Origin of the sequence: Ruegeria marisflavi (genome assembly GCF_025673445.1) — a bacterium.
GTDB classification, from domain to species: domain Bacteria; phylum Pseudomonadota; class Alphaproteobacteria; order Rhodobacterales; family Rhodobacteraceae; genus Ruegeria_B; species Ruegeria_B marisflavi.
This window is the reverse complement of record NZ_JAOVQN010000003.1, coordinates 225,201-282,127: the sequence shown is the minus strand read 5'-3', so window position 1 is coordinate 282,127 and position 56,927 is coordinate 225,201. Positions and strand designations below refer to the sequence as shown.

Sequence of the window (56,927 nt, the reverse complement as noted above, 5' to 3'; positions counted from 1 at the left end):
TCCGGGCGCGAACCAGTCCAGCGCGCGACAGAGGTCGATGACCGTGGACACGCGCGGGATTGCCAGCGGGTGTTGCCCGCCATAGGTCGAGCGCCGGTAGATCTCGGACCCGATAAAAACGGCGCGAGACGTCATGCCTGTGGTTCGTCTTCGGTCGTCAGGCTGCCGTCCTTGGACATCAGGATCGCCAGTGGGCGCATCGCCGGAATATGGCTGAACACGATCAGGATGCAGACGGTCAGAGGCACGCTCAGGAAGGCGCCGATCAGCCCCCACAGAACAGTCCAGAATGTCAGGGAAAGAATGACCATGAAGCTCGACATGTTCAGCGACCGCCCCAGCATGGCGGGATCCAGGAAATTGCCGATCAGAAACTGCACCGTTCCACAGAAAAAGACGATGATCAAAAAGGGGGTCACACTGTCGAACTGCACCAGCGAAACCAGGGCCGGAAAGATCACCGCCACGATCGAACCGATCGACGGGATAAAGTTGAGCGCAAAGGTCAGCACCGCCCAGGTTTCCGCAAACTCAAGCCCAAGAAGGCGAAAAACGGTATAGCTGATGCCGGCGGTCAACAGGCTGATGATGGTCTTGACCCCGAGATAGCGCTGTAAACTTGTCGAGATCGCATCCATCACGCTCGCCATGTCTTGTCCCAATTGCGGGTCGCGGGCGGCAAGAAGCATCTTGTGGTGCAATGTGCGTCGTTCGGCCATCAGAAAGGCAACGTATAGCGATACCAGCAAAAAAGTGTTGAGAGCTGAGGTCGCCCCCCCAACGGCGCCCCGTGTCAGTCGCGACAGGTCCACGCCTGCCAGTGTGTCCCGGGCAAATCCCATCATCTCGGGTCCCAGAAGGGCGGCCATCCGGGTGACCGCGCCGTCGAACGCGGTTTCATAGTTTCCGATTGCCCGCGCGAATTGCGTGGCTTGGCCGCCGATCACGAACATGATGGCAAAAAGCCCCGCCAGAACCAGCACGATACCCAGCAGATTGGCCAACCAGACAGGTGCATTCACCCAATCGCGCACGCGGTCGCTGACAGCGGTTATCAGGACAAAGGTCAGAAACGACAGGGCCAGAGGAATCAGAAATCCGGATCCCGCATAGAGGGCGAGAATGGCCAGAGTGAGCACAATCGACAGATCGCGAACCAAAGCCAGCGAGAGCCGGACCGGGCGTTGCTCGGTGTTTTGCTGCCGTCTGGTCATGGTGTGGTCCTTTGTCCCGTTTGCCTGCCATGTTGCACGGGCGGACCACCAATCGCAATCACGGTGCTTCGGGCTATGAGGCGGCAGCACGTACCACTAGAGTAACCTAATGAGCACGTTGACGAATCCCTCGCTCCTGTTTCCGCTGCGGGCGTTTGTGCTGGCGCTGGCAAGGTTCCAGACGAAAAGCGGTTTCGTCATGAGCAGCCATGTCGCCATGTCGATGATGATGGCGCTGTTTCCCTTTATCCTGTTCACGGTGGCCCTGGCTGGCAGCCTGAGCCAAGACTATGTCACCGACGATCTGATCGAACTGATCTTTGGGACCTGGCCCGATCAGGTCGCGGCGCCCATCGTGACAGAGTTGAAAGCCGTGCTGGACGGTGCCAATTCCAAGGTGATGACCGTTGGCGGCGTGCTGGCAGTCTATTTTGCCTCGAACGGTGTGGATGCCGTTCGCGAGGCGATGTCACGGGCGTACCACGATACCGATACCCGGCCGTTCTGGAAGACCCGGCTGTTGTGTATCGGGCTGGTCGTGGGGGGTGGTGCCATTGTCATGGCGGTTGCCGCCATGGAAGTGGTCATGCCGATCTATACCAATCTGGTCACCCAGGCCCTGCCGGGCGAGGCGCCGGACTGGTTATCTGTCGAGCGCCTGAGCTGGATCTTCATCGTCGCGATGCCTGCGGGTGGCGTGCTGATCTGCCACGCGATACTGCCGGCCAAGCGTCACTCCCTGATTCAGATTCTGCCGGGCGTGCTTCTGACCCTCTTGCTTTGGGCGGTTTGCGGCTGGGGCTTTTCAATCTACATCTCCGAGTTTTCCGCTTATAGCGCGACCTATGCCGGTCTTGCCGGGGCTATGGCGGCACTGATTTTCCTATATCTTAATGCCGCGATCCTGATCCTAGGGGCAGAGTTCAACGGCGCTCTTATCGATCTAAGGGCGAATGACGACGCGGATTCGATCGTCTGAAAGGGTATTCATGCTGCGACTGTCTTGCCTTCTTGTCTGGCTCGCGGCCCCGGTCCTGGCCCAGGCGCCGGATTACGTGGGCAGCGCCGCCTGCACCGGCTGCCACACCGAGGAGGCAGCCGCCTGGTCTGGCTCGCATCATGCTCTGGCCTGGACAGAACCGGGGCCGGATACCGTTCTGGCCGATTTTGAAGGAACGGAATTCAGCCATGGGGGCATGAGTGCGAGGTTCCGTCGCGAGGGCGCAGAGTACTTCGCCACGGTGACCGAGGCAGACGGGTCGGTCACGGATTTTCGGCTGCATTCCGTCGCGGGTATCGCTCCGCTTCAGCAATACCTTTTCGAAACCGAACCGGGACGGCAGCAGAGTTTTGATCTGGTCTGGGATGTGGCCCGGCGACAGTGGTATCCGCTTTATCCTGACCAGGACTTGCCGCCGGATGACGGCTTGCACTGGACCGGGCCCTACAAGAACTGGAATGCCCGGTGCGCTGAATGCCATGCAACAGGTTACAGCCGAAACTACCGACCGCAAAGCCAGCGCTATGAACCTCGCATGGCTGAAATCGGTGTCGGCTGCGAAGCCTGTCACGGCCCGGGATCGGCTCATGTCGAATGGACCACGGGAAAGGCACCGGACGAGGGGCTCGATTCATTTGGGTTCACAGTAACCCTGGATGCGGCGCAGTCAGAAACCTTGATCCAACAATGCGCGAGCTGCCATTCCCGGCGGGAACCGCTCGCCGACGGTAATCCGCTGCCGGGGACCGCCTATCACGATGCCTATACGCTGTCGCTGCTGCGCCCTGGTCTTTACCACGCCGATGGTCAGATACTGGACGAAGTCTATGTCTACGGCTCCTTCCTGCAATCGCGGATGTATGCGCGTGGTGTGTCTTGCGTGAACTGTCACGAACCGCACGGGGCCACCCTGAAGGCCGAGGGAAACGCTGTTTGCACCCAATGCCATTCACCGGCAGGCAATCCCGCTTTCCCCAACCTGAGGCTGGCCGAGTACGACACTCCCCTGCACACCCAACACGCCCCGGACAGTGACGGTGCGCAGTGCAAGAGCTGCCACATGATCGAACGGACATATATGGGCATTGACGGGCGGCGCGATCACTCCTTTCGTATTCCGCGCCCGGATTTGGGGGCGGAAACCGGCGGGCCGGACGCCTGCACCGATTGCCATTCGGACAAGGACCAGGATTGGGCCGCAAAGAAGATTGGGGAATGGTTTCCCGACAGCGATCGACGGGGGCCGCATTATGGACAGGTCCTTGCCCGCGCAACGCGGGATCCAGGTGCCGCTGCTGGCGATCTGGTGACGCTGGCGCTGGACGACGGGCAACCGGGAATCGTGCGGGCGACGGCCTTGTTCCTGCTTCAGCCGGCGCTGACCGCCGACGATGCCGAGCTGCTGGCACCGTTGCTGGCCGACCCCGATCCGCTTGTACGGGCGGGCGCCGTTGCTATGCAGCGGCCGCTGTCGCCTGAAGCCCGCGCAATGCGGCTGATCCCGCTGTTGCAGGACCCGCTCAAGGCGGTGCGTATCGCGGCAGCCAAAGAATTGATCGACTTGCCTCAGGGTGCGTTGACACGCAGCCAGGCGGCGATTTGGCGCGAAGGGGCAGGGGAGTTGCAGAGATCCCTGGCAACGCGCCTCGACTTTCCTGAAACCCATCTTGTCCTTGGGGGCATGGCCCTTAGGCTGCGCAACATGCCGGCAGCTGCGCGTGCGTTCCGCGAGGTGGTCGAGATGGACCCGCAGCGCGCCGAAGCCTGGCCGATACTGATCGAAGTGACCGAACTGACCGAAGGGCGTGACGCAGCAAGACGCCTGTTGCGGCAGGCCTTGAGCGTGTTACCCGAAGATCCCAGATTGCGGCAGCTATCAATGCGCCTCGGCCCCTGACCTCGCCGCAGAACCGCCACATGCGGGCCATCGGATCGGCGCATCCGGCGGGCAGGATGACGGCTCGGGGTGGTTCTGCCCCATGCTGCCAGAGGGTTGCCATGCCAACAGATCCTTTGCCAATGCGCCACGCGATGCTGTTCGAATTGTTGCGACAGCAGACGGCGTCCGACGAAACAGCCACGCGGCTGCGCGCCGGGGCCTTTGATCTGTCCTCGGTGGACGAAGCCCAGTTGCAACGCAGGGCCTTTGCTTCGCTGCGTCCCCACACCTTGGCGACAGCCATCCAGGATATCCAGCACATGAACGCACGTGCACCGAAAAATCGGGCCCGCTGGAAACCGTTGCCGGGTTAGCCCCGAAACCCGGTGGCCACCACGAATTTCTCGGAACTGTCCGACCGGGAAGCTGGCGGTTTCACATTCGCAACCTTGGTGAATTTCTGCTTCAGCAGTTTTTGCAGCTCGCCCTCGGCGCCGCCCGCCAGAACCTTGGCGACGAATGTGCCGCCCTCTTCCAGAATGTCAAAGGCCAAGTACGCCGCCGCCTCGCACAGCGAGATGATGCGCAGGTGGTCGGTCTGCTTGTGCCCGGAAGAGGCCGCTGCCATGTCCGACATGACCACGTCGGCCTTGCCGCCCAACCATTCCTTGATCTGTTCGTCGGCGCCCTCGGACAGGAAATCAAGCTGATAGAGTTCTGCACCGGCAATGGGTTCGACCTCTTGCAGGTCTATACCCAGAACGGTTCCGATCCGCTTGCCGGTCTTTTCGCCCAGGGCATTGACCCGTTTCACCGCAACCTGGCACCAACCGCCCGGTGCGCAACCCAAGTCCACGATCCGGGCGCCGGGCACCAGAAACCGGAACTTGTCGTCAAGCTCCAGGATCTTGAATGCCGCGCGCCCACGATACCCTTCGGCCTGCGCACGTTTCACGTAAGGATCGTTCAACTGCCGTTGCAGCCAGCGCGTCGAGCTGAGTTTACGCCCGCGCGCGGTCTTTACCTTGACTTTAAGGTCACGCTGTCCGCGTCCGGATGTATTCTTGGCCATGGTGCGCTCCTGTCGGATAGGCAAGTCGAGATAGCGGCTTGCCCCGGTTGAGGCAAGCGGGAAAGGCACTTGTTACCTGTCCGGGGGCGACCAATCGGCGGGCGGCACCTTGCGCCGACGCAGGCGCAGGGCCAAACCCACGGAAACACCGACGCCGATGGCCACGGTCAGATCGGCAAACACCGTGAGCAGCAAGGTGAGGAACATGAGAACCATATCAGAACGGGAACCACTCAGGTAGCCACGCCATTTGTGAGGCTCGCTCATGTTCCATGCCGTGAGGATCAGCAAACCCGCCAAGGCGGGCAAGGCAAGTTGACCAACAAGATCACCGGCAAAGACCAGTACCGAAAGGACAGTTACCGCATGCACCAGCCCGGCCACAGGGGTACGCCCGCCGGCCCGGATGTTGGTCGCTGTCCGTGCGATGGCTCCGGTCGCTGGAAGGCCGCCGAACAAGGCTGACCCCAGGTTTGCCGCACCTTGCGCCAGGATCTCGGCATTCGGACGATGGCGCGCGCCGATCATCCGGTCCGCAACCAGGGCCGAAAGCAGCGACTCTACCCCCGCAAGGAAAGCGATGACAAATGCCGATGGTAGTAACTCGACGATGCGCGCGTATGAGAGTTCGGGCAGTTTCGGCACAGGCAAGCCACGGGGGATGTCACCGAACCTGGACTGGATGGTTTCGACGGGCAGGTGAGTCAGAACGGTCAATACCGAAACGGCCCCGATGGCGAGGATCAGACCCGGAAACCGGGGATAGCGGGCGCGCAACACCGCAATCATCAGGATAGAGAGAACGCCGATTGCGAAACTGCTCCAATCGGCGGTGTCGCGGGCCTCCCAGAGGGTTTGAAGCTTTGGCAGGAACGCCGCTGGCATCTCTGGTGTCGTCATCCCCAGCAGATCGCCGATCTGGCTGGTTGCGATGATCACCGCGATACCTATGGTAAAGCCGGTGACGACAGGTTCGGGCACCAATGCGATGAGGTTGCCCGCCTTGAGGAAACCCGCAACCACCAGAATTGCGCCCGCCATTAACGTGGCCAAGACCAAGCCGTCGAACCCGTGTGCCGCGATGACCCCATAGACCACCACTATGAATGCGCCGGTCGGCCCACCGATCTGAACATGGCTGCCGCCAAGCAACGATATGAGGAATCCGGCGACACAAGCCGTCACCAAACCCGAGGACGGCGATGCGCCAGAGGCGATTGCAATTGCCAGGCTAAGGGGGACCGCGACCATCGCAACGGTCAGGCCCGCACCAAGGTCTGCGGCGAAGGCCCCTTTCGTATACCCTGGCAGTGTCGACAGAATCTGAGGTTTCATCTTGGCATCCGTTGCACGCAAACAGGCGAACCCGGTCGCATCCCGGACCGGGAAAGACTGCGCGTTACCTCAGAACGGACCATCCTCCAAAACCCCATCCGCGCTCATTTGCGCATAAAGAAGTCCTTCGCGCAGGCCCCGGTCAGCCACCGACAGCCGGTTTGTCGGCCAGCATCTAAGCAGTGCCTGAAGGATGGCCGAACCGGACATGATCAGTGCATGCCGGTCTTCGCCGATACGCGGGTCGCGGCGGCGGCCCTGCGGGCCAAGGTCCAGATAGGTACGGATCACCTTGTCGATCTGCTCGCTGGTCATGCGCAGCCCGTCGACCTTGGTCCGGTCATAGCGTTTCAGCCCCAGATGGCTTGCCGCGACGGTGGTCACCGTTCCGCTGGTGCCCACGATCTGGAACCGCTCGCGTGTGGGTTCGTTTCGATAGGGGACGAAATCGGCCAATTGCTCTTCAAAGAACCAACTCATCAGCGCAAAGCGGGCGGCATCATCCTCGACATCGTTGAACTGGTCACGCAGCGTGGCGACGCCGAGCGGCACGCTGATCCAGTCGATCACCTTAGCGGCAGGGAACGGGCTTTCCGAGGGGTGGAACCCCGCATGCAGGCGCATGATGGCTGATGGCCGGTCGCGGCGCGGCACCGATTTCAGGTCGATCCACACAAGCTCGGTAGAACCGCCGCCGATATCTACGACAAGTAACTGTTCCGTCTTGGTCGAGACCAGAGGCGCGCAAGAGATCACCGCCAGCCGGGCTTCTTCCTCGGGCTGGATGATCTCAAGCGTCAGACCGGTCTCGCGCTTGACATCGCGGATGAATTCGCGCGCGTTGCGGGCCCTGCGGCAGGCCTCGGTGGCGACCAGACGCATACGGCGCACCTTGTTGCGCTTGATCTTCTGCTGGCAGATACGCAGGGCCTGGATCGTCCGGTCCATCGAGATTCTGGACAACCTTTCAGTGCGCTCAAGCCCGGCACCGAGCTGAACGGATTTGGAAAAGCTGTCTACCACATGGAACCCGCTGCCCTTGGGCTGGGCAATCAGCATGCGGCAACTGTTTGTACCAAGATCGAGCGCCGCATAGAGGGCGTCCGGATCCGGCCTGTTCGGCGCGGGGCTTTCGACCGCTTTCGGGAACGCGCCCGCACCTGTGGGACGCTTGGGCGTCATGATGTCACGCCCTCCGATTTCGTGTTACCTTGAACCTAGGATCCGATCAGACGGGGCGCAAGAGAATTCACTGCGCCCAGCGGCAGAACCGTCATATAGGTTTAACACAGCCATGCGACTGCATCCCCGAAAGCCGGCCTGTGCGCCGGAACGGATTCTGCTGGCAAGCCATGGAGCACGCTATGAAAAACGACCGCCCCCTGACATTCGACGAATTTGACGAGGCGGTGAACCCGCGCCCCGAAGATTGCGATTTCGACCAGGTGGTCGAAGAGGCGCTGTCGCGTCGTGGCTTCCTGGGCGGCGTGCTGGCCATGGGCGGGTTCGCCGCCCTTGGCGGTGCGGTTCTGCCGCGTGGAGCTAAAGCTGCGGGCGACCGGTTCGCATTTGAGGAGGTTGCCGCCTCGACCGCAGACGAGATCGTGGTGCCGCAGGGGTACAAGGCCGAAATTCTGGTCCGCTGGGCCGATCCGCTGTGGTCGGACGGGGTGGTGTTCGACCAGACCACGCGCGGCACCGCTACCAGCCAGGCCCGCGCCTTTGGCGACAATACCGACGGGATGGAGGTGTTCCATCACCAGGGCCGCACGCTGCTGGTGGTGAACAACGAATACACCAACCGCGAGATCATCTGGGGCAATCGGGCCGAGGGTAAGGCCGAGACCGATGACGATGTCGAAAAGGGCATGCTGGCCCATGGCGTGACCGTGGTCGAGCTGGCCCATGATGGCAGCCGGTGGCAGGTTGTCACCGACAGCCCCTATAACCGCCGCATCACGCCGCGCACCGAGATGGTGCTGACCGGCCCCGCCGCCGGCCACGACCTGATGAAGACCGCCGCCGATCCAACCGGCACGGTGACCTTTGGCACTTGGAACAACTGTGGTTCGGGCAAGACCCCATGGGGCACCTATCTGGCCTGCGAGGAAAACTTCAACGGCTATTTCTCGGCCGTCGACGAGGCACACGAGGTTTCCCCTGAACTGAACCGCTATGGCGTTTCGGCCAAGGACTGGGGCTATGGCTGGGCGCGGGTCGATGACCGCTTCGAAGTGGCCAGGAACTCCAACGAACCCAATCGCGCTGGTTACGTGGTCGAGATCGATCCGCGCGACCCGAACTCGACCCCCAAGAAGCGCACCGCGCTGGGCCGGTTCAAGCACGAGAATGCCGAATGCGTCGTCAACAGCGACGGGCGTCTGGTGATCTATATGGGCGATGACGAGCGGGGCGAGTTCCTTTACCGCTATGTTTCGAACGGGGTCTATGCTGCCGGTGTCGATACCGACGAACTGATGGAAAACGGCACGCTCTACGCGGCCAAGTTCGACGCATCGGGCAAGGGCATGTGGCTGGCGCTGACGCCCGAGGCCACCGGCATGTCTCAGGCCGAGATTTGCATTCACACCCGGATCGCCGCCTCGAAGCTGGGCGCCACCACCATGGACCGCCCCGAATGGGTCACTGCCAATCCGAACGCGGACGAGGTCTATTGCGCGCTGACCAACAACAAAAACCGGGGCGTCAAGCCGAACAAGGGCGGCGACGACACCCCGGCCGAGGGGCCGAACCCGCGCGAAAAGAACAATTATGGCCAGATCGTACGCTGGCGCCCCGAAGGCGGCGACCATACCGCAGAAGGGTTCGACTGGGATCTCTTCGTGCTGGCGGGCAACCCGACGGTGCATTCCGATGCCTATGCGGGGTCAGGAAACGTCAATGCGGGCAACATGTTCAACTCGCCCGACGGGCTGGCCTTTGACAGCAACGGGCTGCTCTGGATCCAGACCGACGGCAAGTACTCCAACGAGGGTGATTTTGCCGGTCAGGGCAACAACCAGATGCTGGCAGGCGATCCGGTGACGGGCGAAATCCGCCGCTTCCTGGTCGGCCCGCGCGAGGCCGAGATCACCGGCCTTTGCTGGTCGGGCGACCGCCGCGCCATGTTCGTGGGGGTTCAGCACCCGGGCGAAGAGGGCAACAGCCACTGGCCAGATGGGGGCGACAGCGTGCCGCGCTCGGCCATCATCGTGGTCACGCGCGAGGATGGCGGCCTCGTAGGCTGAGCGTTTCCATTTGACGCAATCGACCCCGGGAACCGTGTCGTTTCCGGGGTTTCTTTTTCCGACATGACCGGTCCTCATCATCTTGGTGAAGAATTCGGGCAAGCCATGTCCGGCGTTCCTTGCTATTGCACGTCGAACACGCGGAAGGTCCGAAAACGACAAAGGTCGCTGTAACGTGCGCACGTGTCGAAATCGGACCTCTCCCGCCCCATATTGCCAGCTAGAACCGGCTCACCGGATCAGGAGGAATCGACGGTATGCCCGAGGTCACCATCGTCTATTGGCGGGATATCCCGGCACAGGTCATTGTCGGCAAGGGCCGCCGCGGCGCCAAGCGTCAGCTGGAGGAACGGTTCGAGCAGGCCATCGACCGCGCCGCGATGAAGGTGGGCGCGCAGGACACCGATGCCTACCTGGCCGAGTGGCGCAAGGCCGAGCCCTACGAGGTCGCCGGCGACCCGGCAGAGATCGTCGAGGCCGAGGCCCAGCGTCTGGAACGGGAATACGATCGCGAGCGCATAAAGGCGCTGATCGCAAACGACGGTTGGGCATGAGCCCGAAGAGCATATGGGAGGCCGCGATGGCTTTGCTGAACTTCAAGAAACGCGAGACGGTCGAAAACGGCCCCGTGAACCCCACCGTCGAGGCCTTTCTCAAGGATTACTCGATCGAGGTGATGCCGCGCACTGCGGAAAAGGTCGAGGATTTCCGCGCCCTGCTGCCCGCTGGCACCCGGGTGTACATTGCCCATATCGAGGGCACGCCCATCGAGGACATGGTGGCAACCGCCAAGCGGCTGGCCGCCGAGGGCTACCCGGTCATGCCGCACTTCCCGGCGCGTATCATCAAGGATGCCAAGACGCTGGAAAACTGGATCGCCATGTACCAGGGCGAGGCCGGGGTCGAGCAGGCGCTCTTGCTGGCCGGTGGTGTGGCAGAGCCGCATGGGGAGTTCCACTGCTCGATGCAGATGATGGAAACCGGCCTCTTTGACAAGGCAGGGTTCAAGCGTCTGCACGTCGCAGGCCACCCCGAGGGCAACAAGGATATCGATCCCAAGGGCGGCGATGCCAACGTGATGGACGCGCTGCGCTGGAAACAGAAGTTCAGCGAGACCACCGACGCCCAGATGGCGCTGGCCACCCAGTTCTGCTTTGAGGCCAAGCCGATCATCGCCTGGGCCAACGGGCTCAAGGCCGCCGGTATCGACCTGCCGATCCATATCGGTATTGCAGGTCCTGCCAAATTGCAGACCCTGATCAAGTTCGCCATCGCCTGCGGCGTCGGCCCCTCGCTGAAAGTGCTGCAAAAGCGCGCGATGGACGTGTCCAAGCTGCTGCTGCCCTATGAACCCAATGATGTCGTGACCGAGCTGGCCGCCCACAAGGCCGCCAATCCCGATTTCAACATCACCAACGTGCACTTCTTCCCGCTGGGCGGCATCAAGACCAATGCCACCTGGGCGATCAATAACGGCGGTGCCAGCACCCGCCCCGTAAACCCGACCTGAAAGGCCAGACATGACCCGCACCATCGTTGAAAGCAAAACAAAAACCGCGATCATCGGCTTTGACCAGCCGTTCTGCGTGATCGGCGAGCGGATCAACCCCACGGGCCGCAAGAAGCTGGCCGCCGAGCTGGAAGCGGGCGATTTCTCTACCGTGGAAAAGGACGCCATCGCCCAGGTTGCCGCCGGGGCCACCGTTCTCGATATCAACGCGGGTGTTGTCTATAACTCCAACCCCAACCCGAACGAGACCGAACCGCCGCTGATGCGCAAGATCGTCGAGCTGGTGCAGGGGCTGGTCGACGTGCCGCTCTGCATCGACAGCTCGGTGCCGGGTGCGCTCGAGGCCGGTCTGGAGGCCTGTGAGGGTCGTCCGCTGTTGAACTCGGTCACCGGCGAGGAAGAGCGTCTGGAGCATATCCTGCCGCTGGTCAAGAAATACAACGTGCCGGTTGTGGCGATCTCGAACGACGACACCGGCATCTCCGAAGACCCGGACGTGCGTTTTGCCGTCGCCAAGAAGATCGTGGAACGCGCGGCCGATTTCGGCATCCCGGCCCATGACATCGTGGTTGATCCTTTGGTGATGCCGATCGGTGCCATGGCCACCGCCGGTCAGCAGGTGTTTGCCCTGGTGCGTCGCCTGCGCGAGGAACTGGGCGTGAACACCACCTGCGGCGCCTCCAACATTTCGTTCGGCCTGCCCAACCGGCACGGCATCAACAACGCCTTCCTGCCGATGGCGATGGGTGCGGGCATGACCAGCGCGATCATGAACCCGGTGGCGCTGCCGATCACTCAAAAAGCGATTGCGGAAAAGAAAGAAGCCGTGGCCGCTGCTGGCATCATCCTGCCCGAGGGCATGGATGACGAGACCTTTGTGACCCTGTTCGGCCTGGGCTCGACCCTGCCGCGCGCGGGCAAGGAGATGGAGGCCATCCGCGCTGCCAATCTGCTGACCAACAACGACGCCCACGGCGCCGAATGGATCCGGTTCAACAAACCGCCCGCAGCCGAGGGCGAGGAAGGTCGGGGCCGGGGTGGCCGCGCCGGAAGCCGCCGCCGCCGCGCCTGACAGGTTCTGAATTGATCGAAGGGCCGGGGATTTTCCCCGGCCTTTTCATTTTGAAGCTCTATCCCAGCGTATTTCAAACCAGAAAGAAGCCATGAGGTTTCGTTTTTCCGAAACAACATGCGCTCTTTGCAAATCCGCGCCTCTTCGATTGACGGAAATCAGCGCCGCCTGTTCCCTGACGCAAAACGCGGGAGGGCTTCATGCGGACATCGGCACGAGTCGTGGTGATCGGGGGCGGCATCGCTGGCTGTTCGACGCTCTATCATCTGACGCAGGAGGGCTGGTCGGATGTGATGCTGTTGGAGCGGAACGAATTGACCTCGGGCACCACCTGGCATTCGGCGGCGCAGGTGACCAATTTCGGCATGAACCAGACCATGGTGGGGCTGAAATCTTATTCGATCCGGCTCTACAAGGAACTGGCCGAGGACCCGGACTATCCGATCACCTATCACCATGGCGATGGCGGCATCCGTCTGGCCAATACCGAACGGGTCATGGAGGGTTATCGCCACTTTGCCTCGATGGCGCGGGGCATGGGGGTGGAGTTCGAGGTGATCGACGCCGTAGAATGTGCGCGGCGTCATCCGCTGATCACCCAAGGTAACCTGCTGGGCGGGCTGTGGGATCCGCTGGATGGCGATATCGACCCGGCGCAGCTGTGTCAGGCGCTGGTTCGGCGGGCCCGCAAAGCGGGGGCCGAGGTGCATCGCCAGACACCGGTGACCGCCCTGCGGCAATTGCCTGACGACAGCTGGATCGTCAGCACGCCCCATGGCGATATCCACGTCGAAATCGTGGTGAACGCCTGCGGTTATCGGGTGAACGAGGTGGGCGCGATGATGGGCGTGCATCATCCGGTGGCCTCGATGGAGCATCAGTACTTGCTGACCGAGGAAATCCCGGCCATTCGCGACGCAGGTCACCGGATGCCGCTGATCCGCTGTCCGATTGACGATTTCTATTGCCGCCAGGAAAAGAACGGGTTGCTGGTCGGCTTCTACGAACAGAAGTGCCGAACCTGGGGCATGGACGGCATTGACCCGCATTTCGTCAATGCGCTTTGCCCGGACGATTTGGACCGGGTGGCAGACGTGTTCGAAGGGGCCGTGGCGCGCATTCCCGCGTTGGGAGAAGTGGGCATTCACACCGTCATCAATGGCCCGATCACCTATACGATCGACGGGGCGCCCTTGGTGGGGCCGGTCCCTGGCAAGCGCAATGCGTTCTGCATCATTGGGCTGCGCGCCGGCTTGGGCGAAGGCGGCGGCCATGGCTGGCTGCTGGCGCAGATGATCGTGCATGGCGAGGCCTGTTACGATACCTGGATACTGGATCCGCGCCGTTTCACGGCCCACGGGACCGCCGAACTGACTGCGCTGAAGGCGATCGAGGACTATCAGAACGAGTTCCGGTTCCATTTCCCGCACGAACATCGCCCGGCGGGACGGCCAGTAAAGACGACGCCGCTCTATCCGGTGCTGGAAGCCGAAGGCGCGGTGTTCGACGTGGTGAACGGATGGGAGCGGCTGGCCTATATCCGCCCTGACGCGGCGTTCAAGGAAACCCATGATTTCCGGTTCAACGAAACGTTCGATGTTCTCGCACGGGACGTTGCCGCGGTGCAATCCGGTGTTGGCCTGACGGAAGTCAACGGGTTTAACCGGATCGAGATCACCGGGTCTGGGGCGCGGGAATGGCTGGACGGGCTCGTCTGTGGAAAATTGCCGCGACGCGCAGGGCGGGTCGGGTTGACCTATCTGCTCAATGACAAGGGTTGCATCAAATCCGAGGCAACGCTGGCCTGGCTGGACGAAGATACGATCTGGTATGGATCTGCCGCAGCGGCCGAGTGGCACGATTTCGATTGGTTGTCGGCACATCTGCCCAAGGATGGCAATGTTTCCTTGCGCGCCTTGACCAACGAGATGACCATACTTCTCCTTGCAGGTCCCAAGGCGCGCGCTGTTTTGGGGTCGGTGGCGCGGGGCGATTGGTCAGCCTCCGCCTTTCCCTGGTTATCGGTTCGGCGCGCTCATGTCGGTATCGCGGCGGCGGTTGTTATGGCGGTCAGCTACTCGGGCGAGGAAGCGTTTGAGATCCATGTTCCCATATCGCAGAGTCTGTCGGTCTGGCGCGCGTTACGTGCTGCCGGTGCCGAACATGACATGTGCCTTTTCGGTTCTCGCGCCATAGAATCGATGCGTCTTGAAAAAGGCTATCTTCACTGGAAGGCGGATCTGATCACCGAGTTCGATCCATTTGAGGCGGGGCTTGGCCGGTTCGTGGATCTGGACAAGGCGTTCCTGGGCAAACACGCTTTGATGGCGAGACTCGGATCGGCGGAACGCAGGCAACTTGTCACACTCGCGGTGGAAACGGACATGGCCCCGGCCCATGCAGGCGCCAGCGTCATGGTGGCGGGCAGGGTGGTGGGCGCTGTAACCTCGGGCGATTGGGGGCATCGGACGGGCCTGAACCTGGCACTGGCTTATGTGCTGCCAGAGCAAGCAGCCGTCGGAACCGCCGTGAGTATTGATATCATCGGGTTGGATGTTCCTGCTCGGGTCATCCCGGTCAGCCCCTATGACCCAGATAACCGTCGGTTACGGGCGCTCGACACTTGATTTCCGGGCGCAGGGCGCAAAGACTGGGCCGCGGAAACGCGCCAAAGGCGCAAGGCGGACGATGAAAGCGAAACAGACACTCAGCCTGACTGATGCGGATCTGACACTGACGATCCCCAAGGCCCGGTACCTGGATCAGTTGGCAAAGTTGCAGTTGAAACTGTCACGCATCCAGCAGGCTTACCTTTTTCACGGGCACAAGGCCGTTCTGGTATTCGAGGGGTGGGATGCAGCAGGCAAGGGGGGCGCCATTCGCCGGATCAGCCAGGCGCTTGATCCGCGCAGTTTCAAGGTCTGGCCGGTCGGGGCGCCGCGCAACTACTATCTCAATCGCCATTACCTGTTGAGATTCTGGGAACGTCTGCCGCCCGAAGGCGCGATCAGCGCCTTTGATCGCAGCTGGTACGGCCGGGTCATGGTCGAGCGGATCGAACATTTGACGCCCGAACACCGATGGCGGGCGGCCTACCGCGAGATCAACGAGTTCGAGCGGATGCTGATTGATGACGGCACCCGGATCGTCAAGCTGTTCTTCCATATCTCGCCGGACGAGCAGATGCGGCGGTTCGAAGAACGGCTCCGCAACCCGCTCAAAAGGTGGAAGTTGACCTATGAGGATTTTCGCAATCGCGCCCGCTGGAGCGAAACCGAGGAGGCGGTAAACGAAATGTTTGCCAAAACCTCGACCCGGATCGCCCCCTGGACCTTGATTCCGGCCAATCACAAGAAATACGCCCGCATTGCCGCACTGGACGCGGTGGCAAAGACTCTGGCCAAGGGGGTTGATCTTGATCCGCAGCATCTGGACCATCGCACGCTTGACGCGGCAGGCAAACACCTGAATGTCGAACGTGAACTGATCGACAGCCTGCGGTCACGGACAGAATAGGCACAACACCACGAGAGGGGCAGACAATTGACGCAAAAGGTTGCCGTGATTGGACTTGGGTCCATGGGCTATGGCATCGCCATTTCGGCGTTACGTGGCCGACACCAGGTCTGGGGTTTTGACGTCAATGAAGAACAAGTTGCCCGGTTTCGCGCCCAGGGCGGTCAGACCTGTGCAATGCCCGAAATCGCGGGAACTCTGGATGCGGTTGCCGTTGTGGTGCTGAATGCGGCCCAAACCGAAACGGTTCTTTTCGGGGCTGACGGAGTTGCACCGCAACTCAAGAGCGGCGCCGTGATCCTGTCCTGCGCGACCGTGCCACCGGATTTCGCCCGCGAGATGGAAGCCCGCTGTGGCGAACATGGTGTTTACTACCTCGATGCGCCGATTTCGGGCGGGTCGGTCAAGGCCGCCGAAGGGCGGCTCAGCGTTATGGCTTCGGGAAAGCCCGCGGCCTTTGCTGCTGCGCGCCCGCTGTTATCAACTATTGCCGAAACTGTCTTTGAATTGGGCGATGGAGCTGGTGCGGGTAGTGCCATGAAGGCAGTGAACCAGATGCTGGCGGGGGTGCATATCGCCGCCATGGCTGAGGCGCTGACCTTTGGCATGACCCAAGGCATCGCACCTGATCAGTTCCTCGACGTGATCAGCAAATGCGCCGGCACCAGCTGGATGCTGGAAAACCGTGCGCCGCATATCGTGGCGGGGGATTACGCGCCGCATAGCTCGGTGAACATCTGGCCCAAGGACCTAGGCATCGTGCTGGATATCGCGCGCAAGGCAGAGTTCGGGGCGCCGATCACGGCTGCTGCGATGCAGCAGTTTCTGGCGGCGGCAGGGATGGGGCTAGGGGCCGAGGATGACGCCGCTGTGGCCAAGGTCTATGCCCGCAACGCTGGGCTTACCCTTCCGGGCGAAGGGTAAGGTTATATGAAGTTTTCGGCCAATCTGGGATTTCTCTGGACCGATCGCGGCATGCCGGATGCGATCCGGGCGGCGCGTTCTGCCGGGTTCGCAGCCGTGGAATGCCACTGGCCCTATGAAACACCGGCGACCGAGGTCGCGGAGGCGCTGGTCGAAACCGGCCTGCCCATGCTGGGGTTGAACACGCGCCGCGGCAATGTCGCGGCAGGGGAAAACGGGCTGGCGGCGCTGCCCGGACGCGAGGCCGAGGCGCGCGCCGCCATTGAAGAGGCTGTGGACTATGCCTGTGCGATCGAAGCGCGGAAGATCCACGTTATGGCCGGGTTTGCAAGCGGACCCGAGGCGCATCGCTGTTTCATCGGAAACCTGCGCTTCGCCTGTAAAATTGCCAACCGCTATGGGCTGACCATCCTGATCGAACCGCTCAACCGTTATGACGCATCCGGCTATTTCCTGACCACGACGGATCAATCCGTCACGATCATCGAAGAGGTCGGAGCACCGAACCTGAAACTGATGTTCGATTGCTACCATGTCCAGGTGATGGAGGGCGACCTGACCCGCCGCCTGAAGAACCTACTCCCTCTGATTGGCCATATCCAGTTCGCATCGGTTCCGGACCGGGGTCCACCCGACCGGGGCGAGGTGGCCTATGATCATATCTTCAGGACAATTGCTGACCTTGGCTATGCCGAGCCCTTGGGCGCAGAGTACAAGCCAGATGGTGATACGGACGCGAGCTTGGGTTGGATGAAGACAACGGAAGGAATGGGCGGACGAATCCAGTCTTGACGGCACGGGTTCGAAACCGGCGTGATCTGCAAAAACGGCTTGGGGCCGGCACTGCTTCGCTACTGAATACGTGTTTACCAGAACCTCACTGGTGTTACATCGGCGGTGAGGGTCTGATTTGAGATGGCAATTGTGATTTGGTCTGAGGATAACAATCCTTTGGAAAAACAATACCCCTGCACGGATGTACGGGGGTGCAAACCTGTAAGGCTGAAACCAGTTTTCAGCCGCCCCAGGTGCGGATGTCGCCGCAATCCATGTGCACGAAATTTGACCGATAGTATTTACCGACACCACCTGCCCGGCAGGAGGCTGCAGCGTTGGCCACCTGGCTTACGGACCGTGATGCCAGCCGAAGGTCTGCGGCCTGACCCTGCATATGCAGAGAGTTGCGGGCCACACCGCGGGACTTGCTTCGCAACATCGCATTGGTTTGCGGGCTACGGTAGCCCGACAACAGCATGTAGGGTTCGCTCACATCAAGAAGGTTGTGAGATGCTGCCATGATGTCAATCGTGCGCAGATCCATGGTCTTGACCTGATCTACTCTCCAGTCGCGCATGAAAAAGTTGATCTCTTTGACCGCGTCCTTGATGTAATCACCGTCAATCCAGTAGACCATATCGATCCGCTCGCCCGTGCGGCCCGAGTACATACGGATGCGGCGTATGTCGCCACCACCGCGCAGGAACCCTGCGGCCATGGAGTAGGTTGGAGCGGCTGTAACAGCTGTTGCGGCAAAGGCCCGTAAAAGTGCGCGCCTTGAAAGGCCCGAAGAACTGGTTTCCGTCATCTGACTTTTTGTCCCGTACGTATCCTGCCTGCACACGATGTTACGCGTACATTGTTAATTCCCATCCCCAGATGGCGGTTTTTATGGCACAGAGGGATTCGTTCGCCAAGAATTCTTTCAGAAACTTGAGGTTGAAGGGGAAATTTCGGCAGTTTTTCGCCCAAACAGGTGATGCAAACTCCTCTATTCTCGGCCAGGGCGACGGGGCGGCCGGGCTGTTGCGATGCATCCGCGCATCAGACAGGATGAGATTTGGGGACCTAAAAAAATTGTGAATGGACTTTGTTACCCGGTTCTTAGGAGAATTTCAGAACCTCCTTCGGCTATTGAAAATAACGACTTGGTTTCAGGGAAACACCACATGCCTTCGACGCTTCGACTTCGCTTTCGCCCCTTGATGGCCGCCGCGGTTCTGGCCGGTGCGCTGGCAGTGTGGCCGGTATCTGGAGCCATGGCGCAGGTGACCGCTTATAAACAGGCCGTGGCTGAAGCAAGTTACGGTGACGAGGCGATCGGTGCCTATTACCGGCAGAACGGGTATCAGCCGGTGTGGACCGGCGAGGGCGACGTGTTCCGGGCCCGCCGCGCGGCTCTGATCGAGGCGCTTTCGATGGCGGAAATCCACGGGCTGCCTGCGGCGCGCTATGATGTCGAAGGGCTGACGGAGAAAATGGCCACCGCGCGTACAGTGCGGGACATGGGCCTGCTCGAGGTCGAGATGAGCCGTGTCTTTGCCCGGTTTGCCAGCGAAATCCAAAGCGGGTTCCTGACACCGTCGAAGATCGACGAGGGCATGGTGCGGGTGGTCGAACGGCGCAGCGCGCAGGAGTATCTGACCGAAGTACAGGCCGCCGACCCGGGCCGGTACCTGCGCAGCCTGGCGCCGGCGACAACCCAGTACCGCGCGCTTCTGAAGCTCAAGCTGGGTCTGGAGCAGGATCTGGCCGCAGGCGGCTGGGGGTCGGCGGTGCCGGGTGGCAAGCTGTCGCCGGGCGACACGGGAACCCGGGTCGTGCAATTGCGCAACCGGCTGATCGCGATGGGCTACATGGAGCGCAGCGCCGCGGCGAGCTATGACGGGACGCTTCAGAAGGCGGTGCAGGCGTTCCAGGTGGCACATGGGCTGGAACCCGATGGGGTGGCGGGTGACGTCACGTTGGAAGAGATAAACAAATCGGTCGCGGACCGACTGAAATCAGTGATCGTCGCGCTGGAGCGCGAGCGCTGGCTGCCGCGTGACCGGGGCGAACGGCACATCCTGGTCAACCAGACCGATTTTACTGCCAAGATCGTCGATCACGGGCGTGTAACATTCGAGACTCGTTCCGTTATCGGGATGAACACATCCGACCGCCGTAGCCCAGAATTCTCTGACGAGATGGAGCATATGGTGATCAATCCGAGCTGGTTCGTGCCACGCTCGATCATCACTAAGGAGTATCTGCCCAAACTGCGCAACAACCCCAATGCGGCCGGTCATCTAGAGATCACAGACAGCCGGGGCCGCCGGGTGGATCGCAGCGCGGTGGATTTCAGCCAGTTCTCGACCCGCAGCTTTCCATTTGCCATGCGCCAACCACCGGGCAAGAGCAATGCACTGGGGTTGGTGAAGTTCATGTTTCCCAACAAATACAATATCTACCTGCACGACACGCCGCAGAAACACCTGTTCGCCCGCGAGGTGCGGGCGTTTTCGCATGGTTGTATCCGGCTGGCGCAGCCGTTTGAATTCGCCTATGCGCTGCTGGCCGCACAAGAGGCCGACCCCAAGAGTTTTTTCCACGGGGTGTTGAACACGGGCAGGGAAACCAAGGTGGACCTGACCCAGCACGTGCCGGTCCATATCATCTATCGCACCGCTTATGTGGACGGCCGGGGCGTTCCCGGTTATCGCCGCGACGTCTATGGCCGCGACGCAAAGATTTGGGATGCGATGAGCCGCGCGGGGGTGGTCCTGTCGGCGGTTCAGGGGTAAGTCTGCGGGGCACCAACAGCTGACGGGCCCGTTTCATGCGCTTTACCATTTCACAGATCGCCGCTGCCATCGGAATGGAGGCGGAGGGCGATCTTGACCTGACCATTCTGCGTGCCACCGAACCGGCGGATGCGGGGCCCGGCGACCTGGCGCTGGCGATGTCGCCGAAATATGCCGAGGCGTTGGGGCAGGGCAAGGCCCGCGCGGCGCTGTTATGGCCGGGGGCCGATTGGCAGGAAATGGGGCTGAAGGCCGCGATCCTGGTGCCACGACCGCGCCTGGCGATGGCGGGTCTGACGGCGATGCTGGATCCGGGTCAGGGGGTGGAACCGGGGATTCACCCTTCGGCGGTGATCGACCCCAGCGCTGTGATCGGCGCCGATGTCCGCATCGGGCCGCTGAGCGTCGTGGGCGCACGGGCGCGGATCGGCGACGGCGCGGTGATCGGGCCGCATTGCGTGATCGGGATGGATGCGGTGTTGGGCCAAGGCGCCTGGTTGCGAGAGATGGTCAGCATCGGCGCGCGCGTGACCATCGGTGACCGCTTCATTGCGCAACCTGGCGCGCGGATCGGTGGTGACGGTTTCTCCTTTGTGACGCCCGAAGTGTCGGGGGCCGAAAACGCCCGCAAGACGCTGGGCGATCAGGGCGAGGCCAAGGCGCAAGCCTGGACCCGCATCCACTCGCTGGGCTCGGTCGAGATCGGTGACGATGTCGAGGTGGGCGCCAATTGCACTGTCGATAACGGCACCATTCGCAATACCCGGATCGGGGATGGCAGTAAGCTCGATAACCTCGTTCATGTGGGGCATAACACCCGCGTGGGCCGCGACTGTCTGCTGTGCGGCCAAACCGGGGTGTCAGGCTCGGTCCAGATCGGCAACAACGTGGTTCTCGGCGGCCAGACCGGGGTGGTCGACAACATCTTTATCGGCGACGGGGTGATTTCGGGCGGCGGTACCAAGATATTGTCCAACGTGCCCGCAGGCCGGGTGATCATGGGCTATCCCGGTGTAAAGATGGAAACACACACGGAAATCTACAAGGCACAGCGGCGTCTGCCCCGTTTGATGCGGGATCTGGATGCGCTGAAAAAGGCAGTTTTCAAACCCGGTTCCAGCGATTAAATCAGCCCCAGATCACCACAGGGGACTGAAATGAGCATCAGCGACCGCGTCATCGCCATCATCGCCGAGCAGGCCGTTCTGGAACCGTCAGACGTCAGCCCGGACAGCACATTGGAAGACCTTGGAATCGACAGTCTGGGCCTGGTCGAGAGCATCTTTGCCATCGAGGAAGAGTTCGACATCTCGATCCCGTTCAACGCCAACGAACCGACGCAGAGCGATTTCGATATCTCGAACGTGGCCGCGATCATCGCGGGCATCGAAAAGCTCGTGTCGGAAAAGGCCTGATCACGCCGATGAAACGGGTCGTCATCACCGGGGCGGGAACGATCAACGCACTGGGACATTCGGTGCCCGAGACGCTGGAAGCGATGCGCGAGGGGCGGTGCGGCATTGCCGAGCTGGAGTTTCGCGATGTGGAGAGGCTGGCCATCCGGATCGGTGGCCAGGTCCGCGGGTTCGAGGCCGAGGGCCGGTTCAATCGGCAGCAGATGTCCCTGTATGACCGTTTCACCCAGTTCACCCTGACCGCTGCCAAGGAGGCGATAACGCAATCCGGGCTGGAGTTTCACGGCGAGCTGTCGGCGAAATCGGGCGTGGTTCTGGGCACCGCCGGGGGCGGTGTCAGCACCTGGGACGAGAATTACCGGTCTGTCTATGAAGAGGGCAAGAACCGGGTCCATCCCTTTGTCGTGCCCAAGCTGATGAACAACGCCGCCGCCAGCCATGTGTCGATGGAGCACAATCTGAAAGGGCCGTCGTTCACGGTATCGACGGCCTGTGCCTCGTCCAACCACGCAATGGCGCAGGCCTTTGCGATGGTGCGCAGCGGAATGGCGCCGGTGATGATCACCGGCGGATCGGAATCGATGCTGTGTTTCGGCGGGGTCAAGGCCTGGGAAGGGCTGCGGGTGATGTCCAAGGATGCCTGCCGCCCGTTCAGCGCCAACCGCAACGGCATGGTCCAGGGCGAGGGCGCGGGTATCTTCGTGTTCGAGGAATACGAACATGCCAAGGCGCGCGGCGCCGAGATCCTGTGCGAGGTTTCGGGATTCGCGATGTCCTCGGACGCATCCGACATCGTGATGCCTTCGAAACAGGGGGCGGCGCGGGCAATGGCGGGGGCCCTGGCCGATGCCCGGATCGACCCGGGGCAGGTGGGCTATATCAACGCCCATGGCACCGGGACCGCGGCCAATGACAAGACCGAATGCGCCGCGGTGGCGGATGTGTTCGGGCGCCATGCCGACAGCCTGATGATCTCTTCGACCAAGTCGATGCATGGCCATCTGATCGGCGGCACCGGCGCGGTGGAACTGCTGGCCTGTATCATGGCGCTGCGCGACGGAGTGATTGCACCCACCATCGGTTACGAGGAGCCCGATCCGGAATGCGCGCTGGACGTGGTGCCGAACGTAGCGCGCGAGGCCAAGGTCGAGGTGGCGCTGAGCAATGCCTTTGCCTTTGGCGGGTTGAATGCGGTACTGGCGCTGCGCCGAGTCTGATCCCCCGCAAGCAAAGAAAAAGGCCGCCGGGGTCCAACCTCGGCGGCCTTTTTAGGTGTGAACCCGCGTCAGTTCGAAACGACGTCGACCTTTTCATAACCGGCGGTGAAGCCCTTGAGTGACATCTTCAGGCGCACCACCTGGTCCGGCGCCGGGGCCGGGACCAGCGAGACAATCGCCTCGGCGCCTTTTTGCATGGCGTCAATATCGCCCTGGGTCAGGCCGATCTGCGCCACGCAGCCGATCGGGTTGCAGAAGGAATAGTTGTAACGTTTGCCCGGGGCTCCGTTGATCGAGATGGTCAGCTGCGCCGGCAACAGGGTTTCCAGCGGCACGATGACGGTGGCGCCCGCCACGGCAACGCCGCCTTCTTCAAGCCGGAACATCGAGAATTCGGCCATCGGGTTGCCTTGATCGTCGGTCAGGATCTGCAACAGCGAACAGGGATCGGTTTCCTCCTCGGTCTTGATGCAGGCGAGGTCCCAGTCACCGGATTTTTCCTTGGAATACCGCTGCCCGAGTTGCGGCTCGGCCCCGACCGGCTGTCCCAGGTCGAGAAGCTGATCGGCGGTCTTTTCCTGAGCCGCCGGGGCCGCTTCGCCGGATTGGGCGGTGGTTTGCGCGGCAACCGAGGTGGCCAGTGCAAAAAGGGCGGCGGAAAGCGAAAACAGGGTCTTGGTCATGAATGCCTCATCAAGAGAATGGCTGCTCAATGCCCGTCTATCATGCGCGATCAGGACTGTCAGGCGCAAACACGCGGCCAAGCAGGGAAATGCTGATGCCTGCCGAAAGCAAGAAAGGGAACCCGCAGTCGGGTTCCCTTTCCTATTTTGCTCCCCGTCGGACTGGCCGACTTAGTGTTATGGCGGGACGTTACGAAAGCCGTGCCAGCGGGTCAACAGCTAAGACGGGGTTTTTGACGAAATACGCCCAAATACCTGTCTCCGCACCGTTTTTGACCATCCAGTCGAAAAAGGCCGTGCCCGAAGGCACGGCCAGTCTGACAGGGAGGAAGCCCCCGTCCGGCACAAGGCCAAAGGGGCAATTGGGACTATCGCAGCCAAAGGTTAAGTTTGTATGGTCTGGGTGAAACGATAGAATTTGAGGCAAGAACCCGATGGACGGAAAGATTTTTCTTGGCGGCGGCGGACCCGATTACGAGGTCGGCCAATGGCTGGATCTGAAATACGCGAACCGGCACGGCCTGATCGCGGGGGCAACCGGGACCGGCAAGACGGTGACGCTGCAAATTTTGGCCGAGGGGTTTTCGGACGCGGGCGTGCCGGTGTTCATGGCAGACGTTAAGGGCGACTTGTCGGGGATGGCGAAATCGGGGTCGGCGGCACACAAGCTGCATGGGCCGTTCACGGAACGGGCGGAAAAGATCGGGTTCGAGGGCTATGACTATCGCGCCTGCCCGGTGACCTTCTGGGATCTCTTCGGAGAGCAGGGGCATCCGGTGCGGACCACGGTGGCCGAGATGGGGCCACTGTTGCTGTCGCAACTGCTGGATCTGAGCGAGGCGCAGGAAGGGATCCTGAACATCGCGTTCCGGCTGTCGGACGAGGAGGGACTGCCGCTCCTCGACCTCAAGGATTTGCAGGCGCTTTTGGTTTGGATCGGCGAAAACGCCAAGTCGTTGTCGCTGCGCTATGGCAATATCCCGACCGCCTCGGTGGGGGCGATCCAGCGGCGTTTGCTGGTTATCGAGAACCAGGGTGGCGACCGTCTTTTCGGCGAACCGGCGCTGGATCTTGCCGACTTGATGCGCACCGATTCCGAGGGGCGCGGCATGGTCAATATCCTGGCCTCGGACAGGCTGATGGCCTCGCCCAAGCTCTATGCCACTTTCCTGTTGTGGCTGTTGAGCGAGCTGTTCGAGGAACTGCCCGAGGTGGGCGATCCGGACAAGCCGAAACTGGTGTTCTTTTTCGACGAGGCGCATCTGCTGTTCGATGACGCGCCGAAGGCGCTGATCGACAAGGTGGAACAGGTGGCGCGCCTGATCCGGTCCAAGGGGGTGGGGGTCTATTTCATCACCCAGAACCCGGCCGATGTGCCCGAGGATATTCTTGGCCAGCTGGGCAACCGCATCCAGCACGCACTGCGCGCCTTTACCGCCAAGGATCGCAAGAACCTGCGGCTGGCCGCCGAGACCTATCGCGAGAACCCCGCTTTCGATACCGAGGATGCGATCCGGGACGTGGGCGTGGGTGAGGCGGTGACCTCGCTGTTGCAGAAGAAAGGCGTGCCCGGAATCGTCGAGCGCACGCTGATCCGGCCGCCCTCGTCCCAGTTGGGGCCGATCGGTCCGGCTGAGCGCCGGGCGATCCTGAACAGCTCGGACATGGCGGGGAAATACGACACGCCGCTCGATCGCAAGTCGGCCTTCGAAATCCTCGCCAAGCGGGCCGAAATGGCGGCGCTCGAAGCGGAGGACGCCGAGGTGAAGGCAGAGGAAGCCAGCCCCTGGGAGCGCGAATACAACTCGGCCCGCCGCTACTCCGGCAGCCGGGTGAGCCGGTCCTCGTCGCGAGCGCCTAAGCGCAGCAAGAAAGAGGATACGCTGACCAGCGCCATGGGCGAGGCGGTGATCAAGGAGCTGAAGGGCACCACCGGCCGCCGCATCGTGCGCGGCATCCTTGGCAGCCTTTTCAAGGGGCGGTGATGGGGGCTAGTGGCGCTCTCGGCGCTGTTGTTTGAACAGGATGAGTTCGAGCAGGGCCAGCCAGGGCAGGTAGAAGCCGAAGTTCATGAACAAATCGAAGGCGCCGGAGAAGTCCGGCGTCGACGCCAGCCCGTCGGTGGCAATGTACCAGATCGTGTATTGTACCCGGTAGAGCCATGATCCGATGGCAAGAACGAACAGGCGCAGAGCCCAGCGCCTGTGGTGTTCGATGTTGCGCGCGATGGCAAAGCGAAACGCCTGTACGGCCACCAGGCCGGTCAGGCCACCGTACAAGGCAAAGCCCGCATCCATGGCCGTGCCGCCGACCGTTCCGCGCAGGGCGATGTAGATCAGCCCGGCCAAGGCCGTGAGAATGGCGCAGAGGATCAGCAATCTGCCGGTGGCCCGGTGCAGAGCGGGCCAGTTTCGGCGGAGCCAGGGGAACAATTGCAGCGGCGCAAGGAAAGACAGGAGCGACCCGGCCAGCATATGAACAAACACGGATATGTTGGTCAGCCAGGCGCCGGCCTGGACCAGATAGGTCTCGCCGGACAGATCTTGGGTCAGGCCCGCCAGGCCGAACCGGGCTGCGTAGATTGCAAAAGGCAGGATTGCCAGCATCAGGAGCAGAAGGCCGGCGGCGTAGGCCGCCGGCCTGGATTTTTCGCGCCAAGTTGGCGGGGCTACCCCATCGGATGGCTCATTTCTCGGGGATCAGCCCGCGCGGGCTGAACCTGAGCACCAAGAGCAGGATGACCCCCATGGTCAGCAGGCGCATATGGGCGGCGCTGTCGATCAGGTGCGATTTCAGCGCGCTGCCCTCGGGCAGGCCGAAGGTGATCACGTTCATCAGCCAGAGGCCCAGCGGCTCGACCTGGACCCAGAGGAACCAGATCAGCATCGCCCCCAGCACGGCGCCAAAGTTGTTGCCCGAGCCGCCGACGATGACCATCACCCAGATCAGGAAGGTGAAGCGCAGCGGCTGGTAGGTGCCCGGTGTCAGCTGGCCGTCGAGTGTGGTCATCATCGCACCGGCGATGCCACAGACGGCAGAGCCCAGAACGAAGACTTGCAGGTGGCGGCGGGTGACATCCTTGCCCATCGCCTCGGCCGCGACCTCGTTGTCGCGGATGGCGCGCATCATCCGGCCCCAGGGGCTTTTCAGTGCCATTTGCGCCATCCAAAGGAGGACCAGCAGCACCACGGTGAAGAGGACCGAGTAGCCGAGCTTGACATAGAGGGTCGAGGCGGTCACCGGGTCGAGGCCAAGAGAGGCCGCGCTTTCCACGAAACCGGGATCGTTTTGGAGGTCGATCTCGTAGGGGACGGGGCGGGGCAGGCCGATCACGTTCTTGACACCGCGCGCCAGCCAGTCCTCGTTCTTCATCACCGCGATGATGATCTCGGCGATGCCCAGCGTGGCGATGGCGAGATAATCGGAGCGCAGACCGAGTGCCGTCTTGCCGATGAGCCAGGCCGCGCCCGCGGCCAGCAGGCCACCGGCGGGCCAGGCCAGGAGCACAGGAAGGCCCAGGCCGCCGATATTGCCGGCGGCGGCCGGGTTGATCGCCTCGACCGCCATGACGTTGGGATCGAACACGGCCCGGTAGATCACGAAACCCGCGATCAGCACCACCAGGACGGTCAGCGCCCGGTTGCGTCCCTTGGGCATCCGTTTCGTCGCCATAACGGCGGCGAACACGGTGGCGGCCCCCAGCAGCAGCGCCAGAACGATGCCCCAGCCACCCGCCGACCAGGCCTCGGGCGAGAGCGGTTCAGAGACCAGCACCACGGCAAGGCCGCCGAGCGCCACAAAGCCCATGACGCCGACGTTGAAGAGACCTGCAAAGCCCCATTGCAGGTTTACGCCAATCGCCATGATGGCCGAGATCAGCCCCATGTTGACGATCAGGATGGCCGAGTTCCAGCTTTGCATGAAGCCGGTGATCACGACCAGGGCGGCTACGCCCAGGAACAGGGCGGTATTTTTCACTGTCTCGGTCATACCGCTTTCCCCTTGAAGAGGCCCGTAGGCTTGAACAGCAGCACGATCAGCAGGATGACGAAGCTGACCGCGAACTTGTAATCAGTGCTCAGGAGCTGGACGAGGCCGTCTGGTTCCATCCCGGCCGGGGCAAAATAGCCCAGCACCTTTTTCCAGGCATAGGTCACGGTGACCTCGGAAAAGGCGATGACAAAGCCACCGGCGATGGCGCCCAACGGGCTACCCAGACCGCCGACGATGGCCGAGGCAAAGATTGGCAGCAGAAGTTGGAAGTAGACGAAGGGCTTGAAGCTTTTGTCGAGGCCGTAGAGCACGCCCGCCGTGGTGGCGAGTGCCGCCACGATCAGCCAAGTGTACATCACCACGCGTTCCGGGTTGATGCCCGACAGAAGCGCCAGATCCTCGTTATCGGAATAGGCGCGCATCGACTTGCCGGTGCGGGTCTTGTTGAGGAACCAGAACAGCAGCGCGACACAGATCACCGCCACGACGACGGTCAGCGCCTGGGTGGACTTGATCGCCAGCCCCTCTTCCAGCCCGGTCATCTTCTTGAAGTCGCGGGCCGAGATCAGGAACCGCTCGCCATCGGCGAAGTTCTGGTCGTTGGGCCCGATGATGAAGCGGACAAGCCCGTTCATGATGAACATCACGCCCATCGACACGATGACCAAGATCACCGGCTTGGCCTTTTGTTCGCGGTAGAAGCGATAGACCATGCGGTCGGTGACCAGAACCAGGGCCATGCAACCCAGGATGCCAAAGGGCAGGGCCAAAAGCGCGGTCGGCAGCGGGCCAAGGCCGACGCCCATGGATTGCAGCCACCAGGTCACCAGCACGGTGATCATGGCGCCGAACGCCATGGTGTCGCCATGGGCGAAGTTCGAGAACCGCAGGATGCCATAGATCAGCGTCACCCCCAGTGCGCCCAGCGCCAATTGGCTGCCATAGGCGATGGCGGGGATCAGCACAAAGTTCGAAAGCGCCACGAAGGCGTTGAGAAGGTCCATGTCTCAGCCTCCCAGGAAAGATTTGCGCACTTCGGGATCTTCGAGCAGTTCCTTGCCGGTGCCGGTAAAGGCATTGCGGCCCTGAACCAGCACATATCCCTTGTCGGCGATGGCGAGCGCCTGTTTGGCGTTCTGCTCGACCATAAGGATCGGCAGGCCGGTGCGGCTGACCTCGATGATGCGGTCGAACAGCTCGTCCATCACGATGGGGCTGACGCCTGCGGTCGGTTCGTCGAGCATCAGCACCTTGGGCTTGGTCATCAGCGCCCGGCCCACGGCGACCTGCTGGCGCTGGCCGCCGGAAAGCTCGCCCGCCGCCTGATAGCGCTTCTCGCGCAGGATCGGGAACAGGTCATAGACCTGTTCCATGGTCTCGCGGATGTCGTCGCGGCGGATGAAGGCGCCCATTTCCAGGTTCTCTTCTACTGTCATCGAAGTGAAGATGTTGTTGGTCTGCGGCACGAAACCCATGCCCTTGACCACACGGTCCTGTGGCGTGAGCTTGGTGATGTCCTCGCCATCCAGCCGCACCGAGCCCGAACGCACGTCGAGCATGCCGAACACCGCCTTCATTGCGGTCGATTTGCCGGCGCCGTTGGGGCCGACGATGACGGCGATCTCGCCCGGGTTCACCGCGATGGTGCATTCATGCAGGATATCGGGGCCCTTGCCATAACCGCCGGTCATGGTGTCGCCGATCAGGAATGGACCGCCGTCGACCTTGGTCGTGGGGCCGCTCTTGCGGTGGGCGGGGGTCATGGTGCCGATGCCGTGAGGGTTGGTGATCGAGGCGTCCTTGTTGCCGCGACCGTCCTGATAGGGATTGCCGCTCATGCGCCTGCCTCCAACTTTTCCTTGTTCTTCAGGCCGGTGCCCAGATAGGCCTCGATCACCTGCTCGTTGGCCTTGATCTCGTCAAGCGTGCCCTTGGCCAGAACCCGGCCTTCGGCCATGCAGATGACGGGATCGCAGATCTTGCCGATGAAATCCATGTCGTGCTCGATCACGACAAAGGTATAGCCACGTTCCTTGTTGAGCCGCAGGATGGTGTCGGCGATGGTCATCAGCAGGGTGCGGTTCACACCGGCGCCGACCTCGTCCAGGAACACGATCTTGGCATCCACCATCATGGTGCGGCCCAGTTCCAGCAGTTTCTTCTGTCCGCCCGAGACCTGGCCCGCCTTGTGATCGGCCAAGTGGCTGATGGTCAGGAACTCCAGCACCTCGTCGGCCTTGGCCCTGAGTGCGCGCTCCTGGTTGGCAATGCGCTTGCGCCCGAACCAGGTGTTCCACAGCGTTTCGCCGATCTGCCCGCCGGGCACCATCATCAGGTTCTCGCGGCAGCTCATCGAGCTGAATTCATGCGCGATCTGAAAGGTCCGGAGCAGCCCCTTGTGGAACAGGTCGTGCGGCGGCAGGCCGGTGATATCCTCGCCATCCATGGTGACCTTGCCGCTGGTGGGCGGCAAGACTCCGGCGATCACGTTGAACAGAGTGGTCTTACCGGCTCCGTTCGGCCCGATCAGGCCGGTGATGGAGCCCTTGGCGATTTCCAGCGATGCACCATCCACCGCATGGAACCCGCCGAAGTGCTTGTGCACGTCTTCGACGACGATCATGTTATCCCCCGAGGCCGCATACGATGCGCAGCCCTGTTGTTGTTGCCTCATCCCCCGTGCGAGGTGCGGCCTTTTGTCATTGAAACAGCCCGGACACAAGGCCCGGGCTGCTCTTCAGTACATCATCGCTGGGCGATCAACGGAATTTGGCCGTGGTGATCTTGCCGCCATCAACCTTGATCTGGCGGTAGTTGCCGGCGCTTTCGCCGGGTCCGATCAGCTCGACCGCGGTTGCGCCGACATAGTCGACATCGCCGCCGTCCTTGATGATCTGCAATGCCTTGGCCAGTTCGCCGGGATAGATCTTCTCACCCGGTGCGTTGGCGACATGCATGACGTGCTCTTTGTAGTCGGCCGAGTCCTTGGAGTTTGCCGCCTGCATCGCGAGCAGGATCAGGGCCGCGGCGTCATACGCTTCGGGAGTGAAGGGCGAGGTGGCGTCGAAGGCACCGGCAACGATTTCCTCGTACTTGGACACGCCCGGGCTGTCGGTGCCGGGATGCTGGCCGGTCGAGCCGTCGATCTCGTCGCCGAAGTTCTCTTCGAGCTTGGCGCCGATCATACCGTCGGGGAAGTGGAAGGTGTCAAACGCGCCCGAGTCGATGGCGGAGCGCACGATGCCCGAACCGCCCTGGTCGACGTAACCGGCAACCACCAGACGCTCGCCGCCGGCAGCGGCCAGCGCGCCGACTTCGGCCGAGTAGTCGGCCTTGCCGTCTTCATGCGCGGCCGAGATGGTCACCTTGCCGCCGGCGGCTTCGAATGCCCCCTGGAAGCTGTCGGCCAGACCCTTGCCATAGTCGTTGTTGGTATAGGTCAGCGCGACTTCCTTGATGCCTTCTTCCATCAGGATCTCGGTCATCACAACGCCCTGGCGGGCATCCGACGGCGCGGTGCGGAAGAACAGGCCGTTGTCTTCGGCGGTCGACAGCGCGGGCGAGGTGGCCGAGGGTGAGATCATCACGACGCCGTTCGGAACGGCGACGTTCGACAGGATCGCACCGGTCACGCCCGAGCAGTCGGCGCCCATGATGCCGTCAACCTTGTCCGAGGTCACCAGACGTTCGGCGGCGGCGGTAGCGGCTGCGGCGTCGACGCAGGTCGAGTCGGCGCGGACCGAGGTCACGGTGGCACCGTCCAGCAGCAGACCGGAGTCGCTGACTTCCTTCATCGCCAGTTCGGCGCCGTCGGCCATCGACGGGGTCAGCGATTCGATCGGGCCGGTGAAGCCCAGGATCACGCCGATCTTGACTTCCTTGGCGTGACCACCAGCAAACGCGGCGCTGGCCATCAGTGCGGAGGCCGCAGTGGCCGTAAGCAGTTTTTTCATGAGTTACTCCCTTGTTGGAACGCAATCGTTCTGCAACGAAATTAGGCAAGCTGCGGGAAAAAGGAAAGTCCTAACGAAAAAGTGGTTTTGCTGGGGAAATCGCCTAGGTTTTTTTGGGAAACCGGCGGTGATGGTACCGCTGCCACAAGAGGTTGGAGCATGTTTTCCCGTTCTTTCGCCGCGTTGATTCTGGCCCTTTCCTTCTTTGGTTCCATCGCTGCTGCGCAATCGGTTCTGACCACATCCGCGGGACAGGTGCGGCTGGAGATCATGGCCGAGGGGCTGGATACGCCCTGGGCGGTTGCACCGCTGCCAGAGGGGGGGGCGCTGGTCACCGAACGCGGCGGACGGCTGGTTCTTGCGCGGGACGGGCGGCTTGATCCGGTGGCGGGCGTGCCGCGTGTCCGGGCATCGGGGCAGGGCGGGCTGCTCGACATCACGCTGGCTCGGGATTTTGCGCAAAGCCGCAGGCTGTACCTAACCTATGCCCGGCGGCAGCCGGGTGGCGGCGCCGGAACCTCGGTGGCCGTGGCCCGACTGAGCCCCGACAACCGGAGGCTGGAACAGGTGCGCACGATCTTCGAGGCCGCGCCGGTCAGCAAGGGCGGGCGGCACTTTGGCAGCCGCGTGGTCGAGGCCGCCGATGGCACGCTCTTCGTCACGTTGGGCGACCGGGGCGAGGGCGCCACGGCGCAGGACCGGTCAAATCACAATGGCAGCGTGATCCGCATTCGACCGGATGGCAGCGTGCCGGCCGACAACCCCTTTGTTGGTCAGCAGGGTGTGCGGCCTGAGATCTGGTCCTGGGGGCATCGCAATCCGCAAGGTGCGGGGCTGGACGGGCAGGGGCAGCTCTGGATCTCGGAACATGGGGCCAAAGGCGGCGACGAGATCAACCTGATCCGCAAGGGCACGAATTACGGCTGGCCGGTGATTTCCTACGGGGTCGAGTATTCGGGCAAGAAGATCGGCGAGGGCACGCACAAGACGGGGATGGAGCAGCCGCGTTTCTATTGGGACCCGTCAATCGCGCCCTCGGGCCTGCTGGTCTATTCCGGCAAGCTGTGGCCCCGCTGGCGCGGTCATATCCTTGTCGGGTCGCTGAAGTTCGACCATATCGCCCGCCTGTCCGGGGCGCCGTTGCGCGCGGCAGAGCAGATCAAGAGCGCTGAGACCGAGCGCGTGCGCGACATCGTCGAGGCGCCCGACGGCACGATCTGGTTCATTTCCGAAGGGCGCGGCACGGTTTACAGGATGCACCCCGCTTCCTAGGCTGGGCCTGACGCGTCAATGCGGGAGGGCACCATGTGGCGATTGATCTTGGTTCTGATGTTCTTGACCCCTGGCACGGCCAGTGCCGAGGACAGGGTGTTCGGCACTTATGCCGAATATGCCCGGTTCGTCGATAACAAGATCATGTCGCGGGATTTCGTGTCTCTGATTAACAGCCTGGGCGGAGAAGACGAATATACCGAAGCCGAGCTGAAGGCGACCAATGCGCAGCTGCTGAACGCCATGCCCTACGACTTTACCGGCAGCGCGGTGCTTAAACGGGTGGAACTGACGCCCGACTTCAGCCAGGAGATGCGGGTCTATTGGAACCGGCAGAAATCCTACGTGTATTTCTATGCCTTCCTGCATCGCCGGGAAGAGGGGCTGGTTGCCCTGAGGTTCAACCTCAATACCAATGCCGACAAGATCTTCGACAAGTTCTGATCCGAAAAGCCTCCCGCATCTTCACTTTGCCAAAAATACTCCGGGGGAGTTGCCCGAAAGTGCGGCAGGGGCGGCGCCCCCTCTGCCGTCGCGGTTCAGACCGACAGCCGGGTACTTTGGGCACCGCGTTCGCGATAGGGCGTGGTGTTGTAATGCGCCCGGTAGCATTTCGAGAAATGGCTGGGCGAGGCAAAGCCGCAGGCCAGCGCCACGTTGATCACGCTCATATCGGTTTGCATGAGCAGGTTGCGGGCCTTTTGCAGGCGCAGTTCCATGTAGTACCGTTTCGGGCTGCGGCTGAGATAACGGCGAAACAGCCGCTCCAGCTGCCGGGTCGACATGCCCACATCCTTGGCCAGCGCGGCGGGCGAGATCGGCTCTTCGATATTGCGCTCCATCATCTGGATGACCTGGCTCAGCTTGGGGTGGCGTACGCCGATGCGGGTCGGCGTCGACAGGCGCTGGGTATCCTGATCGGTGCGGATCGAGGAATAGATCAGCTGGTCGGCTACCGCATTGGCCAGTTCCTCGCCATGCTGGTTGGCGATCAGCTTGAGCATGAGGTCGATCGAGGCGGTGCCGCCCGCGGTGGTGATCCGGTTGCCGTCGACCACAAAGACCGATTTGGTCAGGGTGACCTCTTCGAATTCCTCGACAAAGCTGTCCTGGTTTTCCCAGTGGATGGTGGCGCGCTTGCCATCCAGAAGCCCGGCCTTGGCCAGGGTGTAACCAGCGGTGCAGAGCCCGCCGATGACCGGACCGCGCCGCGCCTCGCGGCGCAGCCAGCTGACCACCTTGCGGGTAGTGGCCTTTTGCACGTCGATGCCGCCACAAACGAGCACCATGTCCTCGCGCCGCAATTCGCCAAGGTCGCCGTCAAGCTTGAAGACGGTGCCGTTGGAACAGGTGGCCGAAACGCCACCCTCGCCAACGACCAGCCATTCATAAAGCGTCTGGCCCGCCATCCGGTTGGCGATGCGCAGCGATTCCACCGCACAGGCGAAACACAGCATCGTGAATTGATCGAGCAGAACAAAAACAAACCTCTGCGGCTTCTTGCCAGAGGTATCGACTTTGACAACTTGACGTTGCTCTTTCATTGATTTCTGTCCTTGGCTGGCATCCTGCGACCGATTGGACGCAAGAGCTGTGTCATTTCACATTGGCCAGAGCTTGTTTGCGACGTCAAGGGGCGCAAATCGGATATGGTCACTGCCACATCGTTTTTGTATAGAGGCCACCTGTCGTTATCGTTGCGGAGAAAAGCTATGAGCGAGTGGCAAAAATCGAACTGGCGCGCCAAACCGCGGGTTCAGATGCCCGACTATACCGATCCGGACGCCCTGTCCCAGGTCGAGGCGCAGCTTTCCAAGTATCCGCCGCTGGTTTTTGCCGGTGAGGCGCGGCGCCTGAAGCGCCATCTGGGGGCTGCCGGACGCGGCGAGGCCTTTCTGCTTCAGGGCGGCGATTGCGCCGAGAGCTTCGAGCAGTTCAGCGCGGACGGCATTCGCGACACTTTCAAGGTGATGTTGCAGATGGCGATGGTGCTGACCTATGGCGCCAAGGTGCCGGTGATCAAGGTGGGCCGGATGGCCGGTCAGTTCGCCAAGCCGCGTAGCGCGCCGACCGAAGTGGTGAACGGGGTTGAATTGCCGAGCTACCGGGGCGACATCATCAACGAGCTGGCCTTCACTCCTGAGGCCCGCATTCCGGACCCGCGCAAGATGTTGCAGGCCTATACCCAGGCAGCCGCGACGCTGAACCTGCTGCGCGCCTTTTCGACCGGCGGTTTCGCCGACATGAGCCGGGTGCATTCCTGGACGCTGGGGTTCACCAACGATCAGGACGTGCAGAAATATTCCGAGATCGCCGATCGCATCCAGGACACGATCGACTTCATGGGTGCGGCTGGCATCACGGCCGACACCACTCATGAATTCTCGACCGTTGAATTCTATACCAGCCACGAAGGGCTGTTGCTGGAGTATGAAGAGGCGCTGACCCGGCTCGATTCGACCTCGGGCAACTGGCTGGCGGGCTCGGGGCACATGATCTGGATCGGCGACCGGACCCGGCAGCCGGACGGCGCACATGTGGAATTCTGCCGGGGCGTGCTGAACCCTATCGGGTTGAAATGTGGCCCCACAACCACCGCCGAGGACCTCAAGGTGCTGATGGCCAAGCTGAACCCGGAGAACGAAGAGGGCAAGCTGACCCTGATCGCGCGGTTCGGGGCGGGCAAGGCGGGCGAGCATCTGCCGCGCCTGATCCAGGCGGTGCGCGAGGAAGGTGCCAAGGTGACCTGGGTCTGTGACCCGATGCATGGCAACACGATCAAATCGGCATCTGGTTACAAGACGCGCCCGTTCGATCTGGTGCTGCGCGAGGTGCGCGACTTCTTTGCCGTGCATCAGGCCGAGGGTACCATCCCCGGTGGCGTGCATTTCGAGATGACCGGTCAGGACGTGACCGAATGCACTGGTGGCGTGCGCGCAGTGACCGACGAGGATCTGAGCGACCGGTACCACACCGCCTGCGACCCGCGCCTGAATGCCAGCCAGTCGCTGGAACTGGCCTTCCTGGTGGCCGAGGAACTGTCCAAGCTGCGCACCATGCAGCGTCGCCGCGCGGCGGTCTGATCCAAAGCGAGATGGCCCGGTGAGACCGGGCCATCACCCGCGGTCCGGTTTCAGTCTTCTCGGGAGACCACGCGCAATCCCGGCGCGTTCCGGCTGATCCGGGCCTGATCCTCGGCAAGACCGAGAGCGGGTTCGACATTGCTCTGGGCGAGCCGGGCGTCGATTTTCCTGAGGTTCGAGCTTGCGATATCAAACCGCAGGCCACCGGCGCCCAGCGGCCCGTCGGCGACAAGAACGCCAAGCGCCCGGCTGACACCACCCTGATCGCTTTTCAACGGCAGTAGAATGGTGCGCGCCTCGACCTGAGGAACCGCACCGCTGTTGTTTGCGCTGATCAGGGACAGTTCGGCAATGGCCGGAGCCAGAAAGATGTGTTCGAGTGCCGCCGCAGCCTCGGCCCGGGCCATGGCCGAGAAGAGGGCAGTCACCGGCATGCCGCGCACCTCCATGCCCAGGATCCGGGACAGGTGGTTGCCCGCCAGACGGAACCGGGCCACGCCGGGGGCGATACGTTCGAGGATGAACGTGTATTCAAGGATGTTTTCCAGACCGCGCGGGTCGATGTCGGAGCGTTTCGGCACATCGCCCTGCCGCCGCAGCGCCGACCAATAGGCCTCGGCCTGCCGGATCGGAGACACACTGCGACCACTGCGAAACCGGTCCATCGAGATTACGTTCCCCGTTTCGGCCCTGGAACGGCCACCCAAAAAAATCGTCATGACGCCACCTGTTGACCCGAAGCCCACCCGCCCGTTTCGCTCTGTGCGCCTGCATGCGCCCGATTCAGAACAGGTTACCCAAGTGTTAACGTGCCACGGGAAGCTCCTATTTTGGAGCATTTCCTTAATGAATGGTTAATTGTTCTAAACTCGCGGATAATTCGGCCGGGTCTTGCCCTGAGGCGGGGGTTCGCATTAGGTGCGGCGGAACAAGCACGATCGCAGTTCGGGACGGGAGTTGAACAAGATGATCAGATCCATGACGGCATTCGCCTCGGCGCGCGGTGAAAAAGCTCCGTTTTCCTGGAGCTGGGACCTGCGCAGCGTGAACGCCAAGGGTCTCGATCTGCGTTTGCGCGTGCCCGACTGGCTGGACGGGCTGGAGGCGGCGCTGAGGGCCGACCTGACCAAGGCGCTGAGCCGGGGCAGCGTGAACCTGACGCTGCGGCTGGGGCGGGGCGAAGAGGTGCCCAGCCTGGCGCTGAACCAAGCCGCGCTGGCGGCGGTGCTGGATGCGCTGGCCGAGACCGAGGAACAGGCCATGGCGCGCGGGCTGACGCTGGCGCCCTCCTGCGCCGCCGATCTGCTGGCGCTGCGGGGCGTTTTGGACGCGGGCAGCGGTGAAGAGGACCTGACCCCGGTCATTGCCGAGCTGAAAGCCGAATTCGGGCCGCTGGTACAGGCATTCGTGCAGATGCGCGAGGCCGAAGGGATGGCACTGGCCGAGATTTTGCAAAACCAGCTGACCCGGGTCGAGGAGCTGACGGCCCAGGCATCGGAACTGGCCGAGGCGCGCAAGGAGGCGGTGGCCGAAACCCTGCGGGCCAATCTGGCCCGTGTGCTGGACAATACCGACGGCGCCGACCCCGACCGCGTGGCGCAGGAACTGGCGCTGCTGGCGGTCAAGGCGGACGTCACCGAAGAGCTCGACCGGCTGCGCGCCCATGTGCGTGCCGCGCGGGGGCTGCTGGCGCAGGGCGGCGCGGTGGGGCGCAAGCTGGACTTCCTGATGCAGGAGTTCAACCGCGAGGCCAACACGCTGTGTTCAAAATCGCAAAACGCGGACCTGACGGCTGTAGGGCTGGAGCTGAAGGCCGTGATCGACCAGATGCGCGAACAGGTGCAGAATGTGGAATAACGGAAAGGACCCCAGCAGATGACAGACCGTCGCGGGTTATTGATCATCCTGTCCTCGCCTTCGGGGGCAGGCAAGTCGACGCTGGCACGCAGGCTGATGGCTTGGGATCCCGGCCTGAAATTCTCGGTCTCGGCCACCACCCGCGCGCCTCGCCCGGGCGAGGAACACGGGCGCGAGTATTTCTTTCTGACCGAAGAGCAGTTCAAGGGGCAGGTCCGGCGCGGCGAGATGCTGGAACATGCCCATGTGTTCGGCAATTTCTACGGCTCGCCCGCAGGCCCCGTGCGCGACACGATCGATGCGGGTCAGGACGTGTTGTTCGATGTCGACTGGCAGGGCGAGATCCAGATCCGCAACTCGGACCTGGGCAAGCATGCGCTGTCGATCTTCATCCTGCCGCCGTCGATCAAGGAGTTGCGCCGCAGGCTGGAGAGCCGGGGTCAGGACAGCGCCGAGGTGATCTCGCGCCGGATGCTGAAAAGCTGGGACGAGATCAGCCACTGGGGCTATTACGATTATGTCCTGATCAACGACGATCTGGACAGCACCGAGGAAAAACTGAAAACCATCGTCAGCGCCGAACGCATGCGCCGCATCCAGCAGCCCGCGTTGCAGGAGCACGTGCGCAAGCTGCAAGCCGAATTCGAGGACCTGTCATGACTATCTATGCCCTGGGTGACCACCGCCCAGAGATCCATCCCGACACCTGGGTCGCGCCCGATGCCAACCTCATTGGCAAGGTGGTGCTGGAAGAGGGCGCCTCGGTCTGGTTTGGCTGCACCATCCGCGCCGATCACGAGGAGATCCGCGTCGGCGCGGGATCGAATGTGCAGGAAAACTGCGTCATGCATATCGACGCGGGCTATCCGCTCAGCATCGGCACGAACTGCACCATCGGACACAAGGTCATGCTGCATGGTTGCACCATTGGCGACAATACGCTGGTCGGCATGGGCGCGACGGTGTTGAACGGGGCCAAGATCGGCCGCAACTGCCTGATCGGGGCGGGGGCGCTGATCACCGAGAACAAGGAAATCCCCGACAACTCGCTGGTAATGGGGGCCCCGGGCCGGGTCGTGCGGCAACTGGACGAGGCCGTCGTGGCGCGCATCGCCTGGAGCGCCAAGCACTATCAGGACAACATGCGCCGGTTCCGCGACACGCTGGTTCCCGTCGAATAAGACCGGGGGCGAAAGGCGGGAATGGTGTCGGAAACCGTGATCCAGGACCTTGTTGCGGCGGTGCCCCTGCCGGCGCTGCTGGTGGACCAGTCCGAACGCATCCTGGCCGCCAACACCGAGGCGCGCATGCTCTTTGGCAGCCAGATCACCGGCCGCCATTTCGCCACCATCCTGCGACAGCCTCAGGTGATCGAGGCGATCGAGAAATCCCTGCGCGACAAGGCAGGCGCCCGCAGCAAGTACCTCGGCAATGACGGCGCGCAGGACACCTCGTTTGACGTCACCTGCCGTTATGTGCACGGCGTGGGCGCGGTGGAGGGCGGTGCGGTGCTGGTCAGTTTCATCGACGTGACGCCGGTGGAACAGGCCAGCCAGATGCGGCGCGATTTCGTCGCCAATGTCAGCCATGAATTGCGCACGCCGCTGACGGCGATCATGGGGTTCATCGAAACCCTGCGCGGCCCCGCCCGCGACGATGCCGCGGCCCGGGCCCGGTTCCTGGAGATCATGGAGCAGGAGGCCAGCCGGATGAATCGGCTGGTGGGGGATCTGTTGTCGTTGAACCGGGTGGAAACCGACGAGCGGGTGCGCCCGCGCGATCAGGTCGATCTGACGGCGCAGATCGCATCGACCCTGAACTCGCTCAGGCCGCTGGCCGAGGAGGCGGGGGTCGAGCTGATCTCGGATGGGCCCGGGCATCCGGTCAACGTGACCGGCGATACCGACCAGATCCGGCAGGTGCTGACAAACCTGATCGAGAACGCGATCAAATATGGCAGCAGCGGCGGCGAGGTCCGGGTAAGCTTGACCGAGGTCGAGCGTGATCCGGCCGTTCGCGGGCCTGCGGTGCGGCTGCTGGTGATGGACAAGGGGGCAGGGATCGACCCCATCCACCTGCCACGTCTGACCGAACGGTTTTACCGGGTCGACAGCCACCGGTCGCGGCAGAAGGGCGGCACCGGTCTGGGCCTGGCCATCGTCAAGCACATCATCAACCGCCATCGCGGTCGCCTGCGGGTGGAAAGCGCCCTGGGCGCGGGCACGACGTTCACGGTGATTCTGCCCCGCTGACCGGTTTTGCGGCCCGGGCGACGCCCGGCCTCTGTCACACGCCGGTTTAATGGCTGTCACATTCCTTTTTCCGACACTTGGCCGGGCTTTGTCATATGCCTGTTACATAACCGTCACAAAAGGCTCATGCACCGCCCCTAGGAGTCGCGGCGAGATCATCATGGGGATGATCACTACACTTTCGCTGTCATGGAGACTGCAATGTCCTTTGTGAAACTCTCGGCCTCGGCCCTGGCAATTGCTGCTGTTTCGGCCACCGCCGCCGCCGCCCGCGATCAGGTCCAGGTGGCCGGTTCCTCGACCGTTCTGCCCTATGCCTCGATCGTGGCCGAAGCTTTTGGTGAAAACTTCGACTTCCCGACCCCGGTGGTGGAATCGGGCGGCTCCTCGGCCGGTCTGAAGCGGTTCTGCGAAGGCGTGGGCGAAAACACCATCGACGTGGCCAACGCCTCGCGCAAGATCAAGGACAAGGAAATCGCCGTCTGTGCCGAAAACGGCGTGACCGATATCATTGAGGTTCGCATCGGCTATGACGGCATCGTGTTCGCCAGCGACATCGACGGCAACACCTATGAATTCACCCCCGCCGACTGGTTCCTGGCACTGTCCGACAAGATCGTGGTCGACGGCGCGCTGGTCGACAACCCGAACAAGACCTGGGCCGATGTGAACGCCAACTTCCCTGCGACCGACATTCAGGCCTTTATCCCGGGCACCAAGCACGGCACCCGCGAAGTGTTCGAGGAAAAGGTTATCCTCGCAGGCTGCGAGGAAACCGGTGCTTTCGAGGTCTTCAAGGCCGCTAATGGCGACGACAAGAAAGCCGCCGAGAAAGCCTGTATCGCGCTGCGCACCGATGGTGTGTCGGTCGATATCGACGGCGATTATACCGAGACGCTGGCCCGCATCGAATCGAACAAGAACGGCATCGGCGTGTTTGGCCTGGCCTTCTACGAGAACAACACCGACAAGCTGCAAGTGGCGACCATGTCGGGTGTGGTTCCCACGACCGAGAGCATCGCAACCGGTGAATACCCGGTGTCGCGTCCGCTCTACTTCTACGTCAAGAAGGCACATATCGGTGTGATCCCCGGCCTGAAGGAATTCGCCGAGTTCTTCATCGCCGACGAGATCGCAGGCCCCGATGGCCCGCTGGCCGAGTATGGTCTGGTTGCTGACCCGGAACTGGCCAAGACCCAGGAAGCCGTTGCCGAAGAAAAGGTACTTGGCGGCAACTCCTGATCCCTGTCGGGATTGTGACAAATGCCGGGGCAGGGCGACGGCCCCGGTTTTCCTTCTCCGCAAATATGGGCGTGCGTTCCTATGCCGACGCTTTGGCTGGTCTGCCTTCTTCTTGTTCTTGCCACCGCCGGTTTCGTGATGGGACGCGCGCGTGCGCTTGCATCCGCTGGCGGAGATGTGCGAACGCTTCATTCCCTGCCAAATTACTATGGGTTCAACGTCGCGCTGACGTCGCTGGTGCCCGCGCTGGCGGTGCTGGCGGTCTGGCTGCTGGCGCAGCCGATCATCGTCGATACACGGGTCTCGAAACTGATCCCGGCGGACATGGTCCCCGAAGGCTCGACCATCGGGCTGGTGATGTCGGATGTGCGCCGGGTGGCTGCGGGGCTTGATCTGGCGGTTGACACCGGGCTGTTGCGCGCGCCCGAAGCCGCCGCGCTGAGCGCGAACGAGCGGGATGTGCGGTCACTGTTGGGCGAGGTGGGCGTGGCGCTGGGAGCCGATGTCCGGCCCGAGGTTCTGGCGGCGGCGCAGCGCTCGCGCGAGTTGAACCATGCCGGTCGGCTGTTGATGACGGTTCTGGTCACGGGGCTGGCGCTGGCCGGTCTTGGCTGGGCTTATGTCCGCACCAACAAGGAGTTCCGCGCCCGCAACGTGGTCGAGCGCGGCGTGCTGGTTCTGCTGATCGTTGCCGCGTCGCTGGCGATCCTGACTACCATCGGCATCGTGTTGTCGATGCTGTTCGAGACCAGCAACTTTTTCCGGCTACATGACTGGAAGGACTTCTTTTTCGGGTCCACCTGGGCGCCGAATTTCCGGGGCGACAGCGAGCTGTCGATCCTGCCGCTCTTGTGGGGCACCCTCTACATCTCGTTCATCGCGCTGCTGGTGTCGGTGCCCATCGGTCTTTTCGCCGCGATCTATCTGTCGGAATACGCGGGCAAGGCGACGCGCGCACTGGCAAAACCGCTGCTGGAGATCCTGGCGGGCATTCCAACCATCGTCTACGGCCTCTTTGCCCTGCTGACCGTGGGGCCGACACTGGCCCAGGTGTTCGGCAAGGGCGGCCTGCTGGGCGTCGAATGGATGGCGGGGGCGACCTCGGTCCTGACGGCGGGGGTTGTCATGGGCATCATGCTGATCCCTTTTGTCAGCTCGCTGAGCGACGATATCATCAACGCGGTACCGCAATCCATGCGGGACGGATCTCTGGGCCTGGGCGCGACCCGGTCCGAGACGGTGCGGCAAGTGGTTCTGCCCGCCGCGCTGCCGGGGATCGTGGGTGCCATCCTGCTGGCTGCATCGCGCGCCATCGGCGAGACGATGATCGTGGTGATGGGGGCGGGTGCGATTGCCAAGTTCTCGCTCAACCCGCTGGACACGATGACGACGATCACCACAAGGATCGTCAGCCAGCTGACCGGTGACACCGATTTTGCCAGCCCCGAAACGCTGGTGGCCTTTGCCCTGGGTCTGACCCTGTTCGTGCTGACCCTGGGGCTGAACGTTCTGGCGCTGTATATCGTGCGCAAGTACCGGGAGCAGTACGAATGACCGATCTCAGTGCAAGTTCCGCCCCCGCGACCCGGCATGGTGCCTCGCTGCTAAAGCAGAATGCGCGCACCCGCCGCCGCAACCGCGCTGAGGCCCGGTTTCGCGCCTATGGCATCGCTGCTATCGCGGTTGGCCTCGCCATGCTGCTGGTGCTGGTGTTCAACATCGTCTCGAAGGGTGTGGGCGCCTATAGCCAGACCTTTGTGACGCTTGAGGTCGAACTCTCGGAAAGCAAGCTCGACAAGAAGGGCAACCGCGATATCGAGGAGATCAAGAAGGTCTCGACCTTTGGCTATGCGCCGCTGATCAACAATGCCTTTGCCGTCGCGGTCAAGGAGGGCGGGCTTGAGACCAAGCTGAAGCCCAAGGATCAGGCCGGCATTCTGTCAAAGAGCGCGCCCGCGCAGTTGCGCGACTATGTGATCGCCAATCCGGACAAGATCGGGGAAACGGTCAGCTTTCGCTTTTTGGCCAACAGCCGCGTCGATGGCTATCTGAAAGGGCGCGTGACCCGCGACAGCATCGCTAATGACAAGTCGATCAGCGCCGAACAGCTGGATTTCGTCGATCAACTGGCTGCCGCCGGTATCCTGAAAAAAACCTTCAACCCGGATTTCATCCTGGGGTCCGACGCGTCCGATCAGCGGCCCGAATCCGCCGGTATCGGCGTGTCCATGGTCGGGTCGCTTTTCATGATGCTGGTTGTGCTGGCGCTGTCGCTGCCGATCGGCGTGGCCGCCTCGATCTATCTTGAGGAATTCGCGCCCAAGAACTGGATCACCGATATCATCGAGGTCAATATCTCGAACCTGGCGGCGGTGCCCTCCATCGTGTTCGGTATCCTGGGTCTGGCGGTCTTCATCAACTACATGCACCTGCCGATGTCGGCGCCACTGGTGGGTGGTCTGGTGCTGACGTTGATGACCCTGCCGACCATCATCATCTCGACCCGCGCTTCGCTGAAGGCGGTGCCGCCCTCGATCCGCGACGCGGCGCTGGGGGTTGGGGCGTCCAAGATGCAGGCGGTGTTCCATCACGTGTTGCCGCTGGCCGCGCCCGGCATCCTGACCGGGACCATCATCGGTCTGGCGCAGGCGCTGGGGGAAACCGCACCGCTGTTGCTGATCGGGATGGTGGGGTTCATCGCCTCGAACCCGCCCGACAGCCTGGCCGCTGGCCTCTTGTCGCCCAACTCGGCCATGCCCGCGCAGATCTATGAATGGGCCAAACGGGCCGATCCGGCCTTTTACGAACGCGCCTGGGGCGGCATCATCATCTTGCTGGTGTTCCTAGTGACGATGAACACGCTGGCGGTGATCCTGCGCCGCAGGTTCGAACGCCGCTGGTAAGGAGGCACCTGGAAATGAACGATATGTCTCGACTGGAGAGAGTGGTGGAAACCAAGAACATCAAGATGGAGTGCCGGGACTGTCAGGTCTATTACGGCGAGACGCACGCGATCAAGGACGTGAACGTCGACATCGAGGAAAAGACCGTCACCGCCTTTATCGGCCCGTCGGGCTGCGGCAAGTCGACCTTTCTGCGCTGTCTCAACCGGATGAACGACACCATCGCCACGGCCCGGGTCGAGGGATCGTTCCGGCTGGATGACGAGGATATCTATGACCGCCGCGTCGATCCGGTGCAGTTGCGCGCCAAGGTGGGAATGGTGTTCCAGAAGCCCAACCCTTTCCCCAAGTCGATCTATGACAATGTCGCCTATGGCCCCCGTATCCATGGCCTGGCCCGCAACAAGGCGGAGTTGGACGAGATCGTGGAAAAGGCCCTGCGCCGCGGAGCGCTGTGGAGCGAGGTCAAGGACCGTCTGGATGCGCCGGGCACCGGCCTGTCGGGCGGCCAGCAACAACGCCTGTGTATAGCCCGCGCCATTGCCACCGAACCCGAAGTGCTGCTGATGGACGAGCCCTGTTCGGCGCTCGACCCCATCGCTACCGCTCAGGTTGAAGAGCTCATCGACGAGCTGCGACAGAACTATTCGGTGGTGATCGTCACCCATTCGATGCAGCAAGCCGCGCGAGTCAGCCAGAAGACCGCCTTTTTCCACCTGGGCAACCTGGTGGAGTTCGGCGAGACGGGCCAGATCTTTACCAACCCGGTCGATCCGCGCACGGAAAGCTATATCACCGGCCGGATCGGCTGAGGACAGGAACGAATATCATGGTGCAACAGCATATCACATCGGCCTATGACCGCGATCTGGAGGCGATCCAGGCCCATATCATGAAGATGGGCGGGCTGGTCGAGGCCGCGATCATGTCCTCGGCCCGGTCGCTGGAGATGCGCGATGTAGAACTGGCCAAGGAGGTGCGCGCCGGCGACAAGGCCATCGACGCGCTGGAAGAGATCATCAACCAGGAGACCGCCCGCCTGATCGCGTTGCGCGCGCCCACGGCAAGCGATCTGCGGCTGGTGTTGTCGGTGCTGAAGGTCTCGGCCAACCTGGAGCGCATCGGCGACTATGCCAAGAACATCGCAAAGCGGACCACCGTTCTGGTCGAGGTGCCGCAAGTGCCGGACAGCGCCGCCGCGCTCCGGCGCATGGCGCGCGAGGTCGAGCTGATGCTGAAGGACGCACTCGACAGCTATATCCAGCGCGATGCGGAACTGGCATCGGATGTCATCACGCGCGATCACGAGGTGGACCAGATGTACAACGCCCTGTTCCGCCAGTTCCTGACCTTCATGGCCGAGGATCCGCGCAGCATCACATCGTGCATGCACCTGCATTTCATCGCCAAGAACATCGAACGCATGGGGGATCATGTGACCGCGATTGCCGAACAGGTGGTCTATCTTGTCACCGGCAACCGCCCGGACGACGCGCGCCCCAAGGGCGACACGACCTCGACAACGGTCTGAACAGGAGGGTCCTGCAATGTCGGCTGATCAACCCACCGTGCTTGTGGTCGAGGACGAGATGGCTCAGCGTGAAGTGCTGGCCTACAATCTGGAGGCCGAAGGGTTCCGGGTGCTCAAGGCCGAGGACGGCGAAGAGGCCATGCTGTTGGTGGACGAAGATGCGCCGGATATCATCGTGCTGGACTGGATGATGCCGAACCTGAGCGGGATCGAGGTGTGCCGGCGCCTGAAGACCCGGAACGAAACCCGTTCGATCCCGGTGATCATGCTGTCGGCGCGCAGCGAGGAAGTGGACAAGGTACGCGGTCTGGAAACCGGCGCGGACGACTATGTGGTGAAACCCTATTCCGTGGTCGAGCTGATGGCCCGGGTGCGCGGGCAGTTGCGGCGGGTGCGGCCCTCGGCGGTAGGCCTGAGGCTGGAATACGAGGATATCGTGCTGGATTCGGAAACCCACCGGGTGAGCCGGGCGAACAAGCCGCTGAAGCTGGGTCCGACCGAATTCCGCCTGCTGTCGACCTTCATGGAGAAACCCGGCCGGGTCTGGAGCCGTGAACAGCTCTTGGACCGGGTCTGGGGCCGCGACATCTATGTCGATACCCGCACCGTCGACGTGCATATCGGACGGTTGCGCAAGGCGCTGACCCAATATGGCGGCGGCGATCCGCTGCGCACCGTGCGCGGTGCCGGTTACGCCTTGGGCTGAGCCACTCAGCGCGGCAGGGTCTCTTCAGGCTCTGCCTGTCCCGCAAGCCAGTGGCGAAAGGTCCTCAGCGAGGGATCGGCGCCTTTGGCGCGGGGCCAGACCAGGTAATAGGCGCCGACGGTTTCGACAGCATCGGGATAGGCCGCGATCAGCCGCCCGGTGGCCAGATCCTGCTCCACCACATATTGCGGCAGCAGCGCCACACCCAACCCGTGCAGGGCCGCCTGGCTGATCGTGGCAAACTGGTCATGCAAGGTGCCGGGCAGGGGGTCGGGATAGGTGACGCCCATCTGGGTAAACCAGTCCTGCCAGGCGCGCGGGCGGGTCTGGATATGCAAGAGCGGCAGACGGAGCAGGTCGGCGGGCGACTTTGGCGCGCCATGCGGCAATAGCTGGGGCGCGCAGACCGGCAGCACTCGCTCCGCCTTGAGCAGCAGCCGGTCCGTGCCGGGCCAATCCGGTTCGCCGAAATGTATGGCCGCGTCAAAGGGTTCAGAAGCAAAGCTGAACGGGCGCAGCCGGGTGGACATGTTGATGGTGATATCAGGATGCAGGCGCGCGAATTCGGGCAGGCGCGGCATCAGCCAGCGCATCCCGAAAGTCGGCAGGATGGCCAGGTTGACTGTGCCGCCAACCGGCGTGACCTGCAACCGCAGCGAGGCCTGTGCGATGCGGTTCAGTGCCTCGCGGATCTCGGCGACATAGTTTTGCGCCGCCGGTGTCAGCGACAGCCGCTTGCGGTCGCGCTGGATCAGCTCGACTCCCATCTGGGTTTCTAGCGTCTGGAGCTGGCGGCTGACCGCGCTCTGTGTCAGCGACAATTCCTCGGCCACCGCCGAGGCCGAGCCGAGTCGGTCCAGCGCTTCGAGCGCGCGAAGCGATGAAATGGAGGGAAGAAAACGTCTGGGCGCGAGCATGTATGCGTTTTACTCATGAAAACCTGCGAAAGTCTCGCTATTTTTTGCCATTTCGGAAAGGTATGTTGCACCCAAACCGCAAATCAGGAGTTTCCCTATGGATACCGTTGCCAAGCCCACCTTGCGTGACAAGGACAAACCCGATCTGGGTGGTTTCGACTGGGAGGATCCGTTCCGCCTGACCGACCAGCTGACGGAAGACGAACGTCTGATCGCCGATGCGGCCCGCGCCTATGCGCAGGAAAAGCTGCAACCGCGCGTTACCGCCGCGTTCCAGAACGAGGTGACAGATCCCGAAATCTTCCGTGAGATGGGCGAGATGGGCCTGCTGGGCACCACAATTCCCGAAGCTTATGGCGGCATCGGTGCAGGTTACGTGGCCTATGGTCTGGTCGCGCGCGAGGTCGAGCGGGTAGATAGCGGCTATCGCTCGATGATGTCGGTGCAAAGCTCGCTGGTGATGTACCCGATCTATGCCTATGGCAGCGAAGAGCAGCGGATGAAATACCTGCCGAAACTGGCCAGCGGCGAATGGATCGGCTGTTTCGGCCTGACCGAGCCCGATGCCGGGTCGGACCCCGCCAGCATGAAGACCCGCGCTGTCAAGACCGAGGGCGGGTACAAGCTGACCGGCACCAAGATGTGGATTTCGAACGCGCCGATCGCCGATGTTTTTGTTGTCTGGGCCAAGTCCGAGGCGCATGACGGCAAGATTCGCGGCTTCATCCTGGAAAAAGGCATGAAGGGGCTGAGCGCGCCGAAGATCGAGAACAAGATGTCGCTGCGCGCCTCGATCACTGGCGAGATCGTCATGGACGGTGTCGAGGTGGGCGAAGAGGCGCTTTTGCCGCATGTCTCGGGCCTGAAAGGTCCGTTCGGCTGTCTGAACCGTGCCCGTTACGGTATCAGCTGGGGCGTGATGGGCGCCGCCGAGGCCTGCTGGCACGGTGCACGGCAATATGGTCTGGACCGCAAACAGTTCAACCGCCCGCTGGCCCAGACCCAGCTGTTCCAGCTGAAACTGGCCAATATGCAGACCGAGATCGCACTGGGCCTGCAAGCCAGCCTGCGCGTCGGTCGTCTGATGGACGAGGCCAAGGCCGCTCCCGAGATGATCTCGATCGTCAAGCGCAACAATTGCGGCAAAGCGCTGGAAATCGCGCGCCACGCCCGCGATATGCATGGCGGCAACGGCATCAGCCTGGAATTCCAGGTCATCCGTCACATGGTGAACCTGGAGACGGTGAACACCTATGAAGGCACCCATGATGTGCACGCCCTGATCCTGGGGCGGGCGCAATCCGGGTTGCAGGCATTCTTCTGATCCTTCGCCAATCTGACATTCGAGAGCGCGGGCCACGGTCCGCGCTCTTTTTGTGTCTATTGCTCTTCACATTTGAATGAATTCAATCATATAAGATTACGTGAATATGATGTGATTTACCGGGATTCCGGGGGCAGGGGACTGTATGACCTTCAAGAGCGTAATCGCCGGATCGGCCCGATACCTGCCCATCCTGGATTGGGGTCGGCGCTATGGCCGTGTGGAGCTGAGCGGTGATCTGATCGCGGCGGTGATCGTGACCGTTATGCTGATCCCGCAATCGCTGGCCTATGCCTTGCTTGCGGGGCTTCCGGCCGAGGTTGGGCTTTATGCCTCGATCCTGCCGCTGGTGGCCTATGCCTTGTTCGGGACCAGCCGGGCGCTGGCGGTTGGGCCGGTGGCCGTGGTGTCGCTGATGACCGCGTCGGCGCTGGCGCCGCTGGGTCTGCAAAGTGTCACGGAGTACGTGACCGCAGCGGGCATGCTGGCCTTTCTGTCCGGCGCGATGCTGCTGGGCATGGGTTTTTTCCGGCTGGGGGTCGTTGCGAATTTCCTCAGCCATCCGGTGATTGCCGGGTTCATAACGGCATCGGGTCTGCTGATCGCCGCGAGCCAACTCAAGCATATCCTGGGCGTGTCGGTGCAGGGCCATAGCTTGCCCGGACTTCTGTCTGATCTTTTTGCGCATCTGGATGAGACAAATCCCGCAACCCTAATCATCGGTCTGGCCGCGCTGGGTTTTCTGTTCTGGGTGCGCAAGGGCATGGCGGCGGCCTTGCAGCGCCATTTCGGCCTGTCGCGGCATCTGGCGGCCACATTGGCGCGGATTGGGCCGATCTTTGCGGTGATCGGAACCACTCTGGTGACCTGGGCGCTGGATCTGCAATCCTGGGGCGTGGAGGTGGTGGGGACCGTGCCGACCGGATTGCCGCCCGTCGGCGTTCCGTGGGAGGCATGGCCGCTGATCCCGGCGCTAGCCGGTCCGGCGCTGCTGCTGTCTGTCATCGGATATGTGGAATCCGTATCCGTGGCGCAAACCCTGGCCGCCAAGAAGAAACAGCGGATCGATCCGAACCAGGAGCTGATCGCCCTTGGCGCCGCCAATATGTCGTCGGCCTTGTCGGGCGGCTATCCGGTGACCGGTGGTTTTGCCCGGTCGGTGGTGAATTTCGATGCCGGCGCCGAAACGCCCGCGGCGGGCGCCTTTACCGCTGTTGGGCTGCTGGTGGCCGCGATGTTCCTGACGCCGCTTTTGTATTTCCTGCCCAAGGCGACGCTGGCGGCCACGATCATCGTGGCGGTGCTGTCGTTGGTGGATCTGTCGATCCTGACCCGCGCCTGGAGCTATTCGCGGGCGGATTTTGCGGCGGTGTTCACCACAATTGCGCTGACCCTGACCGCCGGTGTCGAAACCGGTGTCGCCAGCGGTGTCGTTGTCTCGCTGTTGCTCTTTGTCTGGAAAACCTCGCGCCCGCATGTCGCCGAAGTGGGGCAGGTGCCCGGTAGCCAGCATTTCCGCAACATCCTGCGCCACCATGTTGTTACCGACCCGCATGTGCTGACGCTGCGGATCGACGAAAGCCTGTATTTCGCCAACGCCCGCCGGATGGAGGATATGGTTGTCGAACGCGTCCTGCGCGACCGGAACACGATCCGCCATGTCATCTTGATGTTCTCGGCTGTGAACGAAGTGGATTTCAGCGCGTTGGAATCGCTGGAGGCCATCAACCAGCGGCTGCGCGATCTGGGGGTCACGCTGCATCTGTCCGAAGTCAAAGGTCCGGTAATGGACCGGCTGAAACGCAGTCATTTCCTGCAAGAGATGACAGGGCAGGTTTTCCTATCCCAGTTTGAAGCTTTTGATCATTTGCGATCCAGGAGCGCCAAGACGGCTTGAGTATCGATTAATCTCATAATCGGTATTATGGTGAATACTTATGCCTGTCTGGACGTCACATGGCGACAAAGGATTGGCTTATTCCCGATGGAATTCATACGATTGCAGTGAACATCTGCCATTGTAAGGACCTGATATGGAGTTGAAAGACCGGATTGTCGTCGTGACAGGTGCCGCCAGTGGCATCGGACGTGGTCTTGCCGTGCGTTTTGCGGCCGAAGGCGCAAAATCTGTCGTCTGTGCTGACAGAAACCTGGTTGGCGCGCAGCAAGTAGCCGATGAGATCGGCGGTGTCGCCTTTGCCTGCGATGTCAGCAAAGAAGATGACATTGCCCGGCTGATCGACACGGTCGAACGCGAGGTCGGCCCGATCGACCTCTTTTGCTCCAACGCGGGTATCCTGACCATCGGCGGTATCGAGACGCCCAACGAGGATTGGCAGCGGATCTGGGACATCAACGTCATGTCACAGGTCTGGGCCGCGCGCCATGTGGTGCCGCGCATGATTGCGCGCGGTGGTGGCTACCTTCTCAACACCGCCTCGGCTGCGGGCCTGCTCAACCAGGTCGGCGCCGCGCCATATGGAGTGACCAAACACGCCTCGGTCGGTTTGGCGGAATGGCTGGCGATGACCTATGGCGATCAGGGCATCGGTGTTTCGGTCCTGTGCCCGCAGGCCGTGCGCTCGGAAATGACGCGTGGACACGAGGAGTCTGTTGCGGCGCTGGATGGAATGCTGGAGCCTTCGGACGTGGCGCCGGCCTGTATCGAAGCCATTCGTGAACGCCGTTTCCTGGTGCTGCCGCATCCACAGGTCCTGGATTATATTCGAATGAAAACAGCGGATTATGACCGTTGGTTGGGCGGAATGCGCAAGTTGAACCGGCAGTTCGGCGGCAAGCTTTAATCCCGGGGCTGCAAGCGTCGCATCAGGCCCTCTTGGGCGACGCTGGCCACCAGAGTGCCATCCTCGGCATAGACCTTGCCGCGGTTGAAGCTGCGGCCCGCACCGGTCCAGGGGCTGTCCATTGCATAAAGATGCCAGTTTTCGAACCGGATCGGCGCGTGAAACCACATCGCATGATCCAGGCTCGCGCCATTGACCTGGCGTGTGTACCAACTGAGCCCGTGCGGGCGCAGGCCGGAGCCCAACAGCCCCATGTCCGAGGCATAGGCCAAAAGCAGATGCTGGGTCGCCGGATCGGCCCCGGCGGCGGCGCCCATGCGAAACCACAGATAGTGGCGGTCATCCGTCGGGATCGGCTCGAACATGTCCCGCGGCTCGACTTCGCGGATTTCGATGGGCCTTGGCCGGGTGAACTCGGCCCTTTGCTTCTCGGGGATGCGGTCGATGAAGCGCTCTTGCAGGGTCTGGCGCGTGGGATGCGCAGCCGGGCCGTCAATCTCGGGCATCGGGTGCTGGTGATCCCATCCGGCGTCACCGGCATGAAACGAGGCGGACAGGTTCAGGATTTGCCGTCCATGCTGGATCGCCACCACGCGCCGGGTGGTAAAAGAGCCTCCATCCCGCGCCCTATCGACTTGATAGATAACGGGAATGCTTGGGTCTCCGGGCCGGATGAAATAGGCGTGCAGTGAGTGACACAGCCTGTCCTCCACCGTCCGGTAGGCCGCGGCCAGCGCTTGGGCGATCACCTGTCCGCCATAGATGCGCGTGGGTGTCTCACCCCCCGACCCTGTTCCCCGAAACAAATCGGTTTCCAGACGCTCGACATCGAGCAAGTCCAGCAACTGGCGTTCGGCTTCGGTCATGGACATCTCGTATCTTTACGTTCGTTGCGCCGCATAAGTGATAAAGAACTCGAAGCTTTCCGGGTTTGCCATCGAGTCCCGGTTGACCACTTTGGCGGGATCACCGCCCAATAGCAGTTTTTTAACGGGCACTTCCAGTTTCTTTCCTGACAGGGTGCGCGGCACTTCCTTGATTTCTATGATGTCATTCGGGATGAAACGCGGCGAAACCGCCTCGCGGATGGCGGTGTTGATCTTGGCTTTCAGGTCGTCGTCCAATTCTACGCCCGGGGCCGGAACGACAAAGAGCGGCATGAAACTGTCGCGGCCAAGGAACTCCAGATCGACGACGAGACTGTCGAAGACCTCGGGCAGGCTTTCAACCGCGCGGTAAATCTCGGAAGAGCCCAACCGCAGCCCCTTGCGGTTGATGGTGGCGTCGGACCGGCCGTAGATCACCGATCCGCCTTCGGGAGTGATCTCGATCCAGTCGCCATGCCGCCAGATACCGGGATAAATGTCGAAATAACTCTCAAATAACCGACTGCCGTCAGTATCGCCCCAGAAATAGAGTGGCATCGAGGGAAGCGGTTCGGTACAGACAAGCTCTCCGACTTCACCAATAATTTCATTGCCTTCCGGATCAAAGCTGCGAACCGCATTGCCCAGATAGCGGCATTGCATCTCGCCCGCGCGCACCGGCAACATTGGGTTGCCCCCCACGAAAGCGCCGCAGAGGTCGGTCCCGCCCGAGATCGGCGCCAGCCAGATGTCCGGGTCGATGGCGTCATAAACCCATTCGTACCCATCGGCCGTCAGCGGCGACCCGGTGGTGCCAAGCGCCTTGAGCGTGCTCAGGTCCAACTCGTCGCGTGGGCGTATGCCTGCCTTGACACACAACGTTACAAAGGCCGCGCCGACACCGAAGTTGGTCAGCCGTTCCCGTGCAACACAACGCCAGACCTCTAACATGTCGGGATGATTGGCGGCACCGTCGAACAGGAACACGGTCGCACCCTGCCCCAACGCCACGAATTGCACGTTCCACATGATCCAGCCTGACGATGTCAGCCAGGAGAACCTGTCGCCCGCTTTCAGATCCTGATGCAACGATTGTTTGGCACCTTCCAGAAGGATGCCGCCATGCCCGTGGACGATGGGTTTGGGGTTGCCTGTCGTGCCCGAGGAATAGACGATCCACAGCGGATGGTCGAAAGGCAGATCGGCAAAGCTCAGTTCGGCCTTTGTGTCTGTCAGGTTGGACCATGCGGTTACATCATCGCCCAGTCCACCCGCCACCGGGATCAGCACCGTGTGTTCCAGCGTGTCGAGGCCCGCGCGGATGGTGTCCAACGCGGCGCGCCGGTCGACCAGCTTGCCCGCATGCACATAGCCGTCCTGCGCGATAAGAACCTTGGGTTCGATCTGGCGGAACCGGTCCAGGATGGCTACATGCCCCATGTCCGGGGCGCAAAGGGACCAGATCGCACCGATGCTGGCACAGGCGAGAAAGGCGATGGTGGCGGTTTCGGTGTTGGGCAGGACAGCGACCACCCGGTCGCCCTGCCCCACGCCCATGGCGCGCAGATGGGTTGCCACGCTGGCCACGCGATGCGCCAGCTCGGCCCAGGTCAGTTCGCAGCGGCCAAAGGTCTCCGACTGCACGATCAGCGCCACCTCGTCCGGCCGGGTTTCGGCGCTGCGCAGCATCTGGCGGGCGAAATTGGTCCGTACCCCTGGAAACCATTCCGCGCCCGGCATCTTTCGCTCCGCCAGAACCACGCCCGATCCGCCGGAAAAGGGCAAATCGAAGTAATCCCGGATCGCGGTCCAGAACCCGTCAAGATCACTAACGCTCCACATCCAGAGCGCATTGTAATCCTCGAACTCCAGGCCCTTTTCCGACTTCAACCATCTCTGGAACGCGGCCATGCGGCTTTGCTCGGCGCGCTCTTTTGTGGGTGTCCACAGGATGGGCCTGGGGTCGGACATCAGATCAGTGCTCCATGGATCAAAGCCTTGAGTTCGGATCGCGAGGGATAGGAACTCGATGGCGAAAGCTGTGTGAAGAATACAACCGTGATATCATGCACCCGGTCGAGCCAGAAAAAGGTCGATGCCATGCCGCCCCAGCTGAAATCGCCGACGGATCCGGGGGTTCGTGCGCGGCCCGGATCCAGCACAACGGCGCCGCCCAGGCCAAAGCCCATGCCCTCCATCGGCTGTTCGGCAAAGCTCTGCGGTCCCATCGCGGCGATATCGCCCGGCAGATGGTTGCGCATCATGAAGTCGATCGTCGCGGGCCCGACAAGGCGCTGATCCCCCACCTCGCCCCCGCGGCGCAACATTTCTGCAAACCGGCTGTAGTCGTCGATGGTGCTCACCAATCCACCACCACCGGAAAACATTGTTGCCGCCTCAAAGGGCGAATGCCTGGCCTGATCGACCAGCCGCAGGGTCTCGCCCCCTGCCTTGGCCGCATTCAGCGCCATGGCGTCACCGGCAAGCGGTGTGTAGAGCGATGCGAACCGGTCCCCTGCTCCGATCGGTACCGAAAATCCGGTTTCCGTCATCCCAAGGGGGGCAAATATCTCCTGTGCAAAGAACTCCGCCAGTGACCGGCCCGAGACTACTTCGACCACGCGCCCCAGAATGTCGATTGCCACCGAGTACTCCCAGCGGGTTCCGGGCTGAAAGGCCAGAGGCAGCGCCGCGACCTGGTCGCACATATCCTCCAGCGACCCCTGATCGGGTTTGAAGAGGAGGTCCTGCTCCTCCATCGCGCGGGCCAGCACACCGGGGTTGAACGGATAGCTGAGCCCGGACGTATGGGTTAGCAACTGATGCAGCGTCGGCACCGCCGCCCGTTCCGTCTGGTCGATCCGCTCGGCGCCGGGCACCAGCGCCCGCATGTCGGAGAATGACGGAATGAACTGGGACACCGGCGCGTCGAGGTGAAACAACCCCCGTTCCGCCAGCATCATCACCGCAAGCGAGGTGATGGGCTTGGTCATCGAATAGATCCGCGCAATCGTGTCGCGTTGGAACGGCAAGCCGTTTTCGGCGCTGCGCAGACCTGCTGCGTGAAAATATACCTCTTCGCCCGACTGGCTGATCAGAACGGAACTGCCCGCATACTTGCGTTGATCGACATAGCGTTGCATCCATTCGGCGATGCGCCCCAGCCGCGTTGTGTCAAGTTTGCGTGAAATCGGGCTGGTCATTTGCATGCTCTCCTCTGGCTGCGCCTCGGCCGGAGTGTCCCCCGTGCCCGCGCCCGAGAAAAGTACGTAGGAATACGCATCACCCGATCATCGCCTGCATTGCACCCCGCGTTTCCGCGTTGAACCAGCCACCTTCAGGCGCGTTGCCGCCCGCCACGGTCTCCTTCTCGATCAGTGCGATAGTCGCGCCGCGGATTTGTTGTTTGACTTTGGCAAAGGTAACTGGCGGGATCTGTGCCAGCGCCCGTGCCTCGGCCAGAGCACGCGTATGGACGTCGTCATCCAGCACGTCAACGATACCGGCCGCATGGGCGGTGTGCGCGTCGATGGGCTGGCCTGTCAGCATCAGCCGACGAAGCATGTCGGGCGACAGGGTTGCGCGGGCAATCTCCATGGGGCCAACCGGGAAATCGGCGCCTACCCTTACTTCGGCCAGTCCAAACCGTGCCCTGGACGACGCAACGCGCAGATCGCTGCCCAGCACAAAGAACAGCCCGCCCGCGATGGCGGCGCCGTTGACGGCGCAGACCGTGGGTTTTGGACAGGCAAAGAGCGTCAGGAACCCTTCGTTCAGCCCCCTCAAGATGGCGTGCTGCTGCGGAATGTCGAAATGCTGGGCCTCTTTGAGGTCGAGGCCTGCGGACAGCACCTTGAATGGGCTGGTCAGGAAGATAGCCCGTACCGAGTCATCCCGCTCCAGTTTTGCGATGGTCGCGGCAAACTCGGTCAGGAACGGCGCGCTCAGCGCGTTCACCGGCGCCCGGTTCAGCACCAGTTCCGCCAGACCGTCCTCGTGCATGTTCAAAAGAATTTCGCTCACACTGTCCTCCCTCGCTTGCGGCCGAGCCTAGTCGCTGCGCGCCCCAAACGTCGAGTAACAAACCCCGCTCCCCCCACACAAGATGCGCAACGTCACAACAGGAGATGTTGACACCCGGGATTGCCGCTCCCTAGCGTTTAGGAGGTTCACACGGAAGGGTCTAACATGAAGCTCTACTTCGCTCCGGACACCCGCGCGGTGCGCATCGCCTGGCTTCTTGAGGAGCTGGGGTTGGACTATGACCTGGAAAGATTCACTTTGGGCGATCCGGCCATGCGCGGCCCCGAGTACCGCCGGATTCACCCTTTGGGACGCGTGCCGGTCCTTGCCGATGGCGACGTGACCATTCACGAATCCGGCGCAATTGTCGAATACGTGCTGGCCCGCCACGGCCAAGGCCGCCTGCGCCCTGAAACCGGTTCAGCCGAGTTTCCCAACTACCTGCAATGGCTTCATTTCTGCGAAGGCATGTTGATGCCTCCGATCAACACGATCGTGGTGGAAACGGTTCTTTTGCCGCCAGACCGGCGCAACGAGGTGAATGTGAAGCGTGCGG

Annotated in this window: 53 protein-coding genes (2 of these 53 cut by a window edge); 33 read left to right on the top strand and 20 right to left on the bottom strand. The window is 62.2% G+C overall.

Features of this window, described 5'->3' with window-relative positions:
- Both OEZ49_RS05175 and OEZ49_RS05170 read right to left on the bottom strand, forming a co-directional pair.
- A protein-coding gene (locus tag OEZ49_RS05175) for an acetoin utilization protein AcuC (RefSeq protein WP_263387313.1) crosses the window boundary here: on the bottom strand, positions 1-135 show its beginning. It extends 987 nt beyond the left edge of the window; 135 of the gene's 1,122 nt are visible here — the first part of the coding sequence; its start codon is at positions 133-135; its stop codon lies off the left edge, out of view.
- Positions 132-1,214: an AI-2E family transporter gene (locus OEZ49_RS05170; RefSeq protein ID WP_263387312.1), complete on the bottom strand. Its 1,083-nt coding sequence runs from the start codon at positions 1,212-1,214 to the stop codon at positions 132-134. The genes OEZ49_RS05175 and OEZ49_RS05170 overlap by 4 nt, the downstream gene beginning before the upstream one ends.
- Before the next feature lie 109 nt (positions 1,215-1,323).
- On the opposite strand from OEZ49_RS05170, the gene OEZ49_RS05165 reads away from it, so the two are divergent.
- The 3 genes from OEZ49_RS05165 (at position 1,324) to OEZ49_RS05155 (ending at position 4,467) form a co-directional block, all read left to right on the top strand.
- The gene (locus tag OEZ49_RS05165) at positions 1,324-2,193 is read left to right on the top strand and encodes a YihY/virulence factor BrkB family protein (protein WP_263387311.1); all 870 of its coding nucleotides are present in this window, start codon (positions 1,324-1,326) and stop codon (positions 2,191-2,193) included.
- Positions 2,194-2,203: 10 nt separating this feature from the next.
- Positions 2,204-4,111 (top strand): multiheme c-type cytochrome, encoded by a 1,908-nt coding sequence (locus tag OEZ49_RS05160; RefSeq protein ID WP_263387310.1) that lies wholly within the window; start codon positions 2,204-2,206, stop codon positions 4,109-4,111.
- A gap of 101 nt (positions 4,112-4,212) precedes the next feature.
- Complete coding sequence (locus OEZ49_RS05155; protein WP_263387309.1) at positions 4,213-4,467, top strand: hypothetical protein; 255 nt, start codon at positions 4,213-4,215, stop codon at positions 4,465-4,467.
- On the opposite strand, the gene OEZ49_RS05150 is transcribed toward OEZ49_RS05155, so the two are convergent.
- From OEZ49_RS05150 to OEZ49_RS05140, 3 genes are all read right to left on the bottom strand, one after another.
- Positions 4,464-5,165 (bottom strand): RlmE family RNA methyltransferase, encoded by a 702-nt coding sequence (locus OEZ49_RS05150; protein ID WP_164126526.1) that lies wholly within the window; start codon positions 5,163-5,165, stop codon positions 4,464-4,466. The two genes, OEZ49_RS05155 and OEZ49_RS05150, sit on opposite strands and share 4 nt — an antisense overlap.
- A 72-nt stretch (positions 5,166-5,237) precedes the next feature.
- The gene (locus OEZ49_RS05145; protein WP_263387308.1) at positions 5,238-6,500 is read right to left on the bottom strand and encodes a SulP family inorganic anion transporter; all 1,263 of its coding nucleotides are present in this window, start codon (positions 6,498-6,500) and stop codon (positions 5,238-5,240) included.
- 69 nt (positions 6,501-6,569) lie between these two features.
- Positions 6,570-7,682, bottom strand: a complete 1,113-nt coding sequence (locus OEZ49_RS05140; protein WP_263387307.1) for a Ppx/GppA phosphatase family protein — start codon at positions 7,680-7,682, stop codon at positions 6,570-6,572.
- 182 nt (positions 7,683-7,864) lie between these two features.
- On the opposite strand from OEZ49_RS05140, the gene OEZ49_RS05135 reads away from it, so the two are divergent.
- The 8 genes from OEZ49_RS05135 to OEZ49_RS05100 all read left to right on the top strand — a co-directional run bounded on the left by OEZ49_RS05135 (position 7,865) and on the right by OEZ49_RS05100 (position 17,562).
- On the top strand, positions 7,865-9,748 hold the full coding sequence (locus OEZ49_RS05135) for a PhoX family protein (protein WP_263387306.1): 1,884 nt from the start codon (positions 7,865-7,867) through the stop codon (positions 9,746-9,748).
- A 257-nt stretch (positions 9,749-10,005) separates the two neighbouring features.
- Positions 10,006-10,302, top strand: coding sequence for a virulence factor (locus OEZ49_RS05130; protein WP_164126518.1), 297 nt, complete (start codon positions 10,006-10,008; stop codon positions 10,300-10,302).
- Positions 10,303-10,328: 26 nt separating this feature from the next.
- Positions 10,329-11,258, top strand: a complete 930-nt coding sequence (locus OEZ49_RS05125; RefSeq protein ID WP_263387305.1) for a methylenetetrahydrofolate reductase — start codon at positions 10,329-10,331, stop codon at positions 11,256-11,258.
- A gap of 10 nt (positions 11,259-11,268) precedes the next feature.
- Entirely contained in the window at positions 11,269-12,330 is a 1,062-nt protein-coding gene (locus tag OEZ49_RS05120) for a methyltetrahydrofolate cobalamin methyltransferase (protein ID WP_263387304.1), read from the top strand.
- Between the two features lie 200 nt (positions 12,331-12,530).
- Positions 12,531-14,957: a GcvT family protein gene (locus tag OEZ49_RS05115; RefSeq protein ID WP_263387303.1), complete on the top strand. Its 2,427-nt coding sequence runs from the start codon at positions 12,531-12,533 to the stop codon at positions 14,955-14,957.
- Complete coding sequence (locus OEZ49_RS05110; protein WP_263387302.1) at positions 14,917-15,846, top strand: polyphosphate kinase 2 family protein; 930 nt, start codon at positions 14,917-14,919, stop codon at positions 15,844-15,846. Before OEZ49_RS05115 ends, OEZ49_RS05110 begins: the two co-directional genes overlap by 41 nt.
- A gap of 27 nt (positions 15,847-15,873) precedes the next feature.
- Complete coding sequence (ltnD, locus tag OEZ49_RS05105; RefSeq protein WP_263387301.1) at positions 15,874-16,770, top strand: L-threonate dehydrogenase; 897 nt, start codon at positions 15,874-15,876, stop codon at positions 16,768-16,770.
- Positions 16,771-16,776: 6 nt separating this feature from the next.
- A complete protein-coding gene (locus OEZ49_RS05100) occupies positions 16,777-17,562 on the top strand; it encodes a hydroxypyruvate isomerase family protein (RefSeq protein WP_263387300.1) in 786 nt (261 codons plus the stop codon).
- 223 nt (positions 17,563-17,785) lie between these two features.
- Here OEZ49_RS05100 and OEZ49_RS05095 read toward each other — a convergent pair whose 3' ends face one another.
- On the bottom strand, positions 17,786-18,355 hold the full coding sequence (locus OEZ49_RS05095) for a YcbK family protein (protein ID WP_263387299.1): 570 nt from the start codon (positions 18,353-18,355) through the stop codon (positions 17,786-17,788).
- A 361-nt stretch (positions 18,356-18,716) separates the two neighbouring features.
- Between OEZ49_RS05095 and OEZ49_RS05090 the strand changes: the two genes are divergently transcribed.
- The 4 genes from OEZ49_RS05090 to OEZ49_RS05075 are packed head-to-tail and all read left to right on the top strand — an operon-like array spanning position 18,717 to position 22,962.
- Positions 18,717-20,330, top strand: a complete 1,614-nt coding sequence (locus OEZ49_RS05090; protein ID WP_397545647.1) for a murein L,D-transpeptidase — start codon at positions 18,717-18,719, stop codon at positions 20,328-20,330.
- 35 nt (positions 20,331-20,365) lie between these two features.
- Positions 20,366-21,457, top strand: coding sequence for a UDP-3-O-(3-hydroxymyristoyl)glucosamine N-acyltransferase (gene lpxD, locus OEZ49_RS05085; RefSeq protein WP_263387298.1), 1,092 nt, complete (start codon positions 20,366-20,368; stop codon positions 21,455-21,457).
- 30 nt (positions 21,458-21,487) lie between these two features.
- Positions 21,488-21,745, top strand: a complete 258-nt coding sequence (locus OEZ49_RS05080; RefSeq protein ID WP_164127893.1) for an acyl carrier protein — start codon at positions 21,488-21,490, stop codon at positions 21,743-21,745.
- A gap of 8 nt (positions 21,746-21,753) precedes the next feature.
- Complete coding sequence (locus OEZ49_RS05075; protein ID WP_263387297.1) at positions 21,754-22,962, top strand: beta-ketoacyl-[acyl-carrier-protein] synthase family protein; 1,209 nt, start codon at positions 21,754-21,756, stop codon at positions 22,960-22,962.
- A gap of 68 nt (positions 22,963-23,030) precedes the next feature.
- Here OEZ49_RS05075 and OEZ49_RS05070 read toward each other — a convergent pair whose 3' ends face one another.
- Positions 23,031-23,645, bottom strand: coding sequence for an invasion associated locus B family protein (locus tag OEZ49_RS05070; RefSeq protein ID WP_263387296.1), 615 nt, complete (start codon positions 23,643-23,645; stop codon positions 23,031-23,033).
- 434 nt (positions 23,646-24,079) lie between these two features.
- Between OEZ49_RS05070 and OEZ49_RS05065 the strand changes: the two genes are divergently transcribed.
- Complete coding sequence (locus tag OEZ49_RS05065; protein ID WP_263387295.1) at positions 24,080-25,630, top strand: DUF853 domain-containing protein; 1,551 nt, start codon at positions 24,080-24,082, stop codon at positions 25,628-25,630.
- Positions 25,631-25,636: 6 nt separating this feature from the next.
- On the opposite strand, the gene OEZ49_RS05060 is transcribed toward OEZ49_RS05065, so the two are convergent.
- The 6 genes from OEZ49_RS05060 to OEZ49_RS05035 form a co-directional block, all read right to left on the bottom strand.
- A complete protein-coding gene (locus OEZ49_RS05060) occupies positions 25,637-26,251 on the bottom strand; it encodes a DUF2306 domain-containing protein (RefSeq protein ID WP_263387294.1) in 615 nt (204 codons plus the stop codon).
- A gap of 79 nt (positions 26,252-26,330) precedes the next feature.
- Positions 26,331-27,635, bottom strand: a complete 1,305-nt coding sequence (locus tag OEZ49_RS05055; protein ID WP_164127883.1) for a branched-chain amino acid ABC transporter permease — start codon at positions 27,633-27,635, stop codon at positions 26,331-26,333.
- Positions 27,632-28,642: a branched-chain amino acid ABC transporter permease gene (locus OEZ49_RS05050; RefSeq protein WP_164127881.1), complete on the bottom strand. Its 1,011-nt coding sequence runs from the start codon at positions 28,640-28,642 to the stop codon at positions 27,632-27,634. The genes OEZ49_RS05055 and OEZ49_RS05050 overlap by 4 nt, the downstream gene beginning before the upstream one ends.
- A gap of 3 nt (positions 28,643-28,645) precedes the next feature.
- Positions 28,646-29,476, bottom strand: coding sequence for an ABC transporter ATP-binding protein (locus tag OEZ49_RS05045; RefSeq protein ID WP_164127879.1), 831 nt, complete (start codon positions 29,474-29,476; stop codon positions 28,646-28,648).
- Positions 29,473-30,261: an ABC transporter ATP-binding protein gene (locus OEZ49_RS05040; RefSeq protein ID WP_263387293.1), complete on the bottom strand. Its 789-nt coding sequence runs from the start codon at positions 30,259-30,261 to the stop codon at positions 29,473-29,475. Before OEZ49_RS05040 ends, OEZ49_RS05045 begins: the two co-directional genes overlap by 4 nt.
- A 136-nt stretch (positions 30,262-30,397) precedes the next feature.
- Positions 30,398-31,591, bottom strand: coding sequence for an ABC transporter substrate-binding protein (locus tag OEZ49_RS05035; RefSeq protein WP_164127875.1), 1,194 nt, complete (start codon positions 31,589-31,591; stop codon positions 30,398-30,400).
- Between the two features lie 159 nt (positions 31,592-31,750).
- Here OEZ49_RS05035 and OEZ49_RS05030 point away from each other — a divergent pair, with 159 nt between their 5' ends.
- Positions 31,751-32,863 (top strand): PQQ-dependent sugar dehydrogenase, encoded by a 1,113-nt coding sequence (locus OEZ49_RS05030; RefSeq protein WP_263387292.1) that lies wholly within the window; start codon positions 31,751-31,753, stop codon positions 32,861-32,863.
- Positions 32,864-32,896: 33 nt separating this feature from the next.
- Positions 32,897-33,307, top strand: coding sequence for a hypothetical protein (locus OEZ49_RS05025; RefSeq protein WP_263387291.1), 411 nt, complete (start codon positions 32,897-32,899; stop codon positions 33,305-33,307).
- Positions 33,308-33,402: 95 nt separating this feature from the next.
- Here the strand turns inward: OEZ49_RS05025 and OEZ49_RS05020 are convergent, their stop codons facing one another.
- Positions 33,403-34,407 (bottom strand): GlxA family transcriptional regulator, encoded by a 1,005-nt coding sequence (locus OEZ49_RS05020; RefSeq protein ID WP_263387290.1) that lies wholly within the window; start codon positions 34,405-34,407, stop codon positions 33,403-33,405.
- Positions 34,408-34,575: 168 nt separating this feature from the next.
- Here OEZ49_RS05020 and OEZ49_RS05015 point away from each other — a divergent pair, with 168 nt between their 5' ends.
- On the top strand, positions 34,576-35,946 hold the full coding sequence (locus OEZ49_RS05015; RefSeq protein ID WP_164127867.1) for a class II 3-deoxy-7-phosphoheptulonate synthase: 1,371 nt from the start codon (positions 34,576-34,578) through the stop codon (positions 35,944-35,946).
- A 50-nt stretch (positions 35,947-35,996) separates the two neighbouring features.
- Here the strand turns inward: OEZ49_RS05015 and OEZ49_RS05010 are convergent, their stop codons facing one another.
- Positions 35,997-36,665: a PAS domain-containing protein gene (locus OEZ49_RS05010; protein ID WP_263387289.1), complete on the bottom strand. Its 669-nt coding sequence runs from the start codon at positions 36,663-36,665 to the stop codon at positions 35,997-35,999.
- Positions 36,666-36,912: 247 nt separating this feature from the next.
- On the opposite strand from OEZ49_RS05010, the gene OEZ49_RS05005 reads away from it, so the two are divergent.
- The 10 genes from OEZ49_RS05005 (at position 36,913) to phoB (ending at position 46,437) form a co-directional block, all read left to right on the top strand.
- Positions 36,913-37,803 carry a YicC/YloC family endoribonuclease gene (locus OEZ49_RS05005; protein ID WP_263387288.1) on the top strand — a complete coding sequence of 297 codons (891 nt, stop codon included), beginning with the start codon at positions 36,913-36,915 and terminating at the stop codon, positions 37,801-37,803.
- 18 nt (positions 37,804-37,821) lie between these two features.
- Complete coding sequence (gene gmk, locus OEZ49_RS05000; RefSeq protein ID WP_263387287.1) at positions 37,822-38,463, top strand: guanylate kinase; 642 nt, start codon at positions 37,822-37,824, stop codon at positions 38,461-38,463.
- On the top strand, positions 38,460-38,984 hold the full coding sequence (locus tag OEZ49_RS04995) for a gamma carbonic anhydrase family protein (RefSeq protein WP_263387286.1): 525 nt from the start codon (positions 38,460-38,462) through the stop codon (positions 38,982-38,984). The genes gmk and OEZ49_RS04995 overlap by 4 nt, the downstream gene beginning before the upstream one ends.
- Before the next feature lie 24 nt (positions 38,985-39,008).
- Positions 39,009-40,055 (top strand): sensor histidine kinase, encoded by a 1,047-nt coding sequence (locus OEZ49_RS04990; protein WP_263387339.1) that lies wholly within the window; start codon positions 39,009-39,011, stop codon positions 40,053-40,055.
- 201 nt (positions 40,056-40,256) lie between these two features.
- Entirely contained in the window at positions 40,257-41,297 is a 1,041-nt protein-coding gene (locus OEZ49_RS04985; protein ID WP_263387285.1) for a substrate-binding domain-containing protein, read from the top strand.
- Between the two features lie 81 nt (positions 41,298-41,378).
- Positions 41,379-42,851: a phosphate ABC transporter permease subunit PstC gene (gene pstC / locus OEZ49_RS04980; protein WP_263387284.1), complete on the top strand. Its 1,473-nt coding sequence runs from the start codon at positions 41,379-41,381 to the stop codon at positions 42,849-42,851.
- Positions 42,848-44,200 (top strand): phosphate ABC transporter permease PstA, encoded by a 1,353-nt coding sequence (gene pstA, locus OEZ49_RS04975; protein WP_263387283.1) that lies wholly within the window; start codon positions 42,848-42,850, stop codon positions 44,198-44,200. Before pstC ends, pstA begins: the two co-directional genes overlap by 4 nt.
- Positions 44,201-44,214: 14 nt before the next feature.
- The gene (gene pstB, locus OEZ49_RS04970; protein WP_263387282.1) at positions 44,215-45,012 is read left to right on the top strand and encodes a phosphate ABC transporter ATP-binding protein PstB; all 798 of its coding nucleotides are present in this window, start codon (positions 44,215-44,217) and stop codon (positions 45,010-45,012) included.
- Between the two features lie 17 nt (positions 45,013-45,029).
- Positions 45,030-45,731 (top strand): phosphate signaling complex protein PhoU, encoded by a 702-nt coding sequence (gene phoU / locus OEZ49_RS04965; protein WP_263387281.1) that lies wholly within the window; start codon positions 45,030-45,032, stop codon positions 45,729-45,731.
- Between the two features lie 16 nt (positions 45,732-45,747).
- Entirely contained in the window at positions 45,748-46,437 is a 690-nt protein-coding gene (phoB, locus tag OEZ49_RS04960) for a phosphate regulon transcriptional regulator PhoB (RefSeq protein WP_263387280.1), read from the top strand.
- 5 nt (positions 46,438-46,442) lie between these two features.
- Here the strand turns inward: phoB and OEZ49_RS04955 are convergent, their stop codons facing one another.
- The gene (locus OEZ49_RS04955) at positions 46,443-47,354 is read right to left on the bottom strand and encodes a LysR substrate-binding domain-containing protein (RefSeq protein ID WP_263387279.1); all 912 of its coding nucleotides are present in this window, start codon (positions 47,352-47,354) and stop codon (positions 46,443-46,445) included.
- A gap of 97 nt (positions 47,355-47,451) precedes the next feature.
- Between OEZ49_RS04955 and OEZ49_RS04950 the strand changes: the two genes are divergently transcribed.
- The 3 genes from OEZ49_RS04950 (at position 47,452) to OEZ49_RS04940 (ending at position 51,482) form a co-directional block, all read left to right on the top strand.
- Positions 47,452-48,678, top strand: coding sequence for an acyl-CoA dehydrogenase (locus tag OEZ49_RS04950; protein WP_263387278.1), 1,227 nt, complete (start codon positions 47,452-47,454; stop codon positions 48,676-48,678).
- A gap of 145 nt (positions 48,679-48,823) precedes the next feature.
- On the top strand, positions 48,824-50,575 hold the full coding sequence (locus tag OEZ49_RS04945) for a SulP family inorganic anion transporter (RefSeq protein ID WP_263387277.1): 1,752 nt from the start codon (positions 48,824-48,826) through the stop codon (positions 50,573-50,575).
- A gap of 136 nt (positions 50,576-50,711) precedes the next feature.
- A complete protein-coding gene (locus OEZ49_RS04940) occupies positions 50,712-51,482 on the top strand; it encodes an SDR family oxidoreductase (protein ID WP_263387276.1) in 771 nt (256 codons plus the stop codon).
- Here the strand turns inward: OEZ49_RS04940 and OEZ49_RS04935 are convergent.
- The 4 genes from OEZ49_RS04935 to OEZ49_RS04920 form a co-directional block, all read right to left on the bottom strand.
- Positions 51,479-52,348, bottom strand: coding sequence for an acyl-CoA thioesterase (locus OEZ49_RS04935; protein WP_263387275.1), 870 nt, complete (start codon positions 52,346-52,348; stop codon positions 51,479-51,481). The genes OEZ49_RS04940 and OEZ49_RS04935 overlap by 4 nt on opposite strands.
- A gap of 15 nt (positions 52,349-52,363) precedes the next feature.
- Positions 52,364-54,319: an acetoacetate--CoA ligase gene (locus OEZ49_RS04930; protein ID WP_263387274.1), complete on the bottom strand. Its 1,956-nt coding sequence runs from the start codon at positions 54,317-54,319 to the stop codon at positions 52,364-52,366.
- Positions 54,319-55,551: a serine hydrolase domain-containing protein gene (locus tag OEZ49_RS04925; RefSeq protein ID WP_263387273.1), complete on the bottom strand. Its 1,233-nt coding sequence runs from the start codon at positions 55,549-55,551 to the stop codon at positions 54,319-54,321. The genes OEZ49_RS04930 and OEZ49_RS04925 overlap by 1 nt, the downstream gene beginning before the upstream one ends.
- Before the next feature lie 79 nt (positions 55,552-55,630).
- Complete coding sequence (locus OEZ49_RS04920; protein ID WP_263387272.1) at positions 55,631-56,371, bottom strand: enoyl-CoA hydratase/isomerase family protein; 741 nt, start codon at positions 56,369-56,371, stop codon at positions 55,631-55,633.
- A 165-nt stretch (positions 56,372-56,536) separates the two neighbouring features.
- Here OEZ49_RS04920 and OEZ49_RS04915 point away from each other — a divergent pair, with 165 nt between their 5' ends.
- Positions 56,537-56,927 carry the 5' portion of a glutathione S-transferase family protein gene (locus tag OEZ49_RS04915; protein WP_263387271.1) on the top strand. It continues 215 nt past the right edge of the window, so 391 of the gene's 606 nt are visible here — the first part of the coding sequence; it begins with the start codon at positions 56,537-56,539; its stop codon lies off the right edge, out of view.

Coding starts and splice junctions, on each gene's coding strand:
- OEZ49_RS05170 (WP_263387312.1), bottom strand. CDS start 1,214: ATGACCAGACGGCAGCAAAACACCGAGCAACGCCCGGTCCGGCTCTCG.
- OEZ49_RS05165 (WP_263387311.1), top strand. CDS start 1,324: ATGAGCACGTTGACGAATCCCTCGCTCCTGTTTCCGCTGCGGGCGTTT.
- OEZ49_RS05160 (WP_263387310.1), top strand. CDS start 2,204: ATGCTGCGACTGTCTTGCCTTCTTGTCTGGCTCGCGGCCCCGGTCCTG.
- OEZ49_RS05155 (WP_263387309.1), top strand. CDS start 4,213: ATGCCAACAGATCCTTTGCCAATGCGCCACGCGATGCTGTTCGAATTG.
- OEZ49_RS05150 (WP_164126526.1), bottom strand. CDS start 5,165: ATGGCCAAGAATACATCCGGACGCGGACAGCGTGACCTTAAAGTCAAG.
- OEZ49_RS05145 (WP_263387308.1), bottom strand. CDS start 6,500: ATGAAACCTCAGATTCTGTCGACACTGCCAGGGTATACGAAAGGGGCC.
- OEZ49_RS05140 (WP_263387307.1), bottom strand. CDS start 7,682: ATGACGCCCAAGCGTCCCACAGGTGCGGGCGCGTTCCCGAAAGCGGTC.
- OEZ49_RS05135 (WP_263387306.1), top strand. CDS start 7,865: ATGAAAAACGACCGCCCCCTGACATTCGACGAATTTGACGAGGCGGTG.
- OEZ49_RS05130 (WP_164126518.1), top strand. CDS start 10,006: ATGCCCGAGGTCACCATCGTCTATTGGCGGGATATCCCGGCACAGGTC.
- OEZ49_RS05125 (WP_263387305.1), top strand. CDS start 10,329: ATGGCTTTGCTGAACTTCAAGAAACGCGAGACGGTCGAAAACGGCCCC.
- OEZ49_RS05120 (WP_263387304.1), top strand. CDS start 11,269: ATGACCCGCACCATCGTTGAAAGCAAAACAAAAACCGCGATCATCGGC.
- OEZ49_RS05115 (WP_263387303.1), top strand. CDS start 12,531: ATGCGGACATCGGCACGAGTCGTGGTGATCGGGGGCGGCATCGCTGGC.
- OEZ49_RS05110 (WP_263387302.1), top strand. CDS start 14,917: ATGACCCAGATAACCGTCGGTTACGGGCGCTCGACACTTGATTTCCGG.
- OEZ49_RS05100 (WP_263387300.1), top strand. CDS start 16,777: ATGAAGTTTTCGGCCAATCTGGGATTTCTCTGGACCGATCGCGGCATG.
- OEZ49_RS05095 (WP_263387299.1), bottom strand. CDS start 18,355: ATGACGGAAACCAGTTCTTCGGGCCTTTCAAGGCGCGCACTTTTACGG.
- OEZ49_RS05090 (WP_397545647.1), top strand. CDS start 18,717: ATGCCTTCGACGCTTCGACTTCGCTTTCGCCCCTTGATGGCCGCCGCG.
- lpxD (WP_263387298.1), top strand. CDS start 20,366: ATGCGCTTTACCATTTCACAGATCGCCGCTGCCATCGGAATGGAGGCG.
- OEZ49_RS05080 (WP_164127893.1), top strand. CDS start 21,488: ATGAGCATCAGCGACCGCGTCATCGCCATCATCGCCGAGCAGGCCGTT.
- OEZ49_RS05075 (WP_263387297.1), top strand. CDS start 21,754: ATGAAACGGGTCGTCATCACCGGGGCGGGAACGATCAACGCACTGGGA.
- OEZ49_RS05070 (WP_263387296.1), bottom strand. CDS start 23,645: ATGACCAAGACCCTGTTTTCGCTTTCCGCCGCCCTTTTTGCACTGGCC.
- OEZ49_RS05065 (WP_263387295.1), top strand. CDS start 24,080: ATGGACGGAAAGATTTTTCTTGGCGGCGGCGGACCCGATTACGAGGTC.
- OEZ49_RS05060 (WP_263387294.1), bottom strand. CDS start 26,251: ATGCTGGCAATCCTGCCTTTTGCAATCTACGCAGCCCGGTTCGGCCTG.
- OEZ49_RS05055 (WP_164127883.1), bottom strand. CDS start 27,635: ATGACCGAGACAGTGAAAAATACCGCCCTGTTCCTGGGCGTAGCCGCC.
- OEZ49_RS05050 (WP_164127881.1), bottom strand. CDS start 28,642: ATGGACCTTCTCAACGCCTTCGTGGCGCTTTCGAACTTTGTGCTGATC.
- OEZ49_RS05045 (WP_164127879.1), bottom strand. CDS start 29,476: ATGAGCGGCAATCCCTATCAGGACGGTCGCGGCAACAAGGACGCCTCG.
- OEZ49_RS05040 (WP_263387293.1), bottom strand. CDS start 30,261: ATGATCGTCGTCGAAGACGTGCACAAGCACTTCGGCGGGTTCCATGCG.
- OEZ49_RS05035 (WP_164127875.1), bottom strand. CDS start 31,591: ATGAAAAAACTGCTTACGGCCACTGCGGCCTCCGCACTGATGGCCAGC.
- OEZ49_RS05030 (WP_263387292.1), top strand. CDS start 31,751: ATGTTTTCCCGTTCTTTCGCCGCGTTGATTCTGGCCCTTTCCTTCTTT.
- OEZ49_RS05025 (WP_263387291.1), top strand. CDS start 32,897: ATGTGGCGATTGATCTTGGTTCTGATGTTCTTGACCCCTGGCACGGCC.
- OEZ49_RS05020 (WP_263387290.1), bottom strand. CDS start 34,407: ATGAAAGAGCAACGTCAAGTTGTCAAAGTCGATACCTCTGGCAAGAAG.
- OEZ49_RS05015 (WP_164127867.1), top strand. CDS start 34,576: ATGAGCGAGTGGCAAAAATCGAACTGGCGCGCCAAACCGCGGGTTCAG.
- OEZ49_RS05010 (WP_263387289.1), bottom strand. CDS start 36,665: ATGACGATTTTTTTGGGTGGCCGTTCCAGGGCCGAAACGGGGAACGTA.
- OEZ49_RS05005 (WP_263387288.1), top strand. CDS start 36,913: ATGATCAGATCCATGACGGCATTCGCCTCGGCGCGCGGTGAAAAAGCT.
- gmk (WP_263387287.1), top strand. CDS start 37,822: ATGACAGACCGTCGCGGGTTATTGATCATCCTGTCCTCGCCTTCGGGG.
- OEZ49_RS04995 (WP_263387286.1), top strand. CDS start 38,460: ATGACTATCTATGCCCTGGGTGACCACCGCCCAGAGATCCATCCCGAC.
- OEZ49_RS04985 (WP_263387285.1), top strand. CDS start 40,257: ATGTCCTTTGTGAAACTCTCGGCCTCGGCCCTGGCAATTGCTGCTGTT.
- pstC (WP_263387284.1), top strand. CDS start 41,379: ATGCCGACGCTTTGGCTGGTCTGCCTTCTTCTTGTTCTTGCCACCGCC.
- pstA (WP_263387283.1), top strand. CDS start 42,848: ATGACCGATCTCAGTGCAAGTTCCGCCCCCGCGACCCGGCATGGTGCC.
- pstB (WP_263387282.1), top strand. CDS start 44,215: ATGAACGATATGTCTCGACTGGAGAGAGTGGTGGAAACCAAGAACATC.
- phoU (WP_263387281.1), top strand. CDS start 45,030: ATGGTGCAACAGCATATCACATCGGCCTATGACCGCGATCTGGAGGCG.
- phoB (WP_263387280.1), top strand. CDS start 45,748: ATGTCGGCTGATCAACCCACCGTGCTTGTGGTCGAGGACGAGATGGCT.
- OEZ49_RS04955 (WP_263387279.1), bottom strand. CDS start 47,354: ATGCTCGCGCCCAGACGTTTTCTTCCCTCCATTTCATCGCTTCGCGCG.
- OEZ49_RS04950 (WP_263387278.1), top strand. CDS start 47,452: ATGGATACCGTTGCCAAGCCCACCTTGCGTGACAAGGACAAACCCGAT.
- OEZ49_RS04945 (WP_263387277.1), top strand. CDS start 48,824: ATGACCTTCAAGAGCGTAATCGCCGGATCGGCCCGATACCTGCCCATC.
- OEZ49_RS04940 (WP_263387276.1), top strand. CDS start 50,712: ATGGAGTTGAAAGACCGGATTGTCGTCGTGACAGGTGCCGCCAGTGGC.
- OEZ49_RS04935 (WP_263387275.1), bottom strand. CDS start 52,348: ATGACCGAAGCCGAACGCCAGTTGCTGGACTTGCTCGATGTCGAGCGT.
- OEZ49_RS04930 (WP_263387274.1), bottom strand. CDS start 54,319: ATGTCCGACCCCAGGCCCATCCTGTGGACACCCACAAAAGAGCGCGCC.
- OEZ49_RS04925 (WP_263387273.1), bottom strand. CDS start 55,551: ATGACCAGCCCGATTTCACGCAAACTTGACACAACGCGGCTGGGGCGC.